Raw genomic sequence first — 55,039 nt, 5'->3', positions numbered from 1 at the left:
GCCGGCGTCGAGGTCGGCTTCGACCTCGCGGGCGGCGGTGACGAGGTTCGCCATCTTCTCGTACGCGACCTCGCGCGGCAGGAGCTTCAGCCCGCAGTCGGGGGACACGACGAGCTGCTCGGGCGGCACGACCTCCAGGCCTTTGCGGATGTTCGCCTTGATCTCCTCGACGGTCTCGACCTCCGCGACGTGCGCGTCCACGACGCCCAGTGCGAGGTCGGCGGTGAACGCCGGGTCCTTGAAGACGTCGAGCTGGTCGTAGTCGCCGTTACACAGCTCGAGGTCGAACTCGTCGACGGGGTACTCGAGGACCTCCGGGTAGATGCGCGAGTAGTCGCCGTAGCAGACGTGGAGGCCGACGCGGACGTCCTCCGGGATGTCCGCGACGATGTGCTCGAGGCACTCGCCGACGATGGCGTGGTCGTCCGGGGTCGTCGCGAGCGCCGGCTCGTCGATCTGGATGTAGCGCGCGCCGGCGTCGACGAGCTTCTGGATCTCCTCGTTCACGAGGTCCGCGAGGTCCACCGCGAGACTCTCGAGGTCGTCGTACGCCTCGTTGAAGCTCCAGTTCGCGAGCGTGTACGGGCCCGTGATGGGGACCTTCACCGGGCGGTCGGCGACGTCGGCGGTGAACTCGTACTCGTCGACGAGCCACGTCTCGTCGTACTCGACCTCCGAGACGACGCTCGGCTTGTCGAAGTAGTTGTGGCCCCAGACCTTCACCGGGCCGTTGAACTCGTAGCCGTCGATGCGGTGCGCGAAGAACTCCACCATCTCGTTACGCCGCATCTCGCCGTCGACGACGACGTCCAGGCCGGCGCGTTCGTGCTCCTTCGTGATGAGGCGGCTCGCGTCGTCCTTCGCTTCCTCCCAGGCGTCCTCGTCGAAGTCCGGGAGCTCCTCGGCGTGCTCGCCCTGGTGCTCGCGGGGTTTCGTGGTATCGCCGCCCTGGTAGAGTTCGCGAGCGCGGTCGAGCCACTTCGGCTTCGGGTAGCTCCCGACGACCGTCGTCAGGAGGAAGTGCTCGTTCTCGTGTCCGACCGGCCGGAACTGGTCCTTGCTGTTCGGAGCATCGTCGCTGGAATCGGTCGCGTCCGTCATGCTTCCACCTCCGCGAGCGAGACCGCTTCACCGAGCACGTCGAGCTTCGCCTCGTACTTCGCGTACGGCAGGTAGAACAGCTCGGTGTTCGTCGTCACGTACGTGGTGTCGAAGTCGGCGCTCACCGCTTGTTCGTGCACCCAGTCGACGCGGTCGCGGACGACCTCGGGGTCCTCGACGAGCGTGTTCTGGCCGTCGACGAGGCCGAGCGAGACGTCGTCGGTGGTGCCGTACTCGTTGATGTTGTAGAGGTTGTCCTCGTGGTTCGCGACGAAGTCGTACCCGATGGCGTCGACGTCGGCGTCCAGCAGGTGCGCGTGCGTCTTCTCGTCGAGTGCGCCCCAGTACGGCTGGACGACGACGGCCGCGTCGACGGCGTCCGCGACGGTCGTCACGGCCGATGCGAGGTCGTCCGCGACGTCGTCGTCGGGTGCGTTCTCGACGAGCGACGGTTCGAGGAGGTAGAGGGTCTCCACGTCCGGGAACGCGTCGGCTTCGCCGGCGAGGAACTCGCTGATGGCGGCGAGGAACTCGCGGTCGTCCTCGTAGTACTCGTCGGTCGCGAGGTCCGCGAGCGAGTACGGGCCCGGCAGGACTGCCTGTACGGGCTCGTCGGTGAGGGCGGCGGTCGCGTCGAGTTCGTCGGCGACGTCCCCGGAGAAGTCGAGTTCCTCGCTGACGACGGGCTCGCGGTAGAAGTTGTTGTTGTCGTAGTACCGGACGATGCCGCGGGTCTCGACGTCGTCGTGGACGGTGAGGGGGTGCGCGAGCATGTCGTCCCAGCGGAGCTGCCCGTCGACGACGCGGTCGAGGCCGGCGTCGACCTGCGCGTCGACGACCTCGCCGCGGGCGGTGGCGTAGGCGTCGCGGACGGCGTCGGCCTCGTCGCCGTCGACGAGGTCTTCCTTCTGGTGGCCTTTGAGGTCGGAGAGGTCGGATTTCGCCCAGTCCGGGAGCGGGAACAGCCCGGGTGTGGTGGCGACGAGTTCTGTCATGCGTGGTACCGCGTAGGAAATGCGGCTGTTTAATATTTACTGTACGGACAAATGAGCCACAGTAATCACGTTGCGTGTGGACGCGCCACGCACCCGACCTACGCCGGCAGGAGCTTCAGGACCGACAGCGTCTCGAACGGATACGACTCCTCGCGCATCGCCACCGCAGAGAACCCACACTCGCCCGCGAGTTCGACGACCTCGTCGACCCCGGTCAGACTGCTCACGAGCATCAACGCGTACCCGTCGGGGGCGAGCACGCGCGCCACCGACTCCACGAACGGGTCGACGACCGCGCGCCCGTCCTCCCCGCCCGTCAGCGCCGTCTCCATCCAGTCGTCCCGGGCCGCCGCCGCGTCCTCCGGCAGGTACGGCGGATTGAACAGCACGACGTCGAACGCGCCGTCCCGGAACGGCGCGACGAGGTCCGCACGCACCGCCTCGACGCCGCGCTCGCGAGCCTGCCGGGTCGCGTGCGGATTCAGGTCCGACGCCACCACGTCCGCACCCGTCTCCGTCGCGACCTGCTCGGCCACCCACCCCGACCCCGTCCCGACCTCCAGCACGCGGTCGCCCGACCCGACCTCGTCCTCGGCGACCGAAGCCAGCAACGCCGAATCCTCCGCCGGCTGATATACCTCCGTCTCCACGCCACGACGCTCCGCGAGGTCCATCATGACGACCCCTCCGCGTCGTCGGCCCCGTCGCGTTCGTCGGAGCCGCCGTCGGGCGCGTCGCGGTCGTCCGCGTCGTCTCCGTCATCGCCGAGGGACACGCGCCCCTTCGTGAACGTCATCCCGAGGTCGTCCCCGCCGATACCGAACCCGCTCTCGCGCTCGCTCGCCCCGGACCCGTCGGGCGTCGGCACGTCCTCGTCGGCCGGCTCCACGACCGCGTCCGGCTCCGGGTCCGCATCCACGCCGCCGTTCTCCACCGGCACCGACTCCGACGTCTCCGCGTGCCGGAACCCGCCCGTCTCCGCGCGCCCGGACAGCTCGCGCTGCGGGAACGGGATCTTCACGCCCGCCTCGTCGAACGCCGCCTTCACGGACTCGACGACCGCCGTCCGCGCCCGCCACTTCCGGCGCGCGCTCGGCTTGTCGATCCAGAACCGACACCCGAGCACGATCGCCGAATCACCGAACTCCTTGACGACCACCTGCGGCGTCGGCACCGACAGTATCGCGTCCAGGTCGTCCATCGCCTCTCCGGCAAGTTCCGTCGCCGTCGGCACGTCCGCGTCGTAGTCCACGCCAACCTCCACCTCGATGCGGAGTCGCCCCTTCCGCGAGCGATTCACGACCTCCTGGCCGCTCACGATGTCGTTCGGGATCATCACGTACTCGCCGTCGAACGTCTGCACGCGCGTGTTCACGATACTGATGTCCGTCACGATCCCCTCGTTGTCGCCGATCTCCACCCAGTCCCCGATCTCGAACGGCCGCGCGAACATCAACACGAACCCCGCCAGGACCGCGCCGAGCGTCTGGCGCGCCGCCATCCCGACCACGATACCCGCGAACCCCGCGCCGACGAGCACGCCCGTCAGGTTCACGTTCCAGAGGCCGAGGACGACCGATATCGCCGTCACCCAGAGAATTATCTGGAGGACGCGGTACGTGATCTCGACCTCGTGCTGGTCGAACGCCTGCCGGTTACTCACCCAGCCGTCGACCAGTCGACGCCCCGCCCGCGACAGCAGGTGGGTGACGAGGAGGATGACGACCGTCGCCGCCAGGTTCGGGCCGTTGATGAACTCCAGGCCGCGCGTCGCTCGCACAACGTCGTCCGCGAGCTGCCACACGCCCATCGACACGCCGATGGCCGTGACGAACGTCGTCCCGACGACGACGACCGTCACCACGTCCGCCGTGACGTCACTCAACCGCTCGCGGAGCCACGTCTGGACCTGCGTCGTCACCCAACCGATACCGGTGAGGACGCCGAGCGCGAGCCCAGTCACGAGCGTCCGCGTCAGCGCCGTGTCGAACACGCGCGACAGCTCGTTCAGCGACCGCGCGACCTCCATCGCGGTCGACGCGTCGGACTGTATCATTCCGCATCACGGCCGACGTCGGCCGCGAGCGCGGCGAGCGCAGCCAGCCGCTCGGGCGACACCTTCCCCGGCCGCATCCCCATCAGGTCCTCGTCGGCCGCGTCCACGACCGCCGACCCGTCGTCGAGCCCCGAGATGTGGACGGTGTTCCGGACCGCGTTCCGCATCGTCTTCCGGCGTTGCGTGAACACTGCCTTCACGAAGTCCAGGAAGAACTCCTCGTCGTCGACCTCGTACGCCGGGTCGCGTGGCGTCGCGCGAATGACCGCGCTCTCGACCGCCGGCTGCGGACTGAACGCCTCCTTCGGGACCGGCTCGACGATCTCCACGTCCGCGTAGTGCTGGGCCGAGACGGACAGCCGCCCGTAGTCGTCCGTTCCCGCGTCCGCGACCATCCGCTCCGCGAACTCCAACTGGAACATCAACACGAGCGGCTTCTTCAGGGGAAGCAGCCGGAACGCGATCTGGCTGGACACGCTATAGGGGAGGTTCGCGACGCACGCCGAGAACTCGGGGAGATCGACCTCCAACGCGTCGCCCTCGACAACGTCCAGGTCGCCCGCCGCGATCTCCTCCGCGAACTCCTCGCGGAGGAACGCCGCGAGCTCCGGGTCGCGCTCCACCGCCGTCACGTGCTCCGCTTCGGCGAGGAGTCGCGCGGTCAACGCACCGTTCCCAGCACCGATCTCGAGCACGTGCTCGCGGACGCCCTCGCCCTCGGGCAGGTACGACGGCAGCCGGTCGAGCACGCGGTCGTCAACGAGGAAGTGCTGGTCGTGGTTCGGGTCGCCACGCACGCCAGCACGAGACAGCAAGCCCTCAGGGTCTCTCATCGATTGCACTCGGCTAGTACGCGAGGCAGGGTAAACCCAGCGGGATGACTCTCGGGGCGACCGACCCCGGAGACGACTCACGCGACGCGACGCAGGCGCCCTCGCCGCGTCAGGCGTCCTCGTCGCGACCGACGAACGTCTTGTACTTCAGGTCGTCCTCGCGGACCTCCTCGAGGATGCGTTCGACGAGCACGCCCACGGGGTCGTGCAGGCCCTTCACGCGCTCCTCGAGGTCCTCGAAGCTCTCGAAGGGCTTGCGCTTGCGTTCGTCGAGGATCGTGTTCCGGAGCTTCTTCCCGATACCCGGCAGGAGGTTCAGCTGGTGGAGCCGGAGCGTGATCGGTTGCGCGTCGTTGTAGAACGCCACGAACCGGTCCTCCTTGGCCTCGACGAGCTCCTCGACGATGTACTCGAGCTCGGACTGCGCGCTCCCGGAGATGTCCTCGTACTCTACGGGATACACGCCGCGGATCTCGTCACCGGGCGGTTCGACGACGAGCTCGTCGTCCATCCCGACCTCCGGCGTCTCCTCGAAGACGACCTCCTTCAGCGTGAAGTCACGGACGTCGAGCGCGTACGCCATCGGCCGAGAGCCGTGCCGACCGTCCGAACGCCCGTTCGGGAAGATGTCGAGGACGACTGCGACCCGCTCTTCGGCGGTTGAATCACTCATGATAGTAGCAGTTACGACGACGACGTATTTAAAAGATGGCGGCAGGGACTCAGACGTACTTCGCGAGAACGTTCAGGATCTCGTCAAGTTCGTCGCCGTCGAGCGTGTACCGCTCCTTCGCGAACACCGACCGCAGCTCCGTGCGGTCCTCCGGCAGGAGGTTCGCGATCTTGTACGCCGTCGCCTCGTCGACCTTCTCCAGCTCCTGGAGCTCCTCGACGAGCTCGACCGACTCCTCGGGGTCGAGCACCGTGAACCGATTCACGTGCTCGATGGCGCGCGCGAGCTCGTAGCGCATCTCGCGGTCCTCGTCGAGCGCGCGGTCGGCCTCCACCTCGTCGAGCAGTTCCTTCGTCTCCGCGAACGTCAGGAACTCCTCGTCGAGCTTCTCCTTGAATATCGTCATCCTACTGCTGGGCCTTCAGGTGCGCGGCCGCGGCGATGACCGTCTTCTCTTTGCCACCGTCGTTGATGAGGACCTTGAACGCGGCGCCTTGCTTGCCCTCGACCTCGCCCGTGAGGCCGTTGAAACGCGGGTGGAAGCGACCGTCGGCGACCGACGGGTCGATCTTCAGGTGGACCTTCTGGCCCGTCTCGAACTCCTGGATCGCGCGCTGGGGCGGGGACGTGCCGCGCTCTCGGGGGTGGTTCTTCAGCTTGTTCCGGGTCTTCTTGCGGGGTCCGTGCGAGTTCGGCATAGTCGTACACCCCAGTTCCGCCGTCGTCGTTATAAAACGCACGTTCCTCGCCCGCTGGGCGCCCGCGGTCCGTTGCGCACGTGACCTCCGAACGACGCCGGTGACCGCATTGTCACCCAACCCGCTGTCTTTTTACCCTCCGAGCGAGAAGGGCAGGATACCACAACGCCCGCGGGTAAGTGCTTCGCTCGGAGTCGGGCTCGCCGCCGGCCGGTTTCGCGGCCGTAGACGAGTGAAGCATAGCGGGTTGCACGCCGACGTGCTGCAAGACGCCGGGGCCCCTGCAATCGGACAACCGCGGGTATTTGCATACACGGAGCCGTCCTCGGGGGCGGCCGACAGCGCTCGCCGCCGCGGCGGACTTTCAGTGCGTTAGCTATGGAAATCGAAATCGCCACAATCGGCGGCTACGAGGAAGTTGGCCGCCAGATGACCGCAGTACGAGCCGGGAACGACGTCGTCATCTTCGACATGGGCCTGAACCTGTCGAAGGTCCTCATCCACGACAACGTCGAGACCGAGAAGATGCACAGTCTCGACCTCATCGACATGGGTGCCATCCCGGACGACCGCATCATGTCCGAGATCGAAGGTGACGTGCAGGCGATCGTCCCGACGCACGGCCACCTCGACCACATCGGCGCCATCAGCAAGCTCGCGCACCGCTACAACGCGCCGATTGTCGCGACGCCGTTCACGAACGCGCTCGTCAAACAGCAGATCGAGGGCGAGCAGAAGTTCGGCGTCGAGAACGACCTCGTTGAGATGGAGGCGGGTGAGACGATGAGTATCGGCGATAGCGGGCAGGTCGAGCTCGAGTTCGTGAACGTCACGCACTCCATCATCGACGCCATCAACCCCGTGCTGCACACGCCGGAAGGCGCTATCGTGTACGGCCTGGACAAGCGGATGGACCACACGCCGGTCATCGGCGACCCCATCGACATGAAGCGCTTCCGCGAGATCGGTCGCGAGGGCGTGCTGTGTTACATCGAGGACTGTACGAACGCGAACAAGAAGGGCCGGAACCCGAGCGAGGCGACCGCGCGCCGTCACCTCAAGGACGTCATGTACTCCATCGAGGACTACGACGGCGGTATCGTCGCGACGACGTTCTCCTCCCACATCGCTCGCGTCAAGAGCCTCGTCGAGTTCGCGAAGGACATCGGGCGTCAGCCCGTCCTCCTCGGTCGCTCCATGGAGAAGTACTCGGGGACCGCGGAGCGCCTCGGGTTCGTCGACTTCCCGGACGACGTCGGGATGTTCGGGCACCGCAAGAGCGTGGACCGGACGTTCAAGCGAGTGATGAACGAGGGGAAGGGCGACTACCTCCCCATCGTCACGGGCCATCAGGGCGAGCCGCGCGCGATGCTGACGCGGATGGCTCGCGGCGAGACGCCGTACGAGCTGGACGACGGTGACAAGGTCATCTTCAGTGCGCGAGTCATCCCGGAGCCGACGAACGAAGGCCAGCGCTATCAGGCCGAGCAGCTCCTGGGGATGCAGGGCGCGCGCATCTACGACGACATCCACGTCTCCGGCCACCTGAACCAGGAGGGTCACTACGCGATGCTGCAGGCACTCCAGCCCCAGCACGTCATCCCGGCGCACCAGGACATGAGCGGGTTCTCGGGGTACGTGAACCTCGCAGAGAATCAGGGGTACAAGGTCGGTCGTGACCTGCACGTTACGCGGAACGGGAACCTCATCCAGCTCGTGGAATGATGACAGACCCGAGTACGCGGGAGGAAGCGGTGCTATCGGCGGTGGAAGCGCGCCGAGAGCACGTGAACGCCGCCATCCCGGAGGAGCTTCCGGTGAAGCGGCCGGAGCGACTCTACGAGGCGTCGCGGTACCTGCTGGACGCGGGCGGGAAGCGGTTGCGGCCGACGGTCCTGCTCGCGGTCGGTGAGGCGCTCACGGACGTCGACGGCCTGAGCGAGGACGTCGATTATCGAGCGTTCGAGGACCTGACCGGGGAGCCGGTGGACTTGATGGCGGCGGCGGTGAGCGTGGAGGTCATCCAGTCGTTCACGCTCATCCACGACGACATCATGGACGACGACGAGCTCCGTCGTGGGGTGCCGGCGGTCCACGAGAAGTTCGGGCTCGACACCGCGATCCTCGCTGGCGACACGCTGTACTCGAAGGCGTTCGAGATCCTCCTCGAGACGGGTGCGCCCGCGGAACGGTCGGTGGATGCGCTCCACATGCTCGCGTCGACGTGCACGAAGATCTGCGAGGGCCAGAGTCTCGACGTCGCGTTCGAGCAGCGCGGTGACGTGGTGCCCGAGGAGTACATGGAGATGATCGAGCACAAGACGGCGGTCCTCTACGCGGCGTCGGCGGCGATGGCGGGTATCGTCCTCGGCGCGGACGAGGAGACCGTCGACGCGCTGTACGGGTACGGGCTCGACGTCGGGCGCGCGTTCCAGATCCAGGACGACGTCCTGGACCTGACGGTTCCGAGCGAGAAGCTCGGGAAGCAGCGCGGCTCTGACCTCGTGGAGAACAAGCAGACGCTCATCACGGTGCACGCGCGCCGACACGGCGTGGACGTGGATTCGCTCGTCGAGACCGACGACGTCGAGGCGGTGACGGAGGCGGAGATCGACGACGCGGTCGAGCGCCTGCACGAGGCCGGGAGCATCGAGTACGCGAACCAGACGGCGCGCGACCTCGTCGAGCAGGGGAAGGACCGCCTGCAGCGCCTGCCGGAGAACGACGCGCGGCGGTTGCTGGAGGACCTCGCGGACTACCTCATCGAGCGCGAGTACTGACCCGCTCGACTGCATGCCGACTCCGTTTCGCGTTCTCGCGGAGCGACCCCGGGCTCGGTTTCGCGTTCCGTTTCGAGCCGTGAGTCGAGCGTCGATTCTCTCGGCGGTGCTTTTTGTATCGACGTGGTAGCTGGGGGTATGCCAGGGGACGAGACGACCACGGGTGACGGACGACCGGACGGGGACGCTGCCGAGAGCGGCGACGTCGACGCGGCCGACGGCGAGGGCGGCGGGTTCGACGTGTCTCGCCGGAAGGTACTGGTCGGCGGCGTCGGGTTGTTCGTCGGTGCGGGCGTCGGCGCGAGCGCGACGTTCGCGACGACCGGCTCGGACCAGATACGGAAGCGGACGCCGAACAGCGACGGGAAGGGGACGCTCGGTGAACTCCGGTGGATCCTCGAGGAGAAGCACGCGCTCTCGGTGACGAGCATGGTCCGGGACGACGACACGGTGCGGTTGGCGTACGAGTCGTCGGCGTCGTCGCGCGGCGAGTCGCGCCGCGAGATCGGCGCCGTCATCTCCGCGTACGGCCTCATCGTCGCGAACGACGGGCCGACGGCGAAGCTCTCCGCGGACATCGCTCGCGCGTTCGAGGAGCAGGCGACGAGCTATCACGTGCAGGCGACGTGGGTGAAGAAGTGGCGGTCGGGCGACCTCTCGGACGCGGGCGTCGCACAGCGCGTGTTCAACACGCGTCGGTTCCCCGAGGGCGTGGGCTCGAACTGACGCTGGCTCGAATCGGGTCGGCGGACCGGTGACGCGCGCTGGCCGGTCGGGCGCGCGGTCGGCGGCGGGACATCGGGGCGGTTTTTACGCGGCCGGGAGTACGTCGCGGTAATGGACGAGGCACTTCGAGCGCGCGTGGAGGAGGCTGCAGAGACGGCCGCGTTGTTCAACGCGGTCAAGCACGAGAGCGACGCGGCGGTCGGTGCGGTGATGGGGCCGTTGATGGGTGAGAACCCCGAGTTCCGCGAGCACTCGGACGAGGTCCCTGGCGTCGTCGGTGGCGTCGTCGGGCGCGTGAACGACATGAGTCACGAGGAGCGCGCCGAGCGCTTGCAGGAGCTCGCGCCCGAGCGCTACGAGGAGCTGATGGCCGAGGACGAGAGCGAGGACGCGCCGCTCCCGGACCTGCCGAACGTCGAGGAGTACGACGAGGTCCGGATGCGGTGTGCGCCGAACCCGAACGGTCCCTGGCACCTCGGGAGCGCGCGGATGCCTGCGGTCATCGGGACGTACAAGGAGATGTACGACGGGTGGATGCTGGTGCGGTTCGACGACACGGACCCGGAGACCAAGCGCCCGGACCTGTCGGCGTACGACGAGATCCTCGAGGCGGTCGAGTACCTCGGGTTCGAACCGGACGAGGTCCTGAAGGCGAGCGACCGCGTGGAGACGTACTACGAGCACGCTCGCGACCTCATCGACGCCGGTGGCGCGTACACGTGCTCGTGTAGCGGCGAGGACTTCTCGGAGTTGAAGAACGCGGGCGAGGCGTGCCCGCATCGCGACAAGGACGCGGAGACGACGCGCGAGGAGTTCGCGGCGATGGTCGATGGCGAGTACAGCGCGGGCGAGATGACGCTGCGCGTGAAGACCGACATCGACCACAAGAACCCGGCGCTCCGGGACTGGGTGGCGTTCCGGATGGTGGACACGCCGCATCCGCGCGAGGAAGCAGCGGAGTACCGGTGCTGGCCGATGCTTGACTTCCAGAGCGGCGTCGACGACCACCTCACGGGGGTCACGCACATCGTTCGCGGTATCGACCTCCAGGATTCGGCGAAGCGCCAGCGGTTCCTCTACGAGTACTTCGACTGGGAGTACCCGGAGGTCGTGCACTGGGGGCACGTCCAGATCGACGCGTACGACGTGAAGATGAGTACGAGCACGATCAAGGAGCTCGTCGCCGAGGGCGAACTCGACGGGTGGGACGACCCGCGTGCGCCGACGGTCGCGAGCGTTCGCCGCCGCGGCATCCGCGGGGAGGCGCTCGTGGACGCGATGCTGGAACTCGGGATGTCCACGAGCGACGTGGACCTCGCGATGTCGAGCGTGTACGCGAAGAACCGCGAGTACGTCGACGAGACGGCGACGCGGCGGTTCCTCGTCCGCGACCCCGTGGAGGTCCCCATCGAGGGCGACGGGCCGGGGAGCGCGCACCCGCCCCTGCACCCGGACTTCGAGGACCGCGGCGACCGCGACATCCCCGTCGGCGACGCGCTCGTCCTCGAACCGGGTGACGTCCCGGACGCCGGCGACCGCGTCTGGCTGAAGGGCCTCGGTTGCGTCGAGTCCACCGGCGACGCGCTCGCGTTCACGGACGACGACCTGTCGGTCGTCACCGACGGCGACGTCGACGTCGTGCACTGGGCGCCCGCCGACGGCGTCTCGGTCCGCATGCGGACGATGGACGGCGACGAGCACGGCATCGCGGAACCCGGGGTGGTCGACCACGACGTCGACGACGTCGTCCAGTTCGAGCGCGTCGGCTACGCAAGAGTCGACGACCTGGACTTCGAGGGCGACGCGGACGTGCAGACGTACTTCGCGCACCCCTGACGACTACCGGTACTGGTTCTTTCAGGCGTGCTTCGTGACGCTCGCGGGGTCGAGGAAGCGGAGCGCGCCGTCGGTCGCCGGGTCGAGTCGCCAGTCGTCGCCGTCGCGCGCGAGCGCGCCGACGACGGCGACCTGTCGGTCGACGGGGACGACGGTGACGCGGTACGTGCGGTGGGTGCGACCGGGGAGGATTCCGCCGGAGAGGACGCGAGCGGCGCGCGACCGGTCGGTGTCGAGCGCGCTCAGGACGTCGGCGGTCGACGCGGGGACGTCGTCGGCGTCGTGGAGGACGCGCCGGTGCGTGCTGCGCGCGTCGTCGACGACCGGTGAATGTGGTGTCGGCGGGTCGACGTGGACGGTCTCGCCGTCGACGTCGAGGTGGAACGGGGCGACCGCGCGGACGGTCGTGACGTGCCCGAACGGACTGGCGACGCGGACGGCGAACGCGACCGCGTCGACGTCCACGAACGGGGCGTCGAGCGGACTTTCGGTCGTGGGCGTGCCGACGACGGCGACCGGAGCGGCCGTGGTTTCGTCGGTCGCGGGTCCGTCGGTCGTCGTGGTACCGTCGGCGGTCGACGCGAGTTCCGCTGTCGTCGAGACGGGGCGCGTCGGCTGGACGGTCGGCGGGGAGCGGTCGCCGAGCGCGAACACGCCGACGAGGACGAGGGCGACGGTGGCGACGGCGGCGAGCGCGAGCGCGTTCCCGGCGAGGAACTCGACGAACGTCGTCATCTCGCGCCCTCGATGCCGTCGGTGGTCGTCCAGCACGGGGCCTCGGTACGGTCGATAGTCGTCATACGAGGAGTGCGAGCGCGAACGTCGCGAGCATCCCGAACGCGAGCACGACCTGCACGACGACGCTCCCGAGCGCGCCGAGCGTCGAGTAGACCGCAGCGCGGGTCGCGTGCTCGGCGTTCTCGCGGTACGCTTCGACGAGGAAGACGGTGCCGGCGAGGCCGACGATGAGGCCGACCGGGCCGACGGCGAAGAACGCGACGAACCCGACGACCCCGCCGAGGATGCTCGCCGTCCACGACGCGCCGCCGTACTTCGCGGCGAGCGTGCCGGCGAGCCAGTCCGCGACGACCGCGACCACGCCGACGAGGACGAGCGCGGCGAGCACGACGGTGCTGACGCCGGTGCCGCCGCCGAACGCGTACGCGAGGACGCCAGCGAGACTCACGAGCGGACCCGGGACCGACGGGATGGCGCTCCCGACCACGCCGAGCGCGAGGAGGGCGAGCGCGACGACCGTCAGGACGTCCAGACCGAGGAGCATGCGTGCTGGTAGCGCGAGCGCGCCGAAGAACGTTCCGGTGGCTGTCGTGCTTCCGGTGGCTGTCGTGCTTCCGGTGGCTGTCCTGCCCCGGCGGCCGCTCGGCGTTCTCAGTCCGCGAAGCGCTCGCGTTCGCGGCGGGCGTCCGCGTCGCCGTACGCGTCGACGAGCGGCTGGACGGCGTCGCCGAGCGCTCGCATGCAGGCGCCCGGCGAGACGTAGTCGAGCGAGTCGGCGACTGCGGGCCACGGTCGCGCCTGGAGGACGCGTTCGACGAGCAGGCGCTCCTCGCGGGCGTCGAGCGCGCCGGCGCTGTCGTCGGGGTCGACGAGGTGCTTCACGGCGAGGTCGCGGAACGGCCCGGGTGCGACGTCGAACAATCCGGGGCCGTATGACGCGCCGACGACCGTCCGCCACGCCGCCGCCGAGAGGTCGACGTCGACGTCGGCGTCGCACGCCCGCAGCGTCGCCCGGACGACGTCGGGGTCGCAGTCCGCGAGCGCGTCCGACAGCACGCCCGGGACGCGCTCGGCGAACCACTCTGCGTGCCGGTCGTGGAGCGCACGGCCCGCGTCGCTCGTCGGGTCGAGGACGATCGCGGAGTACTCGCCGCTCGCGTCGTTCCGCGTCGTCGACAGGTGGACGCTCCCGTAGCCGTTCTCGCGCCAGAAGTCGACGAGTTCGGGCGTGGCACCGAACCCGGAGCCGAGCCAGTCGACGTCGTCGCCGACCTCCGCGCGGATTTCCGCGAGGAGGTGCGAGGCGAGGCCGCCCCTGCGGACGGCGTGATGGGTGGCGATGCGGACGACGCGGTACCCGACGGTCTCGGCGGCGCGTTCGTCCCGCAGTTGGCTCGTGAGGACGTCCGGGAGCATGTTCCCCTTCACGCGACCGCCTTCGTACATGCTGGCGCGACGGTCAGCGGACAGGTCGCCTTCGCGGGCGAGGAGCGCGACGCACGCGACGTGGCCGTCGTGGATGAGCGCTCGCACGGAGAGGTTCGGCGCGTCCAGCAAGCGCGCGAGGTCGTCGGGCTCGGTCCGGTAGTGCGCGAGCACGAGCGACCCGAAGACCTCCCGGAGCAGGTGCTCGTCCGCGAGGAGCGCGTCGGCGTCGAGCTCGCGGTACGCGACCGACGCCGGGGTCGCGTCGGCGACGAGCGAGTCCACGGGCGGTCGGGCGTCGAGCAGGAGCGCGCGGAACGCCCACACCTCCACGGGGTCGCCCGCCGCGTACCGGATGGGCGTCACGAGCTTCGACTCGACGACGGCGTGCGCGCCGTCGTCGAGGCGGCCGCGGAACCGGACGTCGAACCCGCGGCCCGTGCCCTCGTAGCCGTGGACGGTCGTCGCGTACGCCACGCGGTCCGCGTCGAGCGTCGCTTCCAACCGGCGGACCGGTATCGTCGCCGCCTCGTCCACGACGAGCACGTCCCCGTCGGTCGGGTCGTCGACGACGTCCGCGAGGGACGCGAACCGGACGCGTCCGCCCGCATCGGCATCCGTGGACACGCCGGGGTCGGCGGCTCGCAGGTCGTACTCGCCCGCGTGCTCACCGGCGGCGTCGAGCGCGTCGAGGAGTTCGCGAGCGCGCTCGAAGACCTCGCGGCTCCCGCGGCGCTCGCTCGCGGTCACCACCACGTCGTCGCCACGTGCCGCGAGCGCGCCCGCGGCGAGGCCAGCGGCGCTGGACTTCCCGCGCCCCCGGTCGGCCGACACCACGACCGCCGAGTCGTCGTCGAGCAACGCCTCCAGGGCCCCGACCGCCTCCGCCTGGTCGGCGGTCCGGCACGCCTCGTACGCCGCCGCCGGGTATCGCGGGTCCGCTGGCGCCGACGGCTCGGGCGTCGGCTTCGCTGGCGGCGGATTCGTTCGCCCGTCGGAGACGAGACGGCCGCCGTCGCTGTCTCCCTGTTCAGTCGGGTCGTCGACGTCGACGACGCTCACGCCCCGGTGCGCTCGCGCGAGCGCGACCAGCCGCCGCCTGAAGTGCCCGGTGACCTCGTCGAGCGAGAACGGCGGGACCGCCATGCCCTCGTCGAACCCGTCGCGGACGTCCGGCCAGGCGTCCACGTCCGGCGCGAGGACGACGAGGAGGCCGCCGCCGTCGACGACGCCGACGACGCGCCCGAGCGCGTTCGGCCGGCACTCCGCGTGACAGTCGAGGACGACTACCTCGCGCGTACTTCCCAGCAGTTCGCCGGCGCGACGCACTCCGACGTGCTCGCCCGCGAGGAAGTCCTCCGGGCCGACGACCGTCGTCTCGCTCACGCCCACCGACAGCGCGTCCACCGCGTCGTGCGCTCGCTCCCGCGTCGCCGCAGGGCCGCCGGCGAGTACGAGCACGCGACGCTCGTTCGCCCGCTGGGCCTCCGCGTGCAGCGCCCTCGCGTACTCGCCCACCTCGACGTGCGAGCCCGCGCCGTCCGCTCCGTCCGTCCCGTCCGCGTTCATACTCGGACGGTCGACGCGCCGGCAGAAACAGGTGTCCATTCCCGAGTCCGGGTGACGAGACGCCTGCATGGCAGCTCCGCCCGAACGAATAAGTAACGGGTTGACATAATCGGGACGATGCACTCCTCGGGTAACACCTTCGCGAACGCGGTCGTCGGCGCGGTCGTCGCACTCGTCCTCGTCGTCGTCCCGTTCTCGCCGGCGGTCGGCGGCGGGGCCGCCGGCTACCTCCAGCGCGGGCGAGTCCGCGACGGCGCGACCGCCGGCACCGTCACCGGCCTCATCGTCGCGTTCCCCCTGTTCGTCGGCGTCGCACTCCTGGCACCAGTGTTCGTGTTCGCACCCGCCGGCGTCCCCTCCATCCCGATGAATCCCGTCGCGTTCGTGGTGCTCGCACTGACCGCGACGGTCGCGTACGCGATCGGGAGCGCCGCGGTCGGCGGCGCCGTCGGCGCGTACCTCGCCGCGGTCCGACACCACGACGCGGACGCGTCGACGACGACGGCATCGACCATGGACGAACTCGAATCGCAGTCGGGGACCGAATCGGGACGCGACCCAGCCCCGAGCGAGGACTGAGCCGCACGGGCGCCGACGCCCCAGCACGGGCCCGGCATCCACCGATGAGTGCGTTCCGTCGAGGACCCGCAATCCATCGGTGACCACGTTCCGTCGCGGTAACCGTTCCTTTTCTCGCCGCGGGACGATCCAGACGCACGCAGCGACAGGCGTTCGTCGACCGAACGCGCCAGCGAGCCCGCACGGAGTAATCCTCGCCGTCACTGCACGCGAGCGTGCTTACTCGCGAGATACGTTGGCATAACAAAGGAACGGAGGCCCGATACCTCAGCGTATGTCCCGAGTACACCCTGCCGGCGACGCGATGGTCGGCCGCTGGGTCGTCCTGGCGGTCGTCGCGGTCGTGTTCGTCGGTGCCGCGGCCGCGACCGTCACCCCGCTCGTCGCGGACGCCCCCACCTCGAACGCGAAGACGCCGCACGCGCCAGGGGGCGTCGACGCGAGCGCGGTCCCGGGCGACGAATCCTTCTCCGGCGAGCGCTCGCTCGCGACGGCGAACGCGACGTTCCGCGGCGCTGGCGCGAACGACTCGTTCGGCGCCGCGGTCGCGTACGTCGGCGACCTAAACGACGACGGCCACGCCGACGTCGCGGTCGGCGCCCCCCGGAACGACACCGCGGGCACCGACGCCGGCGCGGTCTACGTGTTCTTCGGCCCGGTCGAGGACGGCGACGTGAACGCGACCGACGCGGACGTCGTCCTGCACGGCGAAGCGCCCGCGAGCCGCGCTGGCGCGGCGCTCGCGAGCGCGGACGTCGACGGCGACCGCGTCCCCGAACTCGTCGTCGGCGCGCCGAACGACGACGCCGCCTCCCGGAACGCCGGCGCGGTGTACGTCCTCGACGAGACCGACCTGGCGGCGAACGTCTCGCTCGGCACGGCCACGTGGACGCTCCGCGGGGTCGCACGCGGCGACCGCGCCGGCTACGCGGTCGCGGGCGTCGGGAACCGGAGCGACGACGCCCCCGACCGCGTCGTCGTCGGCGCACCGGGGAACGACGCGGCCGGCGAAGACGCGGGGACGGCGTACGTGCTCGAGACGCCGCCCGCGGGCACGGCCTCGCTCGCGGCGGCGAACGCGTCGCTCCGCGGCGAGGCACCCGGCGACAACGCGGGCTGGTCGGTCGCGTCCGCTGGCGACTTCGACGGTGACGACGACGCCGACGTCGTCGTCGGCGCGCCCCGGACCAACGCGACCGGGCCGGCGTCCGGCGCGGCGTACGTCCTGACGAACCGGTCGCTCGCCGGCGAGTCCTCGCTCGCGGACGCGGCGGTGACGCTCGCTGGCGCGAAGCAACGCGACCTCGCGGGCTGGGCGGTCGCGGGCGCTGGCGACGTGAACGGCGACGGCGTCGACGACGTCCTGGTCGGCGCACCGTTCAACGACACGAACGGGAACCAGGCCGGCGTCGCGTACGTCGTCACCGGGAGCGACGACCGCGACGGGACCGTGCCGCTGAACGCGTCCGCGCTCGCCGCGTACGGCGAAGGCACCGGCGACCGTGCTGGCTGGGCGGTCTCCGCCGCCGGGTCGGGCGACGTGACGTGCGACGGCTACGCGGACGTGCTCGTCGGCGCGCCGCTTTACGACTCGACTGTCGACGGCGTCACGCTGAACGACTCCGGTGCGGCGTACCTCCTCGCGGGTGCTGCCGACCTCGCCGACGAACGCGAGCTCGCTGACGCGGACGCGACGTTCCGCGGCGTCTCCGCGGGCGACCGCGCCGGATGGAGCGTCGCGGACGTCGGCGTAGTCACCGAAAACGACACCGAAGACGTCGTCGTCGGCGCGCCGGACGCCGACACCACGGCCGTCGACGCTGGCGGCGCGTACCTCCTCGACAGCAGTTGCGTCCCCGCCAGCGAACGCCCACCGGAGACGACGACCGAGCCCACGACCACGGAACCGACGACGACCGAGCCCACGACCACGGAACCGACGACGACCGAGCCCACGACCACGGAACCGACGACGACGAAGACGACGGAGCGGGTGACGGCACGCGTCGTGTTCAACGGCTGCGGGAACGCGGTCGTGTACGCGTCCGGCGTCGACTACCCACTCAAGGTCACGGTCCAGGTGTACAATCCCGGGAACGGCCCGAACGCGGGGTACCGGGTGTACTCGGACACCCTCCGGGACTCGGGCGACAGCGTCGCCGGCCAGGGCGGGAAACTCGTCGCGATCGCCGTCCAGCACGTCGGCGCGTTCAAGAATCCGACCTTCGAGGTGACCGGACGATCCGCACGCTGTCCAGGCGGCCAGAAGCCCGGAGAACCGATCGACGAGTTCCCCTGGCGCGACGGCCAGCAGGATGAGTACGATGACGATACCGAGGACCAGGAGGACGATGGGGAGGAAGACGACGACGAGAGGGACGATGACGACGACAAGAGGGACGATGACGACGACGAGAGGGACGATGACGACGACGAGAGGGACGATGACGACGACGAGAGGGACGATGACGACGACGATGACGACGACGATGACGACGACGACGATGCTGAGGAGGATGACGACGACGACGACGATGAGGACGATGACGACGACGACGACGCGGTCTATCCGGTCCGGTGACGGCTCCAGGTGCGGTCGTCGTCAGTCGGCGTGCTCGGCGTACGCGTAGTCCGCGTCGGTCGCTTCGAGAATCTCGCCGTCGAGCCTGAGCTGCCAGCCCTCGACGACCGTCGGGTCCTGGAGTGCGTTCGTCATCGTCGTGCGGACGTCGAGGAGTTCGACGCCGTACATGTCGTTCGGGAGTCCCTGGAAGTACTGGAGCGCGGTCCGGAACAGTGATCGAAGACCGTCGTCGTCCTCGAAGTCGACGTGCTTGTACGTCCCGGCGGCGACCTGCACCATCCCGTGCAGGAACATCGACTCCCGGGACCCGCGGCCGTAGTTATACCACTCGTCCTCGAAACAGTCGTGTGATTCGTGGTACGCACCCGCGTTGAACAGTGCGACGCCGTGCTCGAGCGCGCGCCGGAGCGTCGCGTGCTCCCAGCGCTCCGCGTCGGCGTCCCACCCCGTCGGGTCGCCGCGAGCGGGCGGGCCGACCGACGGGTCGTTCGTGTGCTCGTCCATACGCCTGCTCACGCACTCGGCGCGGAAGAACAATCGGGTCCGACCGAGTCCACGCGCTCTCGGCCGCGGCTGCTGAGGCGGGAAACCACAGGACGCAAATACCGGGGGGAACAAGCAGTGACCGCGTGCGAGGGTAGCCAAGCTAGGAAACGGCGGCGGACTCAAGATCCGCTCCTGTAGAGGTCCAAGGGTTCAAATCCCTTCCCTCGCATCGCGCTCGCTCCCGCTTGAGGGGCGTGCGAGATGCGGAAGGCGCTCTGGGAGCGTTCTTCCCTCGCAAAACTCTCACTCGAAATCGACGAGCGACAGCGCTGTCGTTCCCGGAACCGACGGCCGGCGCCGCCCTCGGTGTCAGGCGCGCTCGACGTCGACGGCTTCGCCGACTATCTGCCAGCCGTCGGCGGTCTCGCGGGCGACGAGGAGGGTGTCGTCGTCGTCGCCGTCGACGATGCGGTACGTGGTGCCGTCGTCGGTCTCGCCTTCGGCTTCGAGTTCCTCCTGGAAGAACTCGGCGTGACCCATGGCGAGGTCGATGGTGGTGTCGTCCGCGAACGTGAGCGTGACCGGGTCGGGTGCGACGTTGTACAGTCGTTTCGCGAGCGTGTTCATGGACGATGGTGGCGTGCGCGCCGACAAAGCCGCGTCGGTCCGTCGACTCCTGGCGTTCGCAGGCGGGGCGGTCCGTCGACTCTGGGCGTTCGCAGGCGGGGCGGTCCGTCGACTCTGGGCGTTCGCAGGCGGGGCGGTCCGTCGACTCTGGGCGTTCGCAGGCGGGGCGGTCCGTCGACTCTGGGCGTTCGCAGGCGGGGCGGTCCGTCGACTCCTGGCGTTCGCAGGCGGCCAGTCCGGCGAGTCCGTTCGCTCGCGGAGCGATCCGTGCGGGGGGAATCGGAGGGCATTTTTGTACGGCTCTCGCCAGTGGAGGCATGACCGAGGACGCTCGCGTTCGTGCGGACGTCGCGCTGGCTGCGGCCCGTGCAGGGGCGGCCGTCGCGGAGTCGCGCTTCCGGACGGGTATCGACGTGGAGACGAAGGACGGGAAGACGGACGTGGTGACGCAGGCGGACCGCGACGCGCAGACGGCGGTCGTGGACGCGATCCGCGACGAGTTCGACGCGGACGCCATCGTCGGCGAGGAGGACGACGAACTGAAGTCGGTGCCGGAGGAGGGGCCGGCGTGGGTCGTCGACCCGATCGACGGGACGAACAACTACGTCTCCGGGATGCGGTTCTGGGCGACGAGCGTCGCGGCGGTCGTCGACGGCGAGCCGGTGGCGGCGGCGACGGTCGCGCCCGCGCTCGGCGACACGTACGTCGTCGGCCCCGAGGGTGCGCGACGGAACGGCGACGCGATCGCGGTGAGCGAGGAGGCGGACCCGGAGCGACTCGTCGCGGTGCCGACGATCTGGTGGGACTTCGACCGTCGGGACGAGTACGCCGCCGCGTGTACGGCCGCCGTCGAGCGGTTCGGTGACGTCCGCCGGTTCGGGTGCGCGCAGCTCGCGCTCGCGAGCGTCGCCGAGGGCGCCGTCGGCGGCACGTACACGAACGTCGCGGCGAACCCGTGGGATACCATCGCCGGCGTGCAGCTCGTCCGCGAAGCTGGCGGGCGCGTCACGGACGTCTACGGGGACCGCTGGCGGCACGATTCCCGGGGTCTGGTGGCGTCGAACGGCGCGGTCCACGAGGACGTGCTGGCTGCCGCACAGGCCGCCGAGGCCGTTCGCAGCGACGAGGACGCTGCCTGACCACCCGAGCACAGCCGCTCCGTCGATTCGTCGGCGGACGCGATTCGGAGCCGTCGAATCCCCGTCAATCACTTGTATCCGGGCGACGAACCGTCGATACTCATGGACCTCGACGACACTGACCGGGAGATCCTCCGCATCCTCCAGGAGGACGCACGCACACCGTTCTCGGAGGTCGCGAGACGCATCGACATGTCGAGCGCGACCGTTCACGACCGCGTCAACCGCATGCAGGAGGCGGGCGTCATCGAAGGGTATCACGCGAAGGTCGACCCGCGAGAGGTCGGGTTCGGTATCTCCGCTATCGTCGGCCTCCGCGTCGAGCAAGGCCGAGAGAAGGACACGCTCGACCGACTGAGCGCGGTCGAGGGCGTCCAGGAGATTCACCTGACGACCGGCGAGTGGGACGTGATGGCTCGCGTGTACGCCGAGGACGCGGACGCGCTCCGGGAACTGATGTTCGAGGAGGTCGCGCAGATGGACGGGTTCGCGCGCTCGCAGACGATGGTCGTCCTCGGTACCGAGCACGAGACCGAGGAACTGCCCGTGTAGGCTACCTCCGGTCTGACGGGGACGACGGGAAAGACCGGAAGGGTAAAACGCGGGCCGTCCGCTGGTATCCAACATGACGAGTGACGACCCCGGACACGGGGGCGACGAGTCGGGCGCGGACGACCGGTCCCGCGACGACGCGACCGTGGACGACGGGGTGAGCGTCGACGAACTCGAGCACGAGCAGGCGACCGAGTTCGATGCGGACGCCGACCCCGACCCCGCCGAGAGCGGCCTCCTCGACCGACTTGGGGTGTCGTTGTTCCAGGCGTGGCTGGCGGCGGTCGCCGGCATGTTCGTCGTGTTCGGCCTCGGATCGATCGCGTTCACGCGAACGGTCTACGCGAACTTCGTCTGGCATTACTTCTGGGGGCCGGTGTACGCTGACGCGCAGGGCTGGCGGTACGTCGCGTGGGCGGACGGCGAGCAAGTGCAGGTGTCGAGCGCGGACGTCGCGGCGAACATGGGGCCGGTCGCGGAACCCGGGTACACGGTGTACTCGGAGGTCGGGTACGCGGTCATCCTCCTCGTGATGCTCGTCGGCGTGGCCTTGCTCCTGCGGCGTCTGGAGCTGACGCGCTACCGGGCGTTGTTCTACGCGCTGTTCCCGTTCGTTCCGCTCGGTGGTGCGCTCCGCGTGCTCGAGGATGCGAACAACGTGCTGCCGGCGGAGGCGAGCGCGTTCGCGCTCGATTACCCGCTGAACACGCTGTTCATCAGTCCGATCATCTACTTCACGATGTTCTTCCTGACGCTCGCGACGCTCCTGCTCGCACTCTGGATCCACCGGCAGGGGTACACGAGCACGTTCGAGTACCCGCTCGCGGCGATGGGGACGACGCTGCTCGTGCTCACGGTCGGCGCGGTCGCCGCGCTGGCGTTCACGACGGACCTGACTTCGCCGCCGCGTCTCCGGTTCTATCCGATAATCACCGCGTTGACGCTCCTGTTCGCGACGCTCTCGACCGCGGGCGTCTGGGGGCTCATCCGTACGTTCGCGCCGCAGATCAACGAGGGCACGGGCTACATGGGCGCGGTCATCATCTGGGGGCAGGCGGTCGACGGCGTGTCGAACGTCATCGGCCTGGACTGGTACGACGAGCTCGTGCCGGTCGCGACCGCTGACCTCCAACCGAAGCATCCCGTGAACAAGTTCGTGCAGGACTTCACGGGGCAGGTCCTTCCGGAGTCGATAACGGCGATAACGGGCGACGCGTGGACGTTCCTCCTCGTGAAGCTCGTCGCTGCCGTGTTCGTCGTGTGGGTGTTCGACGACCAGATATTCGAGGAGAGCCCGCGGTTCACGTTCATGCTCCTGCTCGCCATCCTCGCGGTCGGCCTCGGCCCGGGGACGCGGGACATGCTCCGCGCAACGTTCCTGGTTTGAACTGGCCGCACGAGCATCCGGCGACCGCGAGGTCGCCGGTTCGGCGGTGCTGGTGGGGTACTGGCTGTTTGAGTAACTGACCGCAGGAGCATCCGGCGACCGCCAGGTCGCCGGTTCGGCGGTTTCGAGGTTGTTGGTTCTGGCGGGTCTGTGGGTCAGCTGGCTTCGTTCCCGATGACTTCGAGTGCTTCGGCGGGGTAGTATCGGCTGCCGCAGTGCTCGCAGGTGGCGACGGGGACGGGGCCTGGGGCGTCGACGCCGAGGTCGTCGGGGGCGACGGTGTCGCGTGCGAGCGGGCCGTCGCAGGTGGCGCAGGGGAGGTCGTATTCGGTCGTCATGCTCGTACCTCTGTCTGTGGGTGGGCTTCCATCCGAGAGAACACCGTGGTAATAGTTAGCGAGCCCCTGGGCTTAAATCTAGCCCTGGCTAGACGAGTCTGACGTGCGGCAGCGGGCAGCGACGAGTGGGCCGATGGCTGCGAGCCGGTCTGAGGACGGCGGCGAGTCCCTCAGGGATAGGGGTGGTGGCGTCGGTCGAGGCGGGGTTCGAACCCGAGCGCCTCGGGGACCGAGTGCGCGCGCTCGCCGAACACCGGGTCGTCGGTGAACAGCGGTTGCGCGCCGGGGACGACGACGCGCACGGCCTCGAACCCGAGCGCGTCGACGTCCCGCGTCGTCAGGCGCGCCGCGTACGGCGTCAGGTCCGCGTCCGTGACGGCGTCGACGAGCGCGTCCACGCGGTCGGTACCCGTCGGTGCGTCGTTCGGGCCGACGCTCGACGCGGGAACGGGGCCGTCGGCGTCGAGGAACGCCGTGGCGGCGCGCGGGAAGTCCGCGAACGCGCCGATGGCGCCGTCCTCCGCGCTCGCCTGCGAACGCCCCATCGACCGGAGCTCCATCCAGTTCTGGAGCGCCTCCGCGAGCGCGTCGGTCGCCGCCTCCTCCGGGTCGAGTGCGGCGTCGGACCCCACTGCAAATCGTGGCCAGTCGCCGTCCTCGCGATGCATCGCGACCGCGACCACGGGCACGTCGACGTCCTGCGTGACGAGCAGCGCCGTCACCGAGAGGTCCTCGCTGCGCGCGCGCTTCTCCAGGGTCCGATACTCTTCGGCGTCCACGCGCAACTCGAGCGGCGTGAACGACGAGTACCACGCGAGCATCGTCGCGTCCCGCTCGACGACCTCCGACAACCCGGACGCGAGCGCGTCCGCGCCCGACGACCCGAGCCCGAGCCCGGTCGTGATCGGGTCCACGTACCGTCGTTCCGGCGGCGGGAACTGCACGAGCTCCGCCGCGAGGTACGTCTCCTCGCCCGAGGCGAGGTCGACGCCCGGCACCCACCGGATGGGCTCCTCTGGGTCGACCGCGGGCGCGTCCGCGCCGCGCACCACCGCCTCGGCGGTCACGCCTCCCTCGACGACTCCCGGTGGCGCGGTCTCGAAGTCGCTCGCGTCGTAGACGCCGGCGCAGTACCGCTCCAGGCCCTCGCCGAGCGCCTTCATGAACGCCGCGTTCCAGTCCGCGTCCACGCCCGCGCTCTGCGGGGCGGCGCGTCCGGCGGCGAACGCGGTCGTGTCGCAGGTCCGCGCGAGGTAGTACGGGGCCGGATACGACTCGGCCTCGCCGACCTCCGCGACGAGGCCGACGCGGTCGTCAAGGCCGCGTTCCGCCGCGGCGAGCGCCTCGTCGAGGGTCACGTCGCGGTGAGCGGAGCGCACCCGTCGGTCGCGGGCGTCGTCGTCGCAGCCACACCCCGGAACGGGAAGGAACTCGCGCTCGCCGCCGGGAACTTCGCGGACGCCACCGACGAACGTCGACCCCTCGCCGGCCGCGAGCGCAGCGGCCTCGTTCCCCGCGAGCGCACCCGCGAGACGCTCCCTGCGAGCAGCAAGACCCGACTCGTCGACCGACCCTTCGTCCGACGCTCGGTTCGACGCGACCCGCGACCCCAGACACTCGAAGCATCCCGTCTCGGGCCCGAACCCAGAGATCGCGGCGTCGACGTCAGTGAGCGCGTGCCCGCCGAGGCCACCGCGCTCGACCGCGAGCCACGTCGACCCGCCGGCGAGCGCCGCGTCGTTCGCCGTCCCGAACGCGCTCGCGGCGACGTCCGCGACCACCACCCCGAGGTCCGCGTCCCCGACGTCGCCCGGATCGCCGTGCTCGACGTCGCACTCGACGTCCGCGAGCGCCGCCGCGACCGCCTCCACCGCCGGGCCTTCCCCCGCGAGAACTACGTGCATGGCTACGACGTCACGCGAGGACGGGAAAAAGCCGACGAGTCGACGCGCGAACCAGCCCGAACCGCGCGCGGGGACGGACCGTCGTCGTCAGGAGGCGTTACTCGAGTCCGTGGTCGCGAGCGGCGCGTCGCGGCCGGCGGCGTCCACGGCGTCGAGGAAGATGTCCGCACCGAGTTCGATCTCGCGTTCGGTGACGTCGAGCGGCGGGAGCAGGCGGAGGCTCTTGTACCCGCAGCCGAGCGTGAGGAGGCCGCGACCGAGCGCTTGCTTGACGACCTCCTCGCGGCGGTCCTTGGAGTCGAACTCGACCGCGAACATGAGTGCACGACCGCGGACGTCCGTGATGCAGTCGGGGTCCGCGTCGTGGATTATCTCGCGGAGCTGGCGGCCGCGCTCGCGAGCGTTCTCGAGCAGGTCGTACTCGTGGATGGCGTCGAGCGTCGCGACGCCCTGTGCGGCGGAGATGATGTCGCCCGCGCCCCACGTCGAGGAGAGCCGGCCTTTCTCCTCGGGGAAGATCTCCGAGCGCGAGACGGTCGCGCCGACGCGCAGGCCCTTCGCGCTCGTGACGACGTCCGGCTCCAGGTCGACGTGGTCGATACCCCACATCTCGCCGGTGCGACCGAGTCCCGCCTGAATCTCGTCGCTGATGACGCGGATGCCGTGCTCGTGCTTGATCTCCTTGATGTCCGCGATGAACTCCTCGTTCGGGACGCGATAGCCGCCTTCGCCCTGCACGGGTTCGAGGATGATGTACGCGACCTCGTCGGGGTGGACGTTCCCCTGCGCGTGATGGAGTTTGTCAGCGAGCAGGTTCCCGCCGGGGCCGTTCGTCTTCCAGCCACACTGGCACTCGCCCTTGCAGGAACAGTACGGGACGCTCATGATGCCCGGTACCTCGGGGTAGCCCTTGCGGTGCACGGTCTTCGAGCGGTTCAGGCTGAGTGCGCCGAGCGTCCGCCCGTGGAACGCGCCCTCGAAGCAGACGCCGCGATGGGCGTCTCGGTCCTGGTACGAGATCTTGATGGCGTTCTCGACGGCTTCGGCGCCCGAGTTCGACAGGAACACCGTGTCCATGTCGTAGTGACTGAGCGCGCCCGTGATGCGGTCCATGAGCTGGGTCGGCGTCGCCAGGTCGGGGTCCTCGGGCGGCCAGCCGGCGCTCGCGTAGAAGTCCTGGCCAGCGATCTTCGAGGGGTCGATGAGGTCCATCCCCTCCAGCTTCTCCATGATCTTCGGGTTGTTGTACCCGAGGGGTGCGGCCGCGACGTGACTCGTGAAGTCCATGAGGACGTTCCCGTCGACGTCGACGCAGAACGGCCCCTCCGAGTCCTCGGTGACGTCCCACACGAAGTCGTAGACGTACGTGCTCGGCGCGGAGAATCCCTGATGGTAGTCAGCCCACCGTTTCGCCTTCTCGCCCGGCATCGAATCGACGCTGGGCGTGGCCGTCTCTCGGTCCATACTCCGAGTATGGAAAAGAACGGTTTAAAACGTCCGTTACGGTTCGCGCGAACCTTGCCGACCATGGTCACCACGTGGTCGGCGACCGACAGTGCCAGAACCCGCAGCCTCGAGGGCGGTCAGACGAGGACGAGGACGGCCGCCAGGCCGGCGGCGACGAGCAGGCCCGTGGAGTACGTCGCGACCTTCCGTGCGAACTCGCGGTTCGGCCCCACCCACGTGAGCGCGCCCTTCACGACGATGGACGACGCCGTCGAGAGGAGGACGGCGAGCACCGCGGTCTCCGCGTCGACGGTCCCCGCGCGGAACAGGAGGACCGCGGACGTCGTCGCACCCGCCGAGGAGACGAGGCCGGTGAGGACGGCGGTGAGGACGAACGCCGTGGACCCGACCTGCTCCTGGGCGATCGCGCCGACGACGAGCACGACGAGGAACACGGCGCCGAATCCGAGGACGTACCGGAGGCTGAACGGGGACTCCAGGTCCATCTCGACGCTCTCCCCCCAGTCCGCGGTGAGGGCGGCGACGACGAACGACCCGACGACGACGACGAGTAGCGGGATGACGGCGTCGACGAGCAGGCCGGCGGAGAGCGTGAACACGACGGCGATGACGAGGTTGCGCGTCGCCATCGCGGCGTTCGCGAGGAGGATTGCGGCGACCGCGTACGCGGTGGCGTCCGGTTCGTCGCGGACGTGGTCGAGCATCGTGCCGACGACCGCCGTCGAGGACGCCAGGCCGCCGAAGAACCCGGTGACTGCGATGCCGCGTCCGCCGTAGGTCTGGACGACGGCGTAGTTCACGATGCCGATGCCGGCGACGGTGACGACCATCAACCAGACGACTCGCGGTTCGATGGCGAGGCTCTCGATGCCGATGGCGGGCAGCGTGAACGTGACGGCATCCGTGGGCAGGAGCGGGTACACGACGAACGCGAGGATGGCGAACTCGGTCGCGGAGCGGACCTCCTGCCGGGAGAGGCTGTCGGCGAACGCGTGGAGTTCGCGCTTCAGGACGAGCAGGAGCGACGAGATGACGGCGACGGTGACGCCTTCGAGGACGAACCCGGTCGCGACCATCGCGCCGACGCCGTACGCGACGAGCATCGAGACGGACGTCGTCAGCGACAGCCCGTCGCGCTCCTCGTCGACGAGTCCGCGGACGGCGAGCAGGACGCCCTGGGCGATGACGAGGACGCCGCCGACGAGGACGAGTGACCCGCCGCCAGCCAGTTCGTCCGCGAGGAGCGTGAACACCGCGCCGAGCAGGGAGATGAGCGAGAACGTCCGCACGCCCGCGGACTTCTGGGACCATTCGCGTTCCAGGCCGAGGAACAGCCCGAGCGCTGCGGCCAGCGCGAGCTGGACGACCGGACTGGAGAGCGGCGCCTCCACGAGCTGCAACGCGAACCCAAGCACTCTATAGACTATATAGCGAAGCCGTTTAAGGGTTCCCTTCTGGACGACCAGGGACGCGACCGTCGCACGACGACGAACCCCCCGAAGACGCGTCAACGACTCCACACGATAGGTTTTTTACACCCGGGCAGTGCTGTAGATGGTATGTTCGGTGGGTTCGATATCAGTCGCTCCCGCGCACCCTGGGTGCTCGCGGGCATCCTCCTCGCGGGCACCGTCGCGTTCGTGCTCTACTCGTTCATCGGCACGTTCGTCTTCGGCCTCTTCATGTACTACGCCACGCGCCCCGTCTACCGGCGGCTCAAACGACGAGTCCGCCCACCCAGCCTCGCCGCCGCCATCGCCATCGTCACCCTCGCACTCCCGTTCGTCCTCCTCGTCGCCTACACCGTCGCCATCGGCCTCCAGGAACTCAACGCGTTCACCGGCCAGCTCCGTGCCGGCAACGCCACCCTCGGCGGCTACGAATCCGTCCTCCAGCCGTACTTCAACGTCTCCACCATCGCCGAGAACCCCGCGAGCCTCGTCGAGGACTCCACCGGCCGCCAGATCCTCCAGGAGCTCCTCACCGAGAGCCAGCAGTACCTCTTCTTCATCGGGAACGCACTCCTCCACCTGTTCGTCATGGGCGCCCTCGCGTTCTACCTCCTCCGGGACGGCAGCCGGCTCTCGGGGTGGGTGAAAGGGAACTTCGGCGACGACCGCGGCGTCATGGACGCGTACTTCCGCGCCGTCGACAAGGACTTCTCCTCGATCTTCTTCGGGAACATCCTCAACGCCTTCATCACCGGCGTCATCGGCACGCTCTCCTACAGCCTCCTCAACATCTACGCACCCGGTGACCTCATCATTCCCTACGCCGCTCTCGTCGGACTCCTCTGCGGGGCCGCGAGCCTCATCCCCGTCGTCGGCATGAAACTCGTCTACTTCCCCGTCACCGCGTTCCTGTTCGTCCGCGCGTACATGGCGGACGCGACCGGCGTCCTCTGGTTCCCCATCCTCTTCTTCGGCGTCTCGTTCCTCATCGTCGACGTCATCCCCGACCTCGTCCTCCGACCGTACGTCTCCGGTCGCAACCTCCACGTCGGCACCGTCATGTTCGCGTACATCCTCGGCCCGCTCCTGTTCGGCTGGTACGGGCTCTTCCTCGGCCCCGTGCTCCTCGTCCTCACCGTCCACTTCGCGCGGCTCGTGCTCCCGGAACTCCTGCACTCAGAGCGCCTCCAACCGTACGCGGTCGACCCGACGTACTTCGGGCCCGACGCCGAGGTGGCACCTCCCGATCGGTCGACCGAAGAAACAGCTGTCGTCGACGACCCGCCCGTGGACGTCGAGGACGTCCAGGTCGACGACGGCGGCGATACCCCCGACGGTATCGGGGATAGCAGCTAGCTTACTCCTCGTCGGGAGAGACGTACTGGGACTCCCATTCCCGCCGCGCCTCGATCTCGCGGCTGCCCCGCCGCGTGAGCGAGTAGAAGTTCGTCCGACGGTCGAGTTCGCCCTTCTCGACGAGGCCCTTGTCGACGAGCGTGTCGAGGTTCGGGTAGAGCCGGCCGTGATGGATCTCCTTCTCGTAGTAGTCTTCGAGCTCTTCTTTTATCGCCAGTCCGTGCGGTTCGTCTGCCCCCGCGATGACGTACAGCAGATCACGCTGGAATCCTGTCAGGTCGTACATCTATCTATCTACGCGAACACATTATTGTCTGAATTAAATAAACATAACGGCCTCCGCCCGATAGTCCAGGGCTTGGCGGCTATTACCGCTGGTTACTGTCGTGCAAAGGATGTAACGTATTCGGGGGGTCTGGTCGGACGTATCAAATCGAGGGTCACTTTGGCAGAGCGATGACTTATTCCGTTGGACGACGTACACGTTAGTATGCCAGAGGAAGTACTCTTCGAGACCGAATCCAAGATGGCGCGCGCAGACATCGCGGCGATCCTCCGCGACACCGCAGACAAGCTCGATGCGGACGACGCGATCACGCTCAGCGCCGGCACCGACTCCATCACACTCGACCCACCGGCGTCCCCCGAGTTCGAAGTGAAGGTCGAGCGCGAGACGAAGGCCGGGCAGACCGAGGGCGAACTCAGCATCGAGTTCGAGCTCGAATGGGACGAACGCGAGGCCGACGATACCACGACGGACGCGACCCTCTCCGTCGAGTAACACGCCACTCGAACCGCCGCCTGAAGACCACTGGACGCGAATTCGTTCTCGCGAGCGATTCCAGTTTCACGATTCTCCATCCTCACCCACCAGAAGAGCCGTTACACGTCGTCTCCGACGACACGCCGAGACGAGGGCATTGCTGTGTGTCGTGTAGTGCATCGAAACAGGAAAGCAGGGCACGCGGGGAAAAACCGCGTGCCCGCTTGCCGCCCTGATTGGTCCCCGCTGACGCTTCGGCCCTCCAAGCGAAGCGTCACTTACGCAAAGCCCCCACATGCTATTAAAAGTACCGACCACGGCTGATATCACAGGCTGGTTCGACGCCGGAAACCGCCGGAGGACGCCCCAAGAGACCCAGTAACCAGGTGCTGACGGGTACGTTCGACCCGTCGCTCACGACGTACCCCACCGAGCCGTCCGCGTCCGCACGCGCCGCGTGACTGATGCCTATGGTTCGGGAGCCCATCTTGATTCACCTCGACCCTCGTGGTGCCGCCAGCGCGGTCGCTATCGGGGTCGGCGTCGAAAGAATGGAGGTCGTCGTTCAGTTCAGGATGGACTGCGCGACCGTCGCGAGCTGGCCGTTGTCGGCGTTCCGCAGGCGGTCGTCGCCGATCTTCAGGCGGAGGCGCGGTCGACCGACGTCGATGGGCACCTTCTCCGTGTCGATGAGGCCCATGTCCTCGAGCTTCGTCTTCGTCCGGGAGAACGTCGCCTTCGACGCGATGCCGACGTCCTCGCCCCACTTGCTGATGTCGTAGAGCAACGCTTCGTTCTTCGCCGCGACGAGCAGCGAGATGGTGACCTCGTCGAGGCCGTCACCGTCACCGCGTGCGGTCTCGAGGCTCGCGAGGATGTTGTCGAAGTCCTCCTCGGCCTCGGGGCTGATGTCGTCCTCGAGCGTCTGGCGGACGCGACTGATCGGGGGCGTGCGGAGCTTGAACTCCTCGGCGTCGTCCCATTCGGTCATGTACGCGTCGTAGGCGGTCGTCACGAAGTCGTCGTCGTCGGTGGTGAGGCCGCCGACGCGGTTGCCCGCACGGACGAGCGCCACGACCTCGGTCTCGGTGACCAGCAGCGAGTTCTCCGGGCTCTCGTCGGTGGTCCGGAGTTCCAGCGCGTCCTGGTCGATGAGGTCTGCGGCGTTCGATGCGACGATGAAGTCGTCCATGACGTCCTTCAGCGTCCGCTCGTCTGCGAGCATGTGGACGTCCGGCAGGTCGCCGTCGAAGGACGTGGCGACACGGACGAACTCCTCGATCGCGTCCGCGGACGGATTCACCACGAGAAGGTCTCCCGTGGTATCTTCCAGCACGGTGCGGAGGATATCGTCAATTTGTTGGTCTAGTAAATTCGAGGTCATGCTTCTGTAGAACACAACGCTACTATCGTACTTAATTTTGTTGGCTAACCTAACGGCAAGCCTGCTAGAATCGGAAAGGAATCGCGCTCGCGGTTTGGCGAGTCGGGACCGAGACGAAGCCACCCAACGCTTAAGAGGGGCGATGAAGTTGTGTCGCGGTAACACATGCGAGACGAACGCGAACCGACGAGGGTGGGAATCGGACCGCGACCGACGGCACTCGATGGCTCCTCGAGCCCGTACACGGGCCCGTAGCGACCCCGGCTCGATCTTCGACGAGAACCAGACCAGCGGCTATCGTACCCGTACCTCGACGACCGCCGTGCCCGTTCCTCAACGACCGCCGAGTTCCGTCGCGAGTTCGTCCGACCAGTAGAACTCGCCGTCGAAGATGACCGAGGTGTCCGCGCGAGCGAGGAAGTCGACGGTGGTGCGTCGGTCGAGCGCGAACTCGGACGTGTTCCCCGAGAGGTACGAGTACTCGTTGTCCGCGACGTAGGGATGATAGTACGCGCCGGCTTCGCGGATGGAGAACTGGTCGAACAGGAGGAAGAACTGGTCCTCCGAGAGCTGTTCGAGTTCCGCGGTCGTCGGCAGCCGGTTCGTCGTCTGACTGAGCGTGTGCGTGCCGTCGCCGACGACCGCGTAGTCCTTCCCCATCATGATGCGGCGACGGGCGATGCGGAGCGCGCGCTCGAAACTGAACCCGTGGATGAGGAGGCGCGCGAACGCCGACCCGACCTTCACCGCGTGGTCGTTCAGGACCTGCGTGAACGTCACACCGCCCGTGACCGCGCCCTTCTCGACGAGCGCCATCCCCTCGTGGAACGACCCGCACGCGTTCAGGAAGAACGTCTGCGTGTTCACCTCGTCGAGCACGCTCGCGGGCATGTAGCCGTCCGGACACCGCAGACCGTCCTCCTCGCAGTGCCCGATGTAGTGCACGAAGTCGTTCTCGGACTCGAACACCGTCGCGAGCTCGTTCGTCGATAGCTCCTCGTAGACGTCGACGGTGATGGGGAGGTCCTCGCTGCCTTCGCGGTAGATGCTCGCGACGTCCGCGTGCTCCTTGTCCATGTCCTGGTCGTTCAGGACGACGCTGACGATGGTGTCGTCGTGGTCGCGGTCCATGTACGACAGGCGGTTCCGGTACGCCGACGGCGTGGACTTGAACACGTCGATCGGGACGCCGTCGGCGAGCCAGCCGTGGACGCGCCCGCCGCGGAGTTCGGGTTTGACGACGTCGACGGTCGCGACCTCGCCGGGGCCTTGCGGGCTCCGGTAGAAGTCGTCGAGCGACCGCTCGACGAGCTCCGCGCCCTCCAGTTCGCTCGTCTTCGGTGGGAACACGAGCGACAGCGAGTCCAGGAGGAACGGGAGCGTCTCGACGTACGCCGGGTCCGGGTCGACGTACGTCGACAGGTGCCAGTCGGGGAGCCGGTGCTCGACCGCCTGGAACGGCACGTCGAGGTACGTCTCCAGGCGCTCGACGGGGTCCGCGTGGTAGAGCGTCGACCCGTCGAGGTCGAGCGCGTCGAGCAGGCTCTCCTCGGCGAGGTTCGTCCCGTACGGCCCGGAGTTCCGGACGAGACAGTCGAGGAAGAACGTCTTCCGGAGGAGCCGCTGGACGTCCGTCTCCAGGCGCGGCATCGGCGACAGTGGCTCGCGGATACCGGCGCTGGGCGCGCACAACAGCGGTTGGTCGACCTCGGCGGTCTCCACGCTCGCCTGCAGGTAGTACGCGAGCGGCGCGGTCGTGTACAGCGTCTCGTAGTCGGGTGGGACGAGGAGTTCGATACCGACGTCGGGCGTCGCTTCGACGACCGCGTCCGGGACGTCTACCGCGTCGCCGAGTTCGACGAGTGGCGGGTGTCCGCGGAGCGTCGGGTACGTGCGGTCCGCGCCCGTGGTCTTGTGCGCGCTCGACGCGTACGTGACGGCGGCGGCGAACCCGGTCGGCGTCTCGGGGACGGTGACGGTGTCGGTCGGTCGGTCGTTCCGGCTTCGGAAGCCGAGCGTGAACTCGCAGCGCTCGGGGAACGTGACGACGACCTGCTCGAAGTCCGGCGTCTTCGACACCGAGAGCGGCCCGTCGACCTGGAGGTACGTCTTCACGTGCGTGTCGATGTCGAGGACGTACTCGCCCGCGGGGAGGTCGAGCGGGCCGGTGTCGTTCTCGAGTTCGTACGTCGCGTCGCTGGCCTGTGAGGCGACGTAGACGACGGCGACCGGGAAGCGGAGTTCGGAGGCCTCGCAGTCGACGGTGACGTCGACTGGCCGCGGGATGGTCGTGTCGCTCGCGCGCACCGACAGGTCCGGCGAGGTGACGCGCAGTTCCGTGTTGGCCGCGTCACCGACCGTGAGTCCGTCACTACGCACCCGCCACTCCATTCTCGTCGGTACGTGGCCGCCCATGCCAGTTAGGTGTATCGGGCGCGGCACGACGTGGCCGGTATCGGTGTCGCGGCCGTCTGGGTGTTGTTGTTGTCGCGGCCGTCTGGGTGTTGTTGTCCCGGCCGTCTGGGTGTTGGTGTCCCGACCGTCACGGGGGCGTCGCCACACGCGCGTGTCGTGAACTCGGTGTGCCGGCCGCATAACGCCCGGCGTCTGTGCACGTCCGTGCAATCCGGGGGTGGGCGTTCTGTCCGTCAAAGGTAGACTTATGCGGCCGCCGGTGTGGGTTTCTCGTATGGACTACGAGCGGGTTCGCGAGACCGACCCTGACGTGGCAGCGGCACTCGACGGTGAAGTGACACGACAGCAGGATTCGCTGGCGATGATCGCGAGCGAGAACCACGTCTCGGAGGCGGTCCTGGAGGCGCAGGGGAGCGTCCTGACGAACAACTACGCGGAGGGCTACCCGGGGAAGCGGTACTACGGTGGCTGCGAGTACGCTGACGACGTCGAGCAGCTCGCGATCGACCGCGCGAAGGAGCTGTGGGGCGCGGAGTACGTGAACGTCCAGCCGCACTCGGGGAGTCAGGCGAACATGGGCGTCTACCTCGCGGTGCTCGAACCCGGCGACAAGATCCTGTCCCTGGACCTGACGCACGGCGGGCACCTGAGTCACGGCCACCACATGAACTTCGCGGGCCAGCACTACGAGGTCGAGCAGTACGAGCTCGACGAGGAGTCCGGGCGCCTGGACTACGACGCCATCCGCGAGCACGCCGAGGAGTTCGACCCGGACATCGTCGTGTCGGGCTATTCGGCGTACCCGCGCGAGGTCGAGTGGGAGCGCATCCAGGAGGCCGCGGAGGCCGCGGACGCGTACCACCTCGCGGACATCGCGCACATCACGGGCCTGGTGGCGGCGGGCGAGCACCCGAACCCCGTCGGTGTCGCTGACTTCGTGACGGGGTCGACGCACAAGACCATCCGCGCGGGCCGTGGCGGCATCATCATGTCGCGCGAGGAGTTCGCGGACGACATCAACTCCGCCATCATCCCCGGCATGCAGGGCGGGCCGCTCATGCACAACATCGCCGGGAAAGCCGTCGGGTTCGGCGAGGCGCTCGACGACGACTTCGACGAGTACGCCGCGCAGACCGTCGCGAACGCGAAGGCGCTCGCCGAGGGACTCCAGGAGCGCGGGTTCGACCTCGTCTCCGGCGGCACCGACAACCACCTCGTGCTCGTGGACCTCCGCCCGAGCCATCCCGATACGACGGGGAAGACCGTCGAGGAGGCCCTGGAGGACGTCGGTATCGTCCTGAACGCGAACACGGTCCCCGGCGAGACCCGGAGTCCGTTCAACCCGAGCGGGTTCCGCGCGGGCACGCCGGCGCTGACGACGCGCGGGTTCGACGAGGCGGACATGGCGACGGTCGCGGACTGCATCGCGGACGTCGTCGACCACCCCGACGACGAGGACGTGAAGGCCGAGGTCGCGGAGATCGTGCAGGGGCTGTGCGACGCGTACCCGATCTACGAGGACCTCGCGTAACGGCGCGTCGCGGTCGGGCGGCGCTCGATTCTCGCGGATTCGTGACGGCGAACCGGTCGCTGGTCAGATGTCACAGCGCCGTGGGTCGCCGGTTCGGGCGAGCGCGAACAGGAGCGCGAGCACGCCGACGGCGCGGACGAGGTTCCCGGCGAACGGGAAGAGCGCGTACGCGCCGGCGACGCCGAGCAGCGGGAGGACGCCGGCGCCGCAGCTCGCGCAGCCGGCGGCGAGGACGCCGGGGGCGACGCCGAGGAGGTTCTCGGTGCCGCCGGCGCCGCGGCGGACCGTGCTCGCGACGACGACCGTGGTGACGCCGGCGAGGACGGCGTACGCGACGGTGAGTGCGAGCCCGAGCCAGCCGGCGGCGTCGACGGTGCCGACGGTGTACGCGACGAGGAGGTCGTCGACGGTGCCGGCGCTCGCGCTCAACGCGGTCGCGACGGCGGTCGGGTTCGCGCTGGCGACGAGCACGACGTAGGTCGCCGCGGCGACGCCGACCGCGGCGGCGGTCGTTCCCGCGGACAGCAGTGGGTACGTGAGTGCGCGGTAGAGGCGGTCCGAGCGCGACCGGGTGACGTCGGTCGCGCTCATGTGTTCTGGAGGCGTTCGACGACCTTCTCGAACGTCTCGTACGGCTGGGCGCCGGGGATGCCGAGCCACTTCCCGGATTCGACGTTCGACATGACGAACGCTGGGGTTGCGCGGCGGAGGCCGAGGTCGTCGACGGCGGTCGTGACGTCCTCCTGGACGGCTGCGGTGACGGCGTCCCGGCGCTCGGCCATGCAGCGTCGGAGGTCGTCCTCGGGGATGCCGTCGACGTCGGTCGTGTAGTCGTAGAGTTGGGTCTCGCTCGCCCAGCCGTCGTTCTTGTCGCCTTGCTGCGCGAAGACGTGTCGATGCCAGCGCCCCCACGCGTTCGGGTCGTCGTCGCGGGCGACGCGCCACGCGCACTTCGACGCGGCGGCGGCGACGTCGGAGTCCGCGCCGAACACGGGGAGTTCGAGGAAGACGATGGCGAGGTCGCCGGTCGCGACGTGGTTCTCCGCGAGCTTCGGGAGGGTGTCGACGTCGAAGCGCTTGCAGTACGGGCACTGGTAGTCCGTCCAGTAGAACAGTCTGAGGTCGGCGTCGAGACTGCCGAGGACGGGGCTGCCGGCGTAGTTCACGCCGAGGTGCGCGCTCTCTCCGTCGGCGCGGTGGAAGTCGCCGGCGAGCGCGTCGCCGTCGTTGGTCGCGAGGGTCGATGCGGCGTAGACGCCGGCGGCGCCGAGGCTGACCACGCCACCGAGGGCGGCGAGGGCGGTGCGACGGGAGACCGTGATGGGGGGTTCGTCGGCGGACCTGTCGTCGGGCACGTCCGGACGACAGTCTTGCAGAGCTTTAACTATACTGGTGTGGGCTGTGGTCCGTGCGCATTCGCGCGGCACGCTTTTCGCTTCGGCACGCCTTCGTTCTCGCATGGACCACGCCGCGACGCGCCGCCGCCTGCTCGCAACGCTCGGCGTTGTCGGGCTCGCCGGATGCCTGACCGGCACCGAGGACGCGGACGACGGTGACGGTGAGGACGGGACGGACGAGACGGACGGGGGCGGCGACGCCACCGGGTCCGAACCGAGCACCGCGGACGAGACCGACGGTGAGGGCGAGCCGGCGACGACTGCTTCGGAGACGACGACCGGTACGGATGGAGCGCTGGACCTCCGCGAGGCGAACGTGACCGGCGTCGAACTGGAATCGCAGGGCGACGGTCGGGTCCGGTTCTCGGTGACGCTCTATCACGACGACGAGGGCGAGGAGGGGTACGCGAACTGGTGGACGGTGGAGACCCGCGACGGCGAGGAGCTCGGTCGACGGGAACTCCTGCACGCGCACGGCACCCGCGAGTTCACGCGGTCGGAGACGGTGTCGGTCCCGATCGACGTGGAGTGCGTGGTGGTGCGCGGGCACGACGAGACGCACGGCTACGGCGGGCAGGCCGCGCTGGTGTCGGTGTCGACGGGCGCGACGCGGTTCGTCCGCCAGGGCTCGGAGCGGTCGTCGTTCGCGGACGTCGAGTGTCCGTGACTCGAACCCGCGACCGAGAATCGAGGTGCGGGCCGCTCACCGCCGGTGGTCGTAGCGGTCCCAGCCCATGTCGCTGCGGACGCCGCTCCAGACGCGGACGACGTTGACGAGCACGACGAGCGCGATTAGTGCGGGGACGAGGACGTAGAGGGGTGGGAAGAGCGCGAGGACCTGCGGAACCGTCGCGGTCTCGGCGTCGAGGATGGCGGTCGTCTCGGCGTTCCGTTGCGTGAGGAGGTACATGATGGCGACGATGGCGACCATGAACGTCGTGGAGAGGATGGTCCGGATCGGTCGCGTGAACACGCGGATGGTCCGCGTTCGGAGGGACTCGGAGAAGCGGCGGGCGTTGCGCTCGCTTCGGGTTCGCTGGCGGCGGACGACCCAGGACATAATCCGTCTGAACATACCACGTAGACGTAGGATGGCGACATAACCGTGCTGTCCAGTTGCTGACAGCCGCGACGACTGATACAAGAACGTGCACAATCTAGGCCAAAATTACGCTGTTTTGGGCACGAATCCGAGGGTTTTAGGCGGGCGTGGTCGTGGTGTCGACCATGACAGACGTAATCGACGGGAACGCGCTCGCGGACCAGGTATTCGACGGCGTCAGCGACGCCGTCGACGAGTTCGAGGCCGAGGGCGTCACGCCCGGGCTCGCGACCGTCATCATGGGCGAGGACCCCGCGAGTCAGACGTACGTGAACATGAAGCAGCGCGACTGCGAGAAGGCCGGCGTCAACGGCGTGCACGTCGAGGTCGACGGCGACGCCTCCCAGGACGACCTGCTCGACACCGTCGCGGACCTGAACGACCGCGACGACGTCCACGGCATCCTCGTGCAGACGCCGCTCCCGGACCACGTCGACGAGCGCGAGGTCATGAACGCCATCGACCCCATCAAGGACGCCGACGGCTTCCACCCGGAGAACGTCGGACGGCTCGTTGCGGGCGAGGCGCGCTTCAAGCCGTGTACGCCCCACGGCGTCCAGCGGATGCTCGCGCACGCCGACGTCGACACCGAAGGGAAGGACGTCGTCATCGTCGGCCGCTCGAACATCGTCGGGAAGCCGCTCGCGAACCTCCTCATGCAGAAGGCAGACGACGGGAACGCGACCGTCACCGTCTGTCACTCCCGCACGACGGACCTGGAAGCGAAGACGAAGGCCGCCGACGTCGTCGTCGCGGCCGCGGGCCTCCCCGAGTTCGTCACCGGAGACATGCTCTCGGAGGGCGCGGTCGTCATCGACGTCGGCATCAACCGCGTGGACGCGGACACGGAGAAGGGCTACGAGCTCGTCGGCGACGTCGACTTCGAGAGCGCGAGCGAGAAGGCGTCGGTCATCTCGCCGGTCCCGGGTGGCGTCGGCCCGATGACGCGCGCGATGCTCCTCTACAACACGATCAAGGCGACGCGGCTCCAGACGGGCGTCGACGCGACGCTGCCCTGACCGGGACAACTGGTTTTCTCTCCGCTCAGGTGTCGCCGAGCGACCGCAGTCGGTCGGCGGCCTCGACGACCGCGTTCTCGTCGCCGTCGCGGAGGTACGCGTTCAGTCCCTCCGCGGCGGCGTAGAGCGCGTCGGCGTCCCGGGGGTCGACGTCGCCCTGGAGCGCCTGCACGCGCTTCTGGTGGGATTCGAGCCCGGTGAGGACGTCGTTCGCGGCGGGGACGGGTGTGCGGTCGGTCGCTTCGAGCCAGTCGCGGACGTCGCGCCGGTACCGTTCGACGAAGTCCGCGGTGGCCAGTCCTCGCGCCTCGTGCATCACCGGTGGGACGTCCGCGGCGGGCGGGCGCTCTCCCGTATCCGCGCCCCGTAACAGCGAGAGCACGTAGTACTCGACATCCTCGGGGTTCTCGAACGAACGCGTGCGGCCGACGACGTCGACGGCGTTCGCGAGCTCGCGCGCCGCCAGTCGACGCCCGTCGAACGCGACCAGCTCGCCGGCGTGCACGAACCCGTTCCCGCGCACGAACTCGCGGCACGCGGCCTTGACGACGTCCACGGCCTCGTCCTCCGGCGCTTCGTCCCACGCGGTCCGCGCCTCGGTGAGGTCGAACTCCGCGGGCGTCGTCGTGTGGAGCGCCCGATCGTCGTCCACGCCGACGCTCCGCATGCTCCCGCACTCCGGGCACTCGACCGCGCCCGTCTCGTAGTACGACCACCGCGTCCCGCAGTCGCTGCACTCGCGCTCGCCGCGTATCTCCATGCCCGTGCTTCGGACGCCCGAGAGAAAGGACCTGCGTCTCGTCGCGCCACGGACAGGAGGCGTCGCGAGCGGTCGTCAGTCCGCGTCGACGCGCGGGTCGAGGACGCCCATCCCGAGGTCCTGGCAGAAGTTCAGGAGGATGGCGACGGTGACGACGACGACGACGAGCGCCATCGTCGTCGAGACGTCGCGCGCCTTCACGGAGACGAGCCCGAGTTGGCCGAGTCCGGGGAGGTCGAACACGAACTCGAGGACGAACACGTGCACGATGAGCGTGGTGACGACGTCGTCGAGGAACCCCGTCAGGAGCGGGAGGCTGGCGGTTCGGAGGACGTGAGCCATGGTCCGCCAGTCGCTCGCGCCCTTCGCTCTCGCGAGCCGGACGAAGTCGGCGTTCGCGTACTCGAGGCACTTCGAGCGCGCGTACCGCACCTGTCCGCCGGCGAGCGTGATGGCGAGTATCGTCGCGACGATACCGAACTGGACGAGCGCGTCGACCGTCCAGACGTCGACGGCTGCGCCCTGCGCGTAGTACTTCCCCTGCGAGGTGCCGAGCGTGAACTCGACGAGCCCGAGCTGCGCGGAGAGCACGACGAGCGCGAGCTGCGCGACGACGAAGTTCGGGACGCCGAACGCGAGGTAGCCGACGGATTGGACCACGCGGTCGACGTGGCCGCCGCGTCGGAGGGCGGCGTACGCGCCCAGTCCGATACCGGCCGTGAACCCGACGACGAGCGCGGGAACGACGTACAGGAGCGTGTACGGTGCGTGGCGGACGAGGAGGTCGGTGACCGGTGGGCCGACGCTCCCGAACCGGCTCACCGAGCGCCCCCAGTCCAACGTCACGAGGTTCCCGAGGTACGCGACGTAGCGGTCGAGGAGGGGTTGGTTCCCGCCTTTCGCGGCGATGAGCGCCGGGATCTGGTCGGCGTTGACGTTGTAGTAGTTGAGGACGGCGGGCGCGGGGTCGGGGACGAGGACCACCGCGACGAACACGAGCGTCACGACCGCGTACAGCGAGGCTGCGGCGACGCCGGCTCGACGCAGGACGTACGTCCGGTTCACGGCGTCCCTCCGCGAGCACTCGATTGCGACCGGGCGGAGCGGTGATTTGGCCGCGGCCGGGCGGAGCGGTGATTCGGCTGCGGCCGGGCGGAGCGGCGACTCCGTCGGCCGGCGGTCGCGTGCTGCACGGTACCGACGTGCGACGCGTCCGGAAAAGGTCGTTCGGAGTGTCAAACGACTCTTTGAGGCATCGCTTCGAGTGGCCGTTGGCGTCGCGACGGCTCGCGGAGTTCCGACGCGTTTCGAGTCTCGATTCGACGCGCGAAGGCGTTCGCGGGTTTACGTGGGTGGCGGTCGCAGTGGCGAGTGCGGGGTGAAAGTCATGTCGACCACGCACAACGACGAACCCGGGACGACGACCATCGCGCTCTCGCCCGAGAGCCAGTGGGTCGTCCACGACGTCGTCCTCGACGAACTGCTCGGCGACGACGCCGACCGGCCGCTCTGGGCGGTCTCGGTCGCGAAACGCATCGAGGGCGAGGCACTCGCCGTGACAAGCGTCGAGGGACGGCGGCTTCGAGAGCGTCTCCGCGAGTACGTCGCGCACTGGAGGCGCTCGACGCGCGGGTGGAGTAGACGACGCCATCGGTCGCCGACCTGGGGGTGGGCGGCGGTGGCAGCGGGCGCGCCTGGATCGCTGCGCCCGGTGGGTCGGTCGCTCGTCCCGGTGGGACGGTGGACAGGCCTGGACTCGCTTCGGCGACTCGACGGCGACGCCGGTCGTGGGTACCGGCGTCGCCACCACGATTTTCGACGATCCGCTCGACGCCGAGTGACGTCGCCGCAGTTCACCGCCCGCGGTCGCGGAGGCGCCGCCAGTCCGACGCGAGCGTGGCGAGGAACGGTCTCGGGTCGTGCAGGGACAGCACGTCGAAGTTCGGTTGAGCGACCAGCGACCGTGCGACGGCGAGGGCTTCGCGCGCGAGCGACGGCCGTTCGACGTGCTCGAACGCTCGTTCGTGGACGCTCAGCAGGTAGTTGCACTCGCCGAGGAGTCGGTGACAGCCGATGTCGACGTCGTACGGAGGCTGATGGGGCTCTTGGGCGTCGACGCCGGGGCGGCCGCCGTCGGTCGCCGCCGACCCTCCGTCGCCGCGGGACCGCTCGCTGGCGAGGGTCGCGCTGTCTTCGCCGGCAGCGTCGGACGTCCGGTCGTCAGACGCTGTAGCAGTGACGTCCGCGCCCGTCGAGAGCGCCCAGTAGGCCGCGGGGAAGTCGACGCCCGCGGCGACCGCGAGCGGGAGCGACCCCCAGAACCGCGGGTTCACCTCGAGGAGGACGTACTCGCCGTTGCGCGCGTCCTTCCGGAACTCGACCATCGCGGGGCCGTGCCAGTCGAGCGCGTCGAGGACGCGACGGCCGGCGTCCGCGAGCGCGTCGTCCGCGATGGACTCGCGGTAGACGCTCGCGCCGCCGGCGTACGTGTAGCTGCGGACGCGCCGATGCTGGAACGTTGCGACGGGCGTCCCGTGGTCGTAGAGCGCGAAGAACCCGAACTCGCCCGCCGACGGCACGTACTCCTGCGCGATGGGTTCGTGCCCCATCGCGTCGACGAACGCCGCGACGTCCGGTTCGACGCCGGGCTCGTGCACGCTCGCGGTCCCGGTGCGCGCGCCGCCGCCGACGACCACGACGGTGTGGCGCGGTTTCACCACGTACCGGTCGGTCCACGCGTCGAACGCGCCGAGGGGCGCCGTCTCCGGCGTTCGAACGCCGGAGACGGCCGCTCGCTCGAACAACGCCAGCCGGTCCTGCGCGGTTCGCATCCCGTCCGCGTCCGGCCAGGGCGCGCCGACGTGCGTCGCGAACGCATCCCGATGCCTGGAGAGCACGTACGCGTCCACCTCCGAGAGCGGGACGACCGCCCGGACGTCCGTGCGTCTGGCGAGCGAGAGGAGTCCCTTCGCGTACGCTTCGACGTCCTCGCGGGGATCCGGGAGCACGTGCGTCTCGTCGCAGTACCGCGAGGCGAGCGCGGGCGCGTCGCCGCTGGTGGTGGTTCCGATGACGTACACGCCACGGTGCCCCAGCGACCGCATGCAGGCGAGACTGCTGCCGCCGGGGTCCGCCGGAACGATGACCGCCACACGCCCGCGTCGGCCCGTCGCCTGGGCGTAGGTCCGTCGCATACCCACCCGTTCGGGACTGCCGGTAGTTCGTTATGGACGTCCGACGGGTCGCGGCGTCGCTGGTAGCCACCGCGTACCCGTCCCCGATGCTATCGGCCGTACCGCCCGGCGGTCACGCCGCTTCGACCGCGGCGAGCGCGTCGTCGAGGTACTCGCGGGCGCGAGCGGCGAGCGTCTCGCTCCGTGCCGACGAACGCGCCTCGGCGGTGACGCGGACGAGCGGCTGCGTGCCGCTGGCGCGCACGAGGAACCAGCCGTCGTCGGTGTCGACGCGCACGCCGTCGCGGTCGTCGACCGCGTCGAAGTCCGCGTGGACCGCTTCGGCGACGTGCGCCATCACGGCCGCCTTGTCTGGGACCTCGACGCTCTCGCGCCGGGTCGGGTACGTCTCGATGGCGTCGGCGAGCTCGCTGAGCGGGCCGTCGGTCGCGACGAGCGCCGCGAGTCGAACCGCCGCCAGCGGGCCGTCCGGGCACTTCGTCGCGTCCGGCCAGATCCACGCGCCGCTCATCTCGCCGCCGAACACGACGTCGTCGGCCTCGGTCTGCTCGGCGACGAACCCGTCGCCGACCTTCGTGTGGACGAGGCTTGCACCGACCGCCGCGAGCGCGTCGTCGACCGCCAGGCTCGTGTTCAGCGGGGCGGCGACGCGGTCGCCGTCGCCCGCGACGTCGGTCGCGAAGATGGCGAGCAGGACGTCGCCGGGGAGGAACTCGCCGTCGCTCGTCACCGCCATCATGCGGTCGGCGTCGCCGTCGTGCGCGATGCCGAGGTCCGCGTCGGTCGACGCGACGAGCGCGGCGAGCGCGCCGCAGTGCTCGGCCGTCGGCTCGCTCGGGCGTCCCGGGAACGAGCCGTCCGGTTGCGCGTTCAGCGTCTGGACGTCGGCGCCGAGCCGGTCGAGGACGGTCGCGGTGACGCCACCCATCCCGTTCCCGACGTCCACGACGACCGACAGCCCGTCGAGGTCCGCGTCGACCGCGTCAGCGAGGGCGTCCGCGTGCCGGTCGATGGCGTCCTCGAGGTGGCGTTGGGAGCCGACGTTCGCCGCGTCGACGAGCGCGTAGTCGTTCTCCCGGACGCGCCGCGCGATGGCGTCCTGCTGGGTGCCGTCGAACGCACGCCCCGAGGCCGTCCAGAGCTTCAGGCCGTTGTCCGGCGCCGGATTGTGGCTCGCGGTGACGGACACGCCCGCGTCCGCGTCGACCCACTCGACGGCGCGCGCTATCGTCGGCGTGGACGCCATCCCGACGCGCACCACGTCGCTCCCGCTCTCGCGCAGTCCGGCGACGACCGCGTCCGCGAGCATCTCGCCGCTCTCCCGGGGGTCGCGGCCGACGACGACCGTCCCGTAGCCCTCCGCGGCCAGCGCACGCCCGACCGACAGCGCCAGCTCGCAGGTGACCTCGTCGCCGACGCGACCACGTATCCCACTCGTTCCGAACATGACAGTCGATACCCGCGTCCGCCAGGTAGTTATACCCTCTATTCCCGAGTGCGTCCTCGACCCGACCGCGGACCGCCGGCCGGTCGTCGACCGGGGCGTGGGCCCCGTTCCCGGCGGTAGCGTCGTCGTACCGGGGTCGCTGGTGGCTCCTCGACGCCCAGTAACCGGCCAATAACGACGCGTCTGGGGGCCGAGGACGAACCGATGACACGCTATCGCATACCGCGTTGCGGTCGTCTCGTTGCGCGCGACCCGTCGTGCGAGCAGCGCGGCCGCGAACGCACCGCCGCCTCGACGGCCGGCGTGCCAGGCGCCGACCGCGCCGGGCCGTGAGCATCTCGACCGAGGCGGTCGACCGCGCCCGCCGCGCGGACGTCCCGTTCGTCGCCGCCGCGGTCGCGTACTACTGGCTGGGGTCGCTCGTCCCGGTGCTCGCGCTCGGGTTCGTCGTCGTCCAACTGACGTACGGCCCCGTGCTCGCGGACGCGACGCTCGCGTATCTCGACGGCGCCCTGACCGCGACCGGTCGGTCCGTGCTCCGGCGAGCGCTCGTCGACTCCTCCGGGGCGACCGGGCTCGGCGTCGCCGGCGCTGTCGGCCTCGTCTGGGGGTGGACGCGGCTCTACGGCGCCCTCGAGGCAGCGTTCGAGCGCGTCTACGAGACCACGGGCAACGACGGGTTCGCGGCGCGCGCCGTCGCCGGCGCCATCGTCGTCCCCGCGATCTCCGTCGGGATGGTGCTCGCCGCGTCCGGACTCCTCACCGGGTCCGACGACGTCGCGTGGCAAATCCTGCACGTCGTCGCGGTCGCGCTCGCGCTCTTCCCCGTGTTCGTGACGCTCCCACCGACGCGCCCCAGGCTGCGTGCGGCGATGGTTGGCGCGGCCACGACCGCGGTCGCGTGGTCCACGCTCCGGATCGCGTTCGAGACGTACGCGACGTACGGCTCGTACTCGCCCGCGTACGGCGTCATCGGCGGGGTCATCCTCGTCGTCACGTTCCTCTACCTCGGCGCGCTCGCGCTCCTCGTCGCCGTCGCCCTCACCGCCACGCTCGACGACTGAGCGAACCCTCGTAGTCGGTCGACCGACAGCTACGGTTTCGGTCCGACAGGCAGAACCTGCAGCACCACCAGCGTTTATGCCCCTGGACGCGAAAGGGTGGGTTGCAATGACACGGAGTTCCCAGGCTCCTGGTCGAGAAATTCTCCGACGGTAAGCCGACCGTCGTAGCCGACGACCACGACCTGTCCCTGTGCGTCGGCGACGAAACGCACGACCTGAGCCGCGACGAAGCAGCACAGTTACGCGACGCGTTGTCGAACGCACTCACGCGCACCACCGAGTACGTCCACACGACGGGCACGCACCGCGAGGACGACGCGTACGTCGTCGCGCGCCGCGGCGCCGATTCCGCCGGCCACGAGAAGGTGTTCGAGTCCTTCGAGGCGTGCCGGGGGGTCTACGACGAACTCCCCGAGTCGTTCACGGCGAGCGACGTCGAGCGGTCCGGGCTCACCGGCGGCCGCCGGCACATGCTCGTGTGGCACTACGCGGAGCATCCGGCGTTCGACTGCGAGCTCGCCTCCCGCCAGCCATTGACCGTCGAGAAGACGGTCGAGGGCGAGGCGGTCGACGAGGAAGCGACCGACGACGAGCGAGCGGCCGACGCGACCGCGTCCGCGAACGAGTCGACGACCGGCGACCACCTGGGGGTGATGCCCGCGGACGACTGACCCCAGCCGGTCGATGCGGCGCCCGATTCGGTCCAGCCGGTCGATGCGGCGCCCGATTCGGTCGACGATACGGGAATCGCCGTTCGGCGACACCCGGCCCTGCCGGGACGCCAGTCCTTTTGCGAGCGGACGCCGTCGCCCCGGGTATGTCACGAGACCAGCGAACGCCGGGGGAGGGACCGCGGCCGTCGACGTTCAGCATCGTCGCTCGCGACCCCGAGCAGGACGCGGTCGGCGTCGCCGTGCAGTCGAAGTTCGTGAGCGTCGGGAGCGTCGTGCCGTTCGCGGACGCGAGCGCCGGCGCTATCGCGACGCAGTCGTTCGCGAACGTCGCGTACGGCCCGGACGGCCTCGACCTCCTCCTCGACGGCTACACCGCCGAGGAAGTCGTCGACGAACTCACCGACAGCGACGACGAGGCCGCCCAGCGCCAGGTCGGCGTCGTCGGCCAGGACGGGAGCGTCGCGGCGTTCACGGGCGACGAGTGCTTCGACGTCGCTGGCGACGTCCAGGGCGAGCACTACACCGTGCAGGGGAACATCCTCGAGAACGACGAGACGCTGCCCGCGATGGCCGACGCGTTCGAGACGACCGACGGCGGCCTCCCCGAGAAGCTGCTCGCGGCGCTGCACGCCGGGAACGACGCCGGCGGTGACTCCCGCGGCGAGCAGTCCGCTGCGATGTACGTCGCGAAACCCGAGGGCGGCTACGACGGGAAGAACGACCGGTGGATCGACGTGCGCGTCGACGACCACGAGCACCCCATCGACGAGCTCGAACGCGTGTTCAAGATATACGACGTGACGCTGCTCGCTCGCGAGGAACCCGAGGACGTCCGCGAGCTCGATGGCGACGTTGCGCGCGCCGTCGCGGCGACGCTCGCCGACCTCGGGTTCTACGACGGCGACCTCGAGTCGGTCGCCGACACCGGGTTCGGGGACGCGGAGCGAGACGCGCTCGAGGACTTCCGCGGGATGAACAACTTCGAGAACCACGAGCTCTCCGTCCTCGAGGACGCGCTCGCTCGCGGCTGGACGGACGCCGACGCCGACGGCGACGAGCGGCTGGTCGACGCCATCTGGCACGGCCTCCAACGGCTCGAACGCGAGTAAGCGATTCACCGGCTCGACCGAGAGGAGGTGACCGGTCGCTGCATGCCGGCGGAGGGACTTGCCGTGTGGAAGCAGGTTTTTCACTCGCACCCACTTACGACGGGGTATGTCAGGGGCAGACGGAGGGTTGTTCGAGGAGGACCTCGCGGGGCTGTTCGAGGACCATCGAGTGAACGCGGCGCTGGCGTGGGTGCTGGTGGCGGTGCTCGTCGTCGACGCGGTGACGGAGTTGCTGCTCGGCGGTGTGCCGTCGGCGGCGTTCGCCGCGGGCGTCGCCGCGCTCGCTGCCCTGCCGGCGGTCGCGTTCCGGAACCCGCGCATCATGCTGCCGTGGGAGGTACTGGCGCTCGCGGCGCTCCCGATGCTCGGCCGGTTGTTCGCGACGCTCCCCATCACGGAGGCGCTCGCGACGTACCTCGCGGTCGCCGCGGTCGCGCTCATCGTCGCCGTGGAACTGCACGTGTTCACGCCAGTGAAGATGACGCTCGGGTTCGCGGTGCTCTCGGTCGTCGTGTTCACGACCGCGGCCGCGGGCGTCTGGGCGGTGACTCGCTACGCCGGGTTCGTCTTCCTCGGCACGCCGTTCGTGCAGAGCAACGAGGCGCTCATGATCGAGTTCGTGTACTCGATACTCGCGGGCGTGCTCGCCGCGGGCGTCTTCGAGTTCTACGTGCGTCGACGCGCGCAACTGGACCGACTCCCGCCGGGCGTGACCGTCCGATGACGTCGCTGTCGTCGTTCGGCCTCCACGAGCGTCGCCAGAAGCAGCTCTCGCGGTTCATGCAGCTGTCGCTCGTCGGCCTGCTGTTCGTCGGTATCTACGAGCTCAACGTCGGTATCGTCGTGAACTGCGCGGTCGGCCTCGTCGTCACGGAACTCCCCGCGATCGTCGAGCGCGACTACGACGTCCCGATGGACGCCGGGCTGACGTTGTGGATCACGACCGCCGCGTTCCTGCACGCGCTCGGCACCGTCGGCCTCCCGGGGATGGAGGACTCGTTCTACCGGACGCTCCCCGTCTGGGACGACGTCACCCACGCGTTGTCGGCGAGCGTCGTCGCTGCGGCGGGGTACTCGACCGTGCGCGCGCTCGACGAGCACTCGGCGGACATCTATCTGCCGCGGCGCGTGACGTTCGCGTACGTCCTCGCGTTCACGATGGCGTTCGGCGTGATCTGGGAGGTGCTCGAGTTCGCCATCACGGTCGCGACGGGCGCGGTCGGCGTCGACACCGTGCTCACTCAGTACAGCGTCGAGGACACGCTCGGCGACCTCGTCTGGAACACGTTCGGTGGGTTGCTCGTCGCGATCTGGGGGCACCTCTACCTGACGAACGTCGTCGGGGCGCTCCGGTCGCGCATGACGGACAACTCTCACGAGGAGTGATAGCACGCCCCTAGGCTTACGTCGGGGGCGGTCGACCACCCGAACGCGATGGTATTCAAGAAGATAACCCTCATCGGCACGAGCCCCGAGAGCTTCGACGCTGCGGCGGACGACGCCATCGACCGCGCGCAGGACACCCTCCAGAACGTCCTCTGGATCGAGGTGGACGAACTCGGCGTCGAGGTGGCGAGCGTCGAGGACCGAGAGTACCAGGCGGAGGTCACGGTCGCGTTCGAGCTGGAAGGCTGACGCGACCGCGGTTACTCTCGTCGCTGGCACCCGAACGGCTACCTGTTGGTCCGCCGAACCGCGAGGTATGGAGCCAGTCGACGAGAGCGACCTGGAGTGGCGCGAGTACGAGCATGGCGAGTCGGCGTTCCGCCGGAAGCAACTCGCCGCGGCCGCTGGCGCGGGCGACGACCTCGGCTGTAGCCTCTACGAGCTGCCGCCGGGGAAGCGCTCGTGGCCGTACCACTATCACGCGGGGAACGCCGAAGCGCTCTACGTGCTCGCCGGGGAGGGATTCGTGCGGCTCGGCGACGACGAGCACCGCGTCGACGCTGGCACGTACGTGCCCTGTCCCGCGCGACCGGAGGGCGCGCATCGCGTCGTGAACGACGGCGACGAGCCACTGCGGTACCTCGCGATGTCCACGATGCGCGACCCGGACGTCACCGAGTACCCCGACAGCGAGAAGGTCGGTGTCTTCGCTGGGTCACCGCCGGGGAGCAGCGAGGAACGGACCGTTCACGGGTACTTCAGGACGAAAGACGCGGTCGACTACTGGGACGGCGAGGAATGAGTTCGAGTCCTACCGTGGTCGCTTGAAGACGAGCGACTGCGTGTTCCCGCTCGCTTCGCTGAGGTCCTCGACGAGCTCCCAGCCGTCGCGGCCGAGTTCGTTCAGTTCGTCCTCGGGGTTCTTCACGGACTTCCCGAGGAAGGACGTGGAAAGGTCGACGACCTTGTACTCCCACTGCTGTCGTGAGGGCATGGTCGACACTCGGAACCGACGCGAGAAGTGTCTTGTGTCCGTCAGGTCCGGAAGGATTCGCCACAGCCGCACTCGCTGACGACGTTCGGGTTCTCGACGTGGAACCCCTCGCCCTGGAGGCCGCCCTCGAACGCGAGGTGACTGCCTTCGACGTAATCCAGGCTCGCCGGGTCGACAAACACCCGCAGGCCGTGGTGGTCGAACACCGAGTCCTCGTCCGCGGGCTCGTGCTCGAAGCGCATCCCGTAGGACAGGCCCGCGCACCCGCCTTGCTTCACGAACAATCGCAGCCCCGCCTCCTCGACGTCCATGCCCTCGCTCTCCAGGAGCGAGAGCGCCTCGGACGCGGCGTCCTCGCTGACCGTCAGCGACCCGCCCGGCTCGGCGCCCGCGGTTTCCGTGCTCATGGTCGTAGTACGGTGGGGGAGCGAGTTAAACGTGGCGTCGGCGGTACTGCGGTGGTCGAGTTCGCGACGAGGGTTTACGTCTCGTGTAAACCCCGGGGTCGGATCGGTGTGGGGTTCTCGGCTGGCGGTACCGTCTGGGGTCGATGGGAGCGAACCCCTCGTGGGTTACTCGCTCCTCGTAGCCCTGGCTGGTCCGTGCAACTGGATTGCCTGCCCCGGCCTCGTACCGGTCACTCGCACGTGCAAGTGGCCCGCCCAGCCCCGCACCGCACCTCGTCCTCCCCAACCGATGCGTCACTCGCGACGCTCGTTCCGCATCCCTCGCGCGATATCGACGGGACGCGACTCACCTCGGCTCGCGGCCGCCGGCCGCTCGCCATCGAGGCGACTCCGTCGCCTCGTTTCGTTCGTCGCGTCCCGGCAGCGCGCGCCACGACGTTCGCTCCGATCAGTCGTCGCTGGGGTCAGTCGTCGGGCTCGACGCGCTTCCGGACGCTTTCGGCGTGCGCGTCGAGGCCTTCGGCTTCGGCGAGCGTCGTGATGGCGTCCGCGAGGTCGCTCAGTCCCTCTTCGTCGAGTCGCTGGACGGTCGTGGAGCGCACGAACTCGTCGACGCTCAGGCCGCCGTAGCGTTTCGCGCCACCGTTCGTCGGCAGCACGTGGTTCGTGCCGGAGGCGTAGTCGCCGGCGGCGACGGGCGTCTGCTCGCCGAGGAAGACGCTCCCCGCGTTGTCGATGCGCTCCAGGAGCGCCTCGTCGTCGTCGGCGTGGATGGCGAGGTGCTCGGCGGCGTACTCGTTCGCGAACAGGACCGCTTCGCTCATCGAGCGCGCGAGGAGGATGGCCGACGCGTCATTCGCGAGGGCGTCGCGGATGGTGTCCTCGCGCTCGCGGTCGTCCACCTGCGCGAACACCTCGTCGATGACGTCGTCCGCCAGGTTCTCGTCGTCCGTGACCGCGACGACGCTCGCGTTCGGGTCGTGCTCGGCCTGCGCGACCAGTTCCGCGGCGACGAACTCGGGGTTCGCGGTGTCGTCCGCGAGCACGAGCACCTCGCTCGGCCCCGCGAGGAAGTCGATGTCGACGTCCCCGCGAACCTCCGCCTTCGCGGCAGTCACCCACTTGCTCCCCGGGCCGACGACCTTCTGGACGTGCGGCACGGTCTCCGTGCCGTACGCGAGCGCTGCGATACCCTGCGCGCCGCCGATACTGTACACCTCGTCCGCCCCCGCCGCGTGCACGGCCGCGAGCGTCGCCGGGTTCATCTCCTCGGCGGGCGGCGTCGCCACGACCACCTGCTCGACGCCCGCGACCTTCGCCGGCACCACGCCCATGATCGCGCTCGACGGATACGCCGCGGTTCCGCCGGGCGCGTACACGCCGACGCGCTCCAGCGGCCGGAACCGACGGCCGAGTTCGCGACCCGGCGAGAACTCCTCGCGCCAGTCCGCGGGCACCTGGCGTTCGTGGAACGCGCGAACGTTCTCGACCGCCGTGTCGATGGCGTCCCGTACGTCGGGGTCGACGCGGTCCTCGTACGCGCGCTCGGCGGCGTCGCGCACGTCCAGGTTCCCGACGGAGACGTCGTCGAACTCCTCGGTGAACTCGCGGACCGCGACGTCGCCCTCCTCCCGTACTCGCTCGACGACCTCGCGGACGGACTCGCGAGCGCTCTCGACGCCGGCGTCGCGTTCGAACAGCGCACGGCGCCGGTCGCTCCCGAGGTCCGCGATCTCGTTGACGTCCATGCATCGGCGTTGACCGCGACCGGAGAAAAACCGTTTCCTTCGCCGGACGTCTCCCGGGACCGTCGCGCGTCCGTCGAGAGCCCTCAGGCCGACCAGGTGTCGACGACCGCGTCCACGCACCCGCCGTCCGCGAGGAAGTACGTCTCGTGGCCGTCGACGTAGCTCACGTCGTGGTCGACGTAGTTCGCGGGCGGCTCCTCCTCGATGCCTTCGGCGCCGAGCGCGGTGTCCCACTCGGCGTACTCGTAGCTGCCGGTGAGCGTCTCGTCGCTGGTGTTGTAGAAGTTGTCGAACCGGCCGACGCTCCGCTCGATCTCCTCGCCGTAGGTGTCCTCGAAGGGCTCCCAGTCGAGCGACGGCGCCTCGTCGTTCACGGCCGCGCCGAGCATCGTGACGGTGTCGATGGCGTCGTGCGCGCCCCAGTCGTCGAGTTGCTCGATGGCGTTCAGGATGACCTCGGCGCCGAGGCTGTGGCCGACGACGCGGAGCGCCGTCCCCGGGTTCTTCTGGGCGTAGTCGCGACAGTACGCCGCGAGCTTCGGGCCGTTCTGTTCGGCGATCTCGACGGTATCCCACCACTGGAGGTTCGAGAACTTCGAGTCCCACGTGTACCCGACGACGGGACCGTCGTAGCCGCCGGCCTGGAATCCGGCGGCCGCGGGCTCGATGATGTCCTCGCGCGCTTCGGCGGGCGTCTGGTTGTAGCCGTGGAGCATCACGACGAGTTCGTCCGGGGCGCTTCCCGAGAGTCCGGGGATGGTGCCGTCGACGTCGTAGTCGGTCTCGTCGTGACCGTCGGTGAGGTACTCCTCGCCCCACGCGATGTCGAAGTGGCCGCGCGTCGAGACGTAGCCCGGGACGCCGTCCGTACCGCTCTCAGCCGCGGTGGTGCCCGCGGTGGCGAGTCCCGCGACGCCGGTCGCGATCGTGCCGAGGTAGGTCCGTCGGTTCATATAATTCCGATTGAATTTGGACGAGTATATATCATACGAAGTCGAGTGAACTCACGAACCGTCGTATCGTTTCTCGCCGGGCGTCGGGACGCGCCAGGTGGCCGTCGCTCGGGGGAGAGGTTCGGTGGGGGCGACCGCAGAGAGGCCGCTCCCGGTTGGGAGCGGCGGTGCTGGGGTGCCGTCTGACGCAGGTGCGGGACCGTCTCGTCGCGTGGACGGCCGTGGTCACTCCGAGACGCCGTACGCACGACGCCGCTGGGGAGGCGACGCCAGGCATCGGCTCGAGGGGCCGAGCCGACCGTGTCGGCGTCCGCGCCGGTGCGAGTCGTTGGGGGGACTGTCTCGCTGCCGGCGCGGCCATGCCCGTGGTCCGAGCGACCGCGGACCGCACACTGCATTCGCACTTCGGTCGCCCGTAATAAAAACTTGTTGCTGTCGACCATGGCCAATGGTTACGTCACGCGGCGTCGTCGTCGCCGAGGACCACCGTCCGGAGTGACACCGCGAACAGGACGACGACGAGCGCGAACGCGACCAGGCCGAACGGCGCCGCGAGCACCTGCGCAGTCCGGTACCCGAGCGCGATCCGGCCGAACCCGAGCGTCACGAAGCTCGCGAGCACGCACCCGAACGCGACGAACGACAGCATCACGAACCGATTCCGGTCCATGGCCTGACTCCGGGCGCGCCCGTCAAGTCCGTTTCGTCCACCGGCCCGAGCGAGCGCCGCCGAACCGCTGCCCCGTGGTACGTGATACCGTCACTGTAGCCACCATCGGACTTATTCCGTCCACCGCGAAAGCCACGGGCGTGACAGCGGACGCGACCGCGGAAGCGGGCGAGGACCCGGCGGACGAGCGCGACTCCACGGCCAGTGCGACCGGCCGTGACGACGTCCCCGGCGACGACACCGCCCCCTGCGACGGCGACGATGTCGCGCCGAGCGACGCGGTCGTCGAAGCGCGCCTGGAGGACGCGCTCGAACGCGTCGCACACGGCGCAACCGTCTCCGTCCCCGGTATCCTCGCCGAACGCGGACTGTCGGTCGCGTTCACCGCCGCGCTCACGAACGGGTTCGGCGCTGCCGCGTACGGCGTGTTCGCGCTCGCACGACGCAGCCAGGCGTACCTCCTGCACCTCGCGTTCGGGTTCAACAGCGGGCTCAGTCGCTTCCTCCCGAACGCCGACGACGACGCCGAGCGCGACGCCATCGTCACGTTCGCAGCCCTCCTCCTGTTCGGCGTCTCGACCCTGTTCGGCGCGGCACTCTACGTCGCCACGCCCACCATCGTCGACCTCGTCGAGGTCGGCCGCGAAGGCCAGTTCGGCGCGCTCCTGCGCGTGTTCGCCATCGGCCTCCCCGCCGCCGCGTGGCTGTTCACGGTCAGTGGCATCCTCCGCGGCCTCGAAGCGGTCGTCCCGCTCACGCTCACGATGCGCGTCGGCGTCCCGGTCGCGCACCTCGCGGTCGCCGGCCTCGGCGTCCTCGTCTTCGACGACGTCGTCCTCGTCGCCGCCGGCGTCGTCACTGCGAGCGCGCTCGTCGGCACCGTCGCGATGGCGTGGTTCGCCCGCGACCGCGGCATCCGACCGCGCGTCCGCGGCCCCGACGTCCGCGCGCTCTGGACGCGGTACGTCCGGTACACGTTCCCGCTGTTCCTCGGCGGGTTCGCGACCGTCACGCAACGCCTCGGGTTCTACCCGCTCATCGCGTGGTTCCTCACGGGCCTCGCCGGCGGCGTGTTCGCCGTCGGCGTCCTCGTCGGGTCCCTCGTCAGACTCCCGCTGAACGCCATCAACCAGTTCATCCCGCCCGTCGCCGCGGAACTCAACGAGGAGGGCTACGACCGCGCACTCAGCCGTCTCTACCACGTCACGAGCCGGATGGTGCTCGTCGGCGTCACCGCCGCCGCCGTCCCCGTCGTCGTCTACCGCCGCGAACTCATGGCGCTGTTCGGCGAGGCGTTCGTCCCGCACGCCGACCTCCTCGCGGGGTTCGTCGTCGCGCAGTACGTCGCGTGCGCCGCCGGGAGCGTCGGCATCCTCCTCATGATGACGGACAACCAGCGCGCGCTCCTCGTCGTGAACTCCCTCATCACCGCCGGACTCGTCGTCGTCGCCATCCCCCTCACCGCGAACTACGGCCTCCCCGGGCTCGTCGGGACGTACGTCCTCATGCTCACGCTGAACAACGTCCTCGAGGTCGTCGTCCTCTACTACCTCGAGGGCCTCCAACCGTTGACGCGCCGGCACGGGTACACGCTCGTCGCCGCCGTCCCGCTCGGGGCCGTCGCCATCGCGGCCCGCGCCAGCCTCCCCGGCGCCCTCGGTATCGCCGTCGGCGCCCTCGGCGGCCTCGCCGGCTACGCAGCGACGCTCCGCTGGCTCGGGT

At 69.3% G+C, this 55,039-nt stretch carries 54 protein-coding genes, 1 tRNA gene and 1 pseudogene (2 of these 56 running past the window's edge); 24 read left to right on the top strand and 32 right to left on the bottom strand.

Annotation, left to right across the window (positions count from 1 at the left end):
- From ACZ48X_RS05185 to ACZ48X_RS05150, 8 genes are all read right to left on the bottom strand, one after another.
- A protein-coding gene (locus ACZ48X_RS05185; RefSeq protein ID WP_336350162.1) for a methionine synthase crosses the window boundary here: on the bottom strand, nt 1–1,101 show its 5' portion. It extends 42 nt beyond the left edge of the window; 1,101 of the gene's 1,143 nt are visible here — the first part of the coding sequence; it begins with the start codon at nt 1,099–1,101; its stop codon lies off the left edge, out of view.
- The gene (locus ACZ48X_RS05180) at nt 1,098–2,096 is read right to left on the bottom strand and encodes a 5-methyltetrahydropteroyltriglutamate--homocysteine methyltransferase (RefSeq protein WP_336350163.1); all 999 of its coding nucleotides are present in this window, start codon (nt 2,094–2,096) and stop codon (nt 1,098–1,100) included. Before ACZ48X_RS05180 ends, ACZ48X_RS05185 begins: the two co-directional genes overlap by 4 nt.
- A gap of 98 nt (nt 2,097–2,194) precedes the next feature.
- On the bottom strand, nt 2,195–2,770 hold the full coding sequence (locus tag ACZ48X_RS05175) for a HemK2/MTQ2 family protein methyltransferase (RefSeq protein WP_379762528.1): 576 nt from the start codon (nt 2,768–2,770) through the stop codon (nt 2,195–2,197).
- Complete coding sequence (locus ACZ48X_RS05170) at nt 2,770–4,152, bottom strand: mechanosensitive ion channel family protein (RefSeq protein WP_336350165.1); 1,383 nt, start codon at nt 4,150–4,152, stop codon at nt 2,770–2,772. Before ACZ48X_RS05170 ends, ACZ48X_RS05175 begins: the two co-directional genes overlap by 1 nt.
- Entirely contained in the window at nt 4,149–4,985 is an 837-nt protein-coding gene (locus tag ACZ48X_RS05165; protein ID WP_336350166.1) for a 16S ribosomal RNA methyltransferase A, read from the bottom strand. Before ACZ48X_RS05165 ends, ACZ48X_RS05170 begins: the two co-directional genes overlap by 4 nt.
- A gap of 109 nt (nt 4,986–5,094) precedes the next feature.
- Nucleotides 5,095–5,658, bottom strand: coding sequence for a DUF655 domain-containing protein (locus ACZ48X_RS05160; RefSeq protein ID WP_336350167.1), 564 nt, complete (start codon nt 5,656–5,658; stop codon nt 5,095–5,097).
- Nucleotides 5,659–5,707: 49 nt separating this feature from the next.
- A complete protein-coding gene (locus tag ACZ48X_RS05155) occupies nt 5,708–6,064 on the bottom strand; it encodes an RNA polymerase Rpb4 family protein (protein ID WP_336350168.1) in 357 nt (118 codons plus the stop codon).
- A 1-nt stretch (nt 6,065) separates the two neighbouring features.
- Nucleotides 6,066–6,356 carry a 50S ribosomal protein L21e gene (locus tag ACZ48X_RS05150; protein ID WP_336350169.1) on the bottom strand — a complete coding sequence of 97 codons (291 nt, stop codon included), beginning with the start codon at nt 6,354–6,356 and terminating at the stop codon, nt 6,066–6,068.
- A 378-nt stretch (nt 6,357–6,734) separates the two neighbouring features.
- Here ACZ48X_RS05150 and ACZ48X_RS05145 point away from each other — a divergent pair, with 378 nt between their 5' ends.
- From ACZ48X_RS05145 to ACZ48X_RS05130, 4 genes are all read left to right on the top strand, one after another.
- Entirely contained in the window at nt 6,735–8,081 is a 1,347-nt protein-coding gene (locus tag ACZ48X_RS05145) for a ribonuclease J (RefSeq protein WP_336350170.1), read from the top strand.
- Nucleotides 8,081–9,136, top strand: coding sequence for a geranylfarnesyl diphosphate synthase (gene idsA3, locus ACZ48X_RS05140; protein WP_336350171.1), 1,056 nt, complete (start codon nt 8,081–8,083; stop codon nt 9,134–9,136). The genes ACZ48X_RS05145 and idsA3 overlap by 1 nt, the downstream gene beginning before the upstream one ends.
- A 138-nt stretch (nt 9,137–9,274) precedes the next feature.
- Nucleotides 9,275–9,862: a DUF8159 domain-containing protein gene (locus tag ACZ48X_RS05135; protein ID WP_336350172.1), complete on the top strand. Its 588-nt coding sequence runs from the start codon at nt 9,275–9,277 to the stop codon at nt 9,860–9,862.
- 111 nt (nt 9,863–9,973) lie between these two features.
- Complete coding sequence (locus ACZ48X_RS05130; protein ID WP_336350173.1) at nt 9,974–11,698, top strand: glutamate--tRNA ligase; 1,725 nt, start codon at nt 9,974–9,976, stop codon at nt 11,696–11,698.
- 21 nt (nt 11,699–11,719) lie between these two features.
- On the opposite strand, the gene ACZ48X_RS05125 is transcribed toward ACZ48X_RS05130, so the two are convergent.
- The 3 genes from ACZ48X_RS05125 to tmcA all read right to left on the bottom strand — a co-directional run bounded on the left by ACZ48X_RS05125 (nt 11,720) and on the right by tmcA (nt 15,430).
- On the bottom strand, nt 11,720–12,433 hold the full coding sequence (locus tag ACZ48X_RS05125) for a hypothetical protein (RefSeq protein WP_336350174.1): 714 nt from the start codon (nt 12,431–12,433) through the stop codon (nt 11,720–11,722).
- 61 nt (nt 12,434–12,494) lie between these two features.
- The gene (locus ACZ48X_RS05120; RefSeq protein ID WP_336350175.1) at nt 12,495–12,980 is read right to left on the bottom strand and encodes a DUF456 domain-containing protein; all 486 of its coding nucleotides are present in this window, start codon (nt 12,978–12,980) and stop codon (nt 12,495–12,497) included.
- Between the two features lie 107 nt (nt 12,981–13,087).
- Complete coding sequence (gene tmcA, locus ACZ48X_RS05115) at nt 13,088–15,430, bottom strand: tRNA(Met) cytidine acetyltransferase TmcA (RefSeq protein WP_336350176.1); 2,343 nt, start codon at nt 15,428–15,430, stop codon at nt 13,088–13,090.
- A gap of 117 nt (nt 15,431–15,547) precedes the next feature.
- Between tmcA and ACZ48X_RS05110 the strand changes: the two genes are divergently transcribed.
- Together ACZ48X_RS05110 and ACZ48X_RS05105 are read left to right on the top strand one after the other, a co-directional pair.
- Complete coding sequence (locus ACZ48X_RS05110) at nt 15,548–16,009, top strand: DUF5518 domain-containing protein (RefSeq protein WP_336350177.1); 462 nt, start codon at nt 15,548–15,550, stop codon at nt 16,007–16,009.
- A 274-nt stretch (nt 16,010–16,283) separates the two neighbouring features.
- Nucleotides 16,284–18,590: an integrin alpha gene (locus ACZ48X_RS05105; protein ID WP_464379832.1), complete on the top strand. Its 2,307-nt coding sequence runs from the start codon at nt 16,284–16,286 to the stop codon at nt 18,588–18,590.
- A gap of 21 nt (nt 18,591–18,611) precedes the next feature.
- Here ACZ48X_RS05105 and ACZ48X_RS05100 read toward each other — a convergent pair whose 3' ends face one another.
- Complete coding sequence (locus ACZ48X_RS05100; protein WP_336350179.1) at nt 18,612–19,097, bottom strand: DUF309 domain-containing protein; 486 nt, start codon at nt 19,095–19,097, stop codon at nt 18,612–18,614.
- 127 nt (nt 19,098–19,224) lie between these two features.
- Between ACZ48X_RS05100 and ACZ48X_RS05095 the strand changes: the two genes are divergently transcribed.
- Nucleotides 19,225–19,308: transfer RNA gene (locus tag ACZ48X_RS05095), tRNA-Leu, on the top strand.
- Between the two features lie 140 nt (nt 19,309–19,448).
- On the opposite strand, the gene ACZ48X_RS05090 is transcribed toward ACZ48X_RS05095, so the two are convergent.
- On the bottom strand, nt 19,449–19,706 hold the full coding sequence (locus tag ACZ48X_RS05090; protein WP_336350180.1) for a hypothetical protein: 258 nt from the start codon (nt 19,704–19,706) through the stop codon (nt 19,449–19,451).
- A gap of 317 nt (nt 19,707–20,023) precedes the next feature.
- Between ACZ48X_RS05090 and ACZ48X_RS05085 the strand changes: the two genes are divergently transcribed.
- The 3 genes from ACZ48X_RS05085 (at nt 20,024) to ACZ48X_RS05075 (ending at nt 22,784) form a co-directional block, all read left to right on the top strand.
- A complete protein-coding gene (locus ACZ48X_RS05085) occupies nt 20,024–20,845 on the top strand; it encodes an inositol monophosphatase family protein (protein WP_336350181.1) in 822 nt (273 codons plus the stop codon).
- A gap of 102 nt (nt 20,846–20,947) precedes the next feature.
- On the top strand, nt 20,948–21,397 hold the full coding sequence (locus ACZ48X_RS05080; RefSeq protein WP_336350182.1) for an Lrp/AsnC family transcriptional regulator: 450 nt from the start codon (nt 20,948–20,950) through the stop codon (nt 21,395–21,397).
- A 292-nt stretch (nt 21,398–21,689) separates the two neighbouring features.
- On the top strand, nt 21,690–22,784 hold the full coding sequence (locus ACZ48X_RS05075; protein ID WP_379762530.1) for a DUF63 family protein: 1,095 nt from the start codon (nt 21,690–21,692) through the stop codon (nt 22,782–22,784).
- A gap of 155 nt (nt 22,785–22,939) precedes the next feature.
- On the opposite strand, the gene ACZ48X_RS05070 is transcribed toward ACZ48X_RS05075, so the two are convergent.
- From ACZ48X_RS05070 to ACZ48X_RS05055, 4 genes are all read right to left on the bottom strand, one after another.
- Entirely contained in the window at nt 22,940–23,122 is a 183-nt protein-coding gene (locus ACZ48X_RS05070; protein WP_336350184.1) for a hypothetical protein, read from the bottom strand.
- A gap of 170 nt (nt 23,123–23,292) precedes the next feature.
- Nucleotides 23,293–25,026 carry a YcaO-like family protein gene (locus ACZ48X_RS05065; protein ID WP_336350185.1) on the bottom strand — a complete coding sequence of 578 codons (1,734 nt, stop codon included), beginning with the start codon at nt 25,024–25,026 and terminating at the stop codon, nt 23,293–23,295.
- 87 nt (nt 25,027–25,113) lie between these two features.
- Complete coding sequence (locus tag ACZ48X_RS05060) at nt 25,114–26,490, bottom strand: class-III pyridoxal-phosphate-dependent aminotransferase (RefSeq protein ID WP_336350186.1); 1,377 nt, start codon at nt 26,488–26,490, stop codon at nt 25,114–25,116.
- Between the two features lie 119 nt (nt 26,491–26,609).
- The gene (locus tag ACZ48X_RS05055) at nt 26,610–27,908 is read right to left on the bottom strand and encodes an MgtC/SapB family protein (protein WP_336350187.1); all 1,299 of its coding nucleotides are present in this window, start codon (nt 27,906–27,908) and stop codon (nt 26,610–26,612) included.
- Between the two features lie 144 nt (nt 27,909–28,052).
- Here ACZ48X_RS05055 and ACZ48X_RS05050 point away from each other — a divergent pair, with 144 nt between their 5' ends.
- On the top strand, nt 28,053–29,300 hold the full coding sequence (locus tag ACZ48X_RS05050) for an AI-2E family transporter (protein WP_336350188.1): 1,248 nt from the start codon (nt 28,053–28,055) through the stop codon (nt 29,298–29,300).
- 1 nt (nt 29,301) lies between these two features.
- Here ACZ48X_RS05050 and ACZ48X_RS05045 read toward each other — a convergent pair whose 3' ends face one another.
- The gene (locus ACZ48X_RS05045) at nt 29,302–29,586 is read right to left on the bottom strand and encodes a PadR family transcriptional regulator (protein ID WP_336350189.1); all 285 of its coding nucleotides are present in this window, start codon (nt 29,584–29,586) and stop codon (nt 29,302–29,304) included.
- A 204-nt stretch (nt 29,587–29,790) separates the two neighbouring features.
- Here ACZ48X_RS05045 and ACZ48X_RS05040 point away from each other — a divergent pair, with 204 nt between their 5' ends.
- On the top strand, nt 29,791–30,081 hold the full coding sequence (locus tag ACZ48X_RS05040) for an amphi-Trp domain-containing protein (protein WP_336350190.1): 291 nt from the start codon (nt 29,791–29,793) through the stop codon (nt 30,079–30,081).
- A gap of 547 nt (nt 30,082–30,628) precedes the next feature.
- On the opposite strand, the gene tbsP is transcribed toward ACZ48X_RS05040, so the two are convergent.
- Together tbsP and ACZ48X_RS05030 are read right to left on the bottom strand one after the other, a co-directional pair.
- Nucleotides 30,629–31,447 carry a transcriptional regulator TbsP gene (tbsP, locus tag ACZ48X_RS05035; RefSeq protein ID WP_336350191.1) on the bottom strand — a complete coding sequence of 273 codons (819 nt, stop codon included), beginning with the start codon at nt 31,445–31,447 and terminating at the stop codon, nt 30,629–30,631.
- Nucleotides 31,448–31,780: 333 nt separating this feature from the next.
- Nucleotides 31,781–33,862: a hypothetical protein gene (locus tag ACZ48X_RS05030; protein ID WP_379762202.1), complete on the bottom strand. Its 2,082-nt coding sequence runs from the start codon at nt 33,860–33,862 to the stop codon at nt 31,781–31,783.
- A gap of 274 nt (nt 33,863–34,136) precedes the next feature.
- On the opposite strand from ACZ48X_RS05030, the gene glyA reads away from it, so the two are divergent.
- Complete coding sequence (glyA, locus tag ACZ48X_RS05025) at nt 34,137–35,393, top strand: serine hydroxymethyltransferase (RefSeq protein ID WP_336350193.1); 1,257 nt, start codon at nt 34,137–34,139, stop codon at nt 35,391–35,393.
- Between the two features lie 63 nt (nt 35,394–35,456).
- Here the strand turns inward: glyA and ACZ48X_RS05020 are convergent, their stop codons facing one another.
- On the bottom strand, nt 35,457–35,984 hold the full coding sequence (locus ACZ48X_RS05020; RefSeq protein WP_336350194.1) for a hypothetical protein: 528 nt from the start codon (nt 35,982–35,984) through the stop codon (nt 35,457–35,459).
- On the bottom strand, nt 35,981–36,748 hold the full coding sequence (locus tag ACZ48X_RS05015) for a DsbA family protein (protein WP_336350195.1): 768 nt from the start codon (nt 36,746–36,748) through the stop codon (nt 35,981–35,983). The genes ACZ48X_RS05020 and ACZ48X_RS05015 overlap by 4 nt, the downstream gene beginning before the upstream one ends.
- 103 nt (nt 36,749–36,851) lie before the next feature.
- On the opposite strand from ACZ48X_RS05015, the gene ACZ48X_RS05010 reads away from it, so the two are divergent.
- On the top strand, nt 36,852–37,457 hold the full coding sequence (locus ACZ48X_RS05010; protein WP_336350196.1) for a hypothetical protein: 606 nt from the start codon (nt 36,852–36,854) through the stop codon (nt 37,455–37,457).
- 36 nt (nt 37,458–37,493) lie between these two features.
- Here ACZ48X_RS05010 and ACZ48X_RS05005 read toward each other — a convergent pair whose 3' ends face one another.
- Nucleotides 37,494–37,865: a hypothetical protein gene (locus ACZ48X_RS05005; protein WP_336350197.1), complete on the bottom strand. Its 372-nt coding sequence runs from the start codon at nt 37,863–37,865 to the stop codon at nt 37,494–37,496.
- Nucleotides 37,866–38,017: 152 nt separating this feature from the next.
- Here ACZ48X_RS05005 and ACZ48X_RS05000 point away from each other — a divergent pair, with 152 nt between their 5' ends.
- On the top strand, nt 38,018–38,911 hold the full coding sequence (locus ACZ48X_RS05000) for a tetrahydrofolate dehydrogenase/cyclohydrolase catalytic domain-containing protein (protein ID WP_336350198.1): 894 nt from the start codon (nt 38,018–38,020) through the stop codon (nt 38,909–38,911).
- A gap of 25 nt (nt 38,912–38,936) precedes the next feature.
- Here ACZ48X_RS05000 and ACZ48X_RS04995 read toward each other — a convergent pair whose 3' ends face one another.
- Both ACZ48X_RS04995 and ACZ48X_RS04990 read right to left on the bottom strand, forming a co-directional pair.
- Complete coding sequence (locus ACZ48X_RS04995; RefSeq protein WP_336350199.1) at nt 38,937–39,671, bottom strand: DUF7117 family protein; 735 nt, start codon at nt 39,669–39,671, stop codon at nt 38,937–38,939.
- 75 nt (nt 39,672–39,746) lie between these two features.
- Nucleotides 39,747–40,736 (bottom strand): ABC transporter permease, encoded by a 990-nt coding sequence (locus ACZ48X_RS04990; protein ID WP_336350200.1) that lies wholly within the window; start codon nt 40,734–40,736, stop codon nt 39,747–39,749.
- 322 nt (nt 40,737–41,058) lie between these two features.
- On the opposite strand from ACZ48X_RS04990, the pseudogene ACZ48X_RS04985 reads away from it, so the two are divergent.
- Nucleotides 41,059–41,268, top strand: a pseudogene (locus tag ACZ48X_RS04985) (DUF7853 family protein); the annotation flags it as partial.
- A 256-nt stretch (nt 41,269–41,524) separates the two neighbouring features.
- Here ACZ48X_RS04985 and ACZ48X_RS04980 read toward each other — a convergent pair.
- Together ACZ48X_RS04980 and glmM are read right to left on the bottom strand one after the other, a co-directional pair.
- The gene (locus tag ACZ48X_RS04980; RefSeq protein ID WP_336350201.1) at nt 41,525–42,865 is read right to left on the bottom strand and encodes a carboxylate--amine ligase; all 1,341 of its coding nucleotides are present in this window, start codon (nt 42,863–42,865) and stop codon (nt 41,525–41,527) included.
- 112 nt (nt 42,866–42,977) lie between these two features.
- Complete coding sequence (glmM, locus tag ACZ48X_RS04975) at nt 42,978–44,312, bottom strand: phosphoglucosamine mutase (RefSeq protein WP_336350202.1); 1,335 nt, start codon at nt 44,310–44,312, stop codon at nt 42,978–42,980.
- Nucleotides 44,313–44,641: 329 nt separating this feature from the next.
- Between glmM and ACZ48X_RS04970 the strand changes: the two genes are divergently transcribed.
- From ACZ48X_RS04970 to ACZ48X_RS04940, 7 genes are all read left to right on the top strand, one after another.
- Nucleotides 44,642–45,376, top strand: coding sequence for a YihY/virulence factor BrkB family protein (locus tag ACZ48X_RS04970; RefSeq protein ID WP_336350203.1), 735 nt, complete (start codon nt 44,642–44,644; stop codon nt 45,374–45,376).
- A 128-nt stretch (nt 45,377–45,504) separates the two neighbouring features.
- Nucleotides 45,505–46,047, top strand: coding sequence for a DUF7528 family protein (locus ACZ48X_RS04965; protein WP_464379856.1), 543 nt, complete (start codon nt 45,505–45,507; stop codon nt 46,045–46,047).
- 146 nt (nt 46,048–46,193) lie between these two features.
- Nucleotides 46,194–47,159: a DUF1028 domain-containing protein gene (locus tag ACZ48X_RS04960; protein ID WP_336350205.1), complete on the top strand. Its 966-nt coding sequence runs from the start codon at nt 46,194–46,196 to the stop codon at nt 47,157–47,159.
- A 106-nt stretch (nt 47,160–47,265) separates the two neighbouring features.
- A complete protein-coding gene (locus ACZ48X_RS04955; RefSeq protein ID WP_336350206.1) occupies nt 47,266–47,883 on the top strand; it encodes a hypothetical protein in 618 nt (205 codons plus the stop codon).
- Entirely contained in the window at nt 47,880–48,545 is a 666-nt protein-coding gene (locus ACZ48X_RS04950) for a DUF2238 domain-containing protein (RefSeq protein WP_336350207.1), read from the top strand. The genes ACZ48X_RS04955 and ACZ48X_RS04950 overlap by 4 nt, the downstream gene beginning before the upstream one ends.
- 48 nt (nt 48,546–48,593) lie before the next feature.
- Nucleotides 48,594–48,794 carry a dodecin gene (locus ACZ48X_RS04945; RefSeq protein ID WP_227131205.1) on the top strand — a complete coding sequence of 67 codons (201 nt, stop codon included), beginning with the start codon at nt 48,594–48,596 and terminating at the stop codon, nt 48,792–48,794.
- Between the two features lie 67 nt (nt 48,795–48,861).
- The gene (locus ACZ48X_RS04940; protein ID WP_336350208.1) at nt 48,862–49,347 is read left to right on the top strand and encodes a cupin domain-containing protein; all 486 of its coding nucleotides are present in this window, start codon (nt 48,862–48,864) and stop codon (nt 49,345–49,347) included.
- Nucleotides 49,348–49,356: 9 nt separating this feature from the next.
- Here ACZ48X_RS04940 and ACZ48X_RS04935 read toward each other — a convergent pair whose 3' ends face one another.
- From ACZ48X_RS04935 to ACZ48X_RS04915, 5 genes are all read right to left on the bottom strand, one after another.
- A complete protein-coding gene (locus tag ACZ48X_RS04935) occupies nt 49,357–49,539 on the bottom strand; it encodes a DUF4177 domain-containing protein (RefSeq protein WP_336350209.1) in 183 nt (60 codons plus the stop codon).
- Between the two features lie 41 nt (nt 49,540–49,580).
- Nucleotides 49,581–49,946 (bottom strand): HesB/IscA family protein, encoded by a 366-nt coding sequence (locus ACZ48X_RS04930; protein ID WP_336350210.1) that lies wholly within the window; start codon nt 49,944–49,946, stop codon nt 49,581–49,583.
- 464 nt (nt 49,947–50,410) lie between these two features.
- A complete protein-coding gene (gene hisD / locus ACZ48X_RS04925; protein WP_336350211.1) occupies nt 50,411–51,694 on the bottom strand; it encodes a histidinol dehydrogenase in 1,284 nt (427 codons plus the stop codon).
- A gap of 83 nt (nt 51,695–51,777) precedes the next feature.
- Nucleotides 51,778–52,647, bottom strand: coding sequence for a DUF726 domain-containing protein (locus tag ACZ48X_RS04920; protein ID WP_336350212.1), 870 nt, complete (start codon nt 52,645–52,647; stop codon nt 51,778–51,780).
- A gap of 457 nt (nt 52,648–53,104) precedes the next feature.
- Complete coding sequence (locus ACZ48X_RS04915) at nt 53,105–53,317, bottom strand: hypothetical protein (protein WP_336350213.1); 213 nt, start codon at nt 53,315–53,317, stop codon at nt 53,105–53,107.
- 140 nt (nt 53,318–53,457) lie between these two features.
- Between ACZ48X_RS04915 and ACZ48X_RS04910 the strand changes: the two genes are divergently transcribed.
- Nucleotides 53,458–55,039 carry the 5' portion of a lipopolysaccharide biosynthesis protein gene (locus ACZ48X_RS04910; RefSeq protein ID WP_336350214.1) on the top strand. It continues 74 nt past the right edge of the window, so 1,582 of the gene's 1,656 nt are visible here — the first part of the coding sequence; its start codon is at nt 53,458–53,460; its stop codon lies off the right edge, out of view.

The sequence above is a fragment of the Halorubellus litoreus genome (assembly GCF_055378595.1).
This window is presented reverse-complemented; position numbering and strand designations above follow the sequence as displayed.

Excerpts from the sequence above, each read along its gene's own strand:
- tmcA (WP_336350176.1), bottom strand. The coding sequence starts at position 15,430 with ATGAACGCGGACGGGACGGACGGAGCGGACGGCGCGGGCTCGCACGTC.
- hisD (WP_336350211.1), bottom strand. The coding sequence starts at position 51,694 with ATGGACGTCAACGAGATCGCGGACCTCGGGAGCGACCGGCGCCGTGCG.
- ACZ48X_RS04920 (WP_336350212.1), bottom strand. The coding sequence starts at position 52,647 with ATGAACCGACGGACCTACCTCGGCACGATCGCGACCGGCGTCGCGGGA.
- ACZ48X_RS04930 (WP_336350210.1), bottom strand. The coding sequence starts at position 49,946 with ATGAGCACGGAAACCGCGGGCGCCGAGCCGGGCGGGTCGCTGACGGTC.
- ACZ48X_RS05005 (WP_336350197.1), bottom strand. The coding sequence starts at position 37,865 with ATGTTCAGACGGATTATGTCCTGGGTCGTCCGCCGCCAGCGAACCCGA.
- ACZ48X_RS05135 (WP_336350172.1), top strand. The coding sequence starts at position 9,275 with ATGCCAGGGGACGAGACGACCACGGGTGACGGACGACCGGACGGGGAC.
- ACZ48X_RS05030 (WP_379762202.1), bottom strand. The coding sequence starts at position 33,862 with ATGGGCGGCCACGTACCGACGAGAATGGAGTGGCGGGTGCGTAGTGAC.
- ACZ48X_RS05165 (WP_336350166.1), bottom strand. The coding sequence starts at position 4,985 with ATGAGAGACCCTGAGGGCTTGCTGTCTCGTGCTGGCGTGCGTGGCGAC.
- idsA3 (WP_336350171.1), top strand. The coding sequence starts at position 8,081 with ATGACAGACCCGAGTACGCGGGAGGAAGCGGTGCTATCGGCGGTGGAA.
- ACZ48X_RS05045 (WP_336350189.1), bottom strand. The coding sequence starts at position 29,586 with ATGTACGACCTGACAGGATTCCAGCGTGATCTGCTGTACGTCATCGCG.
- ACZ48X_RS05155 (WP_336350168.1), bottom strand. The coding sequence starts at position 6,064 with ATGACGATATTCAAGGAGAAGCTCGACGAGGAGTTCCTGACGTTCGCG.
- ACZ48X_RS05145 (WP_336350170.1), top strand. The coding sequence starts at position 6,735 with ATGGAAATCGAAATCGCCACAATCGGCGGCTACGAGGAAGTTGGCCGC.
- ACZ48X_RS05180 (WP_336350163.1), bottom strand. The coding sequence starts at position 2,096 with ATGACAGAACTCGTCGCCACCACACCCGGGCTGTTCCCGCTCCCGGAC.
- ACZ48X_RS04935 (WP_336350209.1), bottom strand. The coding sequence starts at position 49,539 with ATGCCCTCACGACAGCAGTGGGAGTACAAGGTCGTCGACCTTTCCACG.
- ACZ48X_RS05160 (WP_336350167.1), bottom strand. The coding sequence starts at position 5,658 with ATGAGTGATTCAACCGCCGAAGAGCGGGTCGCAGTCGTCCTCGACATC.
- ACZ48X_RS04980 (WP_336350201.1), bottom strand. The coding sequence starts at position 42,865 with ATGCGACGGACCTACGCCCAGGCGACGGGCCGACGCGGGCGTGTGGCG.
- ACZ48X_RS05000 (WP_336350198.1), top strand. The coding sequence starts at position 38,018 with ATGACAGACGTAATCGACGGGAACGCGCTCGCGGACCAGGTATTCGAC.
- ACZ48X_RS04950 (WP_336350207.1), top strand. The coding sequence starts at position 47,880 with ATGACGTCGCTGTCGTCGTTCGGCCTCCACGAGCGTCGCCAGAAGCAG.
- ACZ48X_RS05170 (WP_336350165.1), bottom strand. The coding sequence starts at position 4,152 with ATGATACAGTCCGACGCGTCGACCGCGATGGAGGTCGCGCGGTCGCTG.
- ACZ48X_RS04915 (WP_336350213.1), bottom strand. The coding sequence starts at position 53,317 with ATGGACCGGAATCGGTTCGTGATGCTGTCGTTCGTCGCGTTCGGGTGC.
- ACZ48X_RS05100 (WP_336350179.1), bottom strand. The coding sequence starts at position 19,097 with ATGGACGAGCACACGAACGACCCGTCGGTCGGCCCGCCCGCTCGCGGC.
- ACZ48X_RS05040 (WP_336350190.1), top strand. The coding sequence starts at position 29,791 with ATGCCAGAGGAAGTACTCTTCGAGACCGAATCCAAGATGGCGCGCGCA.
- ACZ48X_RS05050 (WP_336350188.1), top strand. The coding sequence starts at position 28,053 with ATGTTCGGTGGGTTCGATATCAGTCGCTCCCGCGCACCCTGGGTGCTC.
- ACZ48X_RS05130 (WP_336350173.1), top strand. The coding sequence starts at position 9,974 with ATGGACGAGGCACTTCGAGCGCGCGTGGAGGAGGCTGCAGAGACGGCC.
- ACZ48X_RS04945 (WP_227131205.1), top strand. The coding sequence starts at position 48,594 with ATGGTATTCAAGAAGATAACCCTCATCGGCACGAGCCCCGAGAGCTTC.
- ACZ48X_RS05105 (WP_464379832.1), top strand. The coding sequence starts at position 16,284 with ATGTCCCGAGTACACCCTGCCGGCGACGCGATGGTCGGCCGCTGGGTC.
- ACZ48X_RS04995 (WP_336350199.1), bottom strand. The coding sequence starts at position 39,671 with ATGGAGATACGCGGCGAGCGCGAGTGCAGCGACTGCGGGACGCGGTGG.
- ACZ48X_RS05125 (WP_336350174.1), bottom strand. The coding sequence starts at position 12,433 with ATGACGACGTTCGTCGAGTTCCTCGCCGGGAACGCGCTCGCGCTCGCC.
- ACZ48X_RS04940 (WP_336350208.1), top strand. The coding sequence starts at position 48,862 with ATGGAGCCAGTCGACGAGAGCGACCTGGAGTGGCGCGAGTACGAGCAT.
- ACZ48X_RS04960 (WP_336350205.1), top strand. The coding sequence starts at position 46,194 with ATGTCACGAGACCAGCGAACGCCGGGGGAGGGACCGCGGCCGTCGACG.
- ACZ48X_RS05090 (WP_336350180.1), bottom strand. The coding sequence starts at position 19,706 with ATGAACACGCTCGCGAAACGACTGTACAACGTCGCACCCGACCCGGTC.
- ACZ48X_RS05010 (WP_336350196.1), top strand. The coding sequence starts at position 36,852 with ATGGACCACGCCGCGACGCGCCGCCGCCTGCTCGCAACGCTCGGCGTT.
- ACZ48X_RS04955 (WP_336350206.1), top strand. The coding sequence starts at position 47,266 with ATGTCAGGGGCAGACGGAGGGTTGTTCGAGGAGGACCTCGCGGGGCTG.
- ACZ48X_RS05085 (WP_336350181.1), top strand. The coding sequence starts at position 20,024 with ATGACCGAGGACGCTCGCGTTCGTGCGGACGTCGCGCTGGCTGCGGCC.
- ACZ48X_RS05080 (WP_336350182.1), top strand. The coding sequence starts at position 20,948 with ATGGACCTCGACGACACTGACCGGGAGATCCTCCGCATCCTCCAGGAG.
- glmM (WP_336350202.1), bottom strand. The coding sequence starts at position 44,312 with ATGTTCGGAACGAGTGGGATACGTGGTCGCGTCGGCGACGAGGTCACC.
- glyA (WP_336350193.1), top strand. The coding sequence starts at position 34,137 with ATGGACTACGAGCGGGTTCGCGAGACCGACCCTGACGTGGCAGCGGCA.
- ACZ48X_RS05175 (WP_379762528.1), bottom strand. The coding sequence starts at position 2,770 with ATGGACCTCGCGGAGCGTCGTGGCGTGGAGACGGAGGTATATCAGCCG.
- ACZ48X_RS05120 (WP_336350175.1), bottom strand. The coding sequence starts at position 12,980 with ATGCTCCTCGGTCTGGACGTCCTGACGGTCGTCGCGCTCGCCCTCCTC.
- tbsP (WP_336350191.1), bottom strand. The coding sequence starts at position 31,447 with ATGACCTCGAATTTACTAGACCAACAAATTGACGATATCCTCCGCACC.
- ACZ48X_RS05150 (WP_336350169.1), bottom strand. The coding sequence starts at position 6,356 with ATGCCGAACTCGCACGGACCCCGCAAGAAGACCCGGAACAAGCTGAAG.
- ACZ48X_RS05110 (WP_336350177.1), top strand. The coding sequence starts at position 15,548 with ATGCACTCCTCGGGTAACACCTTCGCGAACGCGGTCGTCGGCGCGGTC.
- ACZ48X_RS05070 (WP_336350184.1), bottom strand. The coding sequence starts at position 23,122 with ATGACGACCGAATACGACCTCCCCTGCGCCACCTGCGACGGCCCGCTC.
- ACZ48X_RS05065 (WP_336350185.1), bottom strand. The coding sequence starts at position 25,026 with ATGCACGTAGTTCTCGCGGGGGAAGGCCCGGCGGTGGAGGCGGTCGCG.
- ACZ48X_RS05020 (WP_336350194.1), bottom strand. The coding sequence starts at position 35,984 with ATGAGCGCGACCGACGTCACCCGGTCGCGCTCGGACCGCCTCTACCGC.
- ACZ48X_RS05075 (WP_379762530.1), top strand. The coding sequence starts at position 21,690 with ATGTTCGTCGTGTTCGGCCTCGGATCGATCGCGTTCACGCGAACGGTC.
- ACZ48X_RS05060 (WP_336350186.1), bottom strand. The coding sequence starts at position 26,490 with ATGGACCGAGAGACGGCCACGCCCAGCGTCGATTCGATGCCGGGCGAG.